This window comes from Actinoplanes sp. NPDC004185, from assembly GCF_053603475.1.
In genome coordinates, this window is sequence record NZ_JBSGFR010000052.1 from 1 (window position 1) to 56,599 (window position 56,599).

50 protein-coding genes (1 of these 50 cut by a window edge) are annotated in these 56,599 nt (G+C 72.6%); 22 read left to right on the forward strand and 28 right to left on the reverse strand.

The features are described from left to right. Positions 1 to 42 precede the first annotated feature (42 nt). Entirely contained in the window at positions 43 to 1,062 is a 1,020-nt protein-coding gene (locus tag ACWEOZ_RS36745; RefSeq protein WP_451915277.1) for an AraC family transcriptional regulator, read from the reverse strand. Between the two features lie 89 nt (positions 1,063 to 1,151). On the opposite strand from ACWEOZ_RS36745, the gene ACWEOZ_RS36750 reads away from it, so the two are divergent. The 6 genes from ACWEOZ_RS36750 (at position 1,152) to ACWEOZ_RS36775 (ending at position 8,004) form a co-directional block, all read left to right on the forward strand. Continuing rightward, complete coding sequence (locus tag ACWEOZ_RS36750) at positions 1,152 to 2,603, forward strand: flavin-containing monooxygenase (RefSeq protein ID WP_451915278.1); 1,452 nt, start codon at positions 1,152 to 1,154, stop codon at positions 2,601 to 2,603. Next, positions 2,600 to 3,466, forward strand: coding sequence for an SDR family NAD(P)-dependent oxidoreductase (locus ACWEOZ_RS36755; RefSeq protein WP_451915279.1), 867 nt, complete (start codon positions 2,600 to 2,602; stop codon positions 3,464 to 3,466). The genes ACWEOZ_RS36750 and ACWEOZ_RS36755 overlap by 4 nt, the downstream gene beginning before the upstream one ends. Further along, the gene (locus tag ACWEOZ_RS36760) at positions 3,463 to 4,326 is read left to right on the forward strand and encodes an alpha/beta fold hydrolase (RefSeq protein ID WP_451915280.1); all 864 of its coding nucleotides are present in this window, start codon (positions 3,463 to 3,465) and stop codon (positions 4,324 to 4,326) included. The genes ACWEOZ_RS36755 and ACWEOZ_RS36760 overlap by 4 nt, the downstream gene beginning before the upstream one ends. A 106-nt stretch (positions 4,327 to 4,432) precedes the next feature. After that, positions 4,433 to 5,485 carry a S1 family peptidase gene (locus ACWEOZ_RS36765; RefSeq protein WP_451915281.1) on the forward strand — a complete coding sequence of 351 codons (1,053 nt, stop codon included), beginning with the start codon at positions 4,433 to 4,435 and terminating at the stop codon, positions 5,483 to 5,485. 46 nt (positions 5,486 to 5,531) lie between these two features. After that, complete coding sequence (locus ACWEOZ_RS36770; RefSeq protein ID WP_451915282.1) at positions 5,532 to 6,764, forward strand: PP2C family protein-serine/threonine phosphatase; 1,233 nt, start codon at positions 5,532 to 5,534, stop codon at positions 6,762 to 6,764. 28 nt (positions 6,765 to 6,792) lie between these two features. Then, positions 6,793 to 8,004 carry an AGE family epimerase/isomerase gene (locus tag ACWEOZ_RS36775; protein WP_451915283.1) on the forward strand — a complete coding sequence of 404 codons (1,212 nt, stop codon included), beginning with the start codon at positions 6,793 to 6,795 and terminating at the stop codon, positions 8,002 to 8,004. A 6-nt stretch (positions 8,005 to 8,010) separates the two neighbouring features. On the opposite strand, the gene ACWEOZ_RS36780 is transcribed toward ACWEOZ_RS36775, so the two are convergent. The 8 genes from ACWEOZ_RS36780 to ACWEOZ_RS36815 all read right to left on the reverse strand — a co-directional run bounded on the left by ACWEOZ_RS36780 (position 8,011) and on the right by ACWEOZ_RS36815 (position 17,666). Then, positions 8,011 to 9,171, reverse strand: coding sequence for an MFS transporter (locus ACWEOZ_RS36780; RefSeq protein ID WP_451915284.1), 1,161 nt, complete (start codon positions 9,169 to 9,171; stop codon positions 8,011 to 8,013). Positions 9,172 to 9,242: 71 nt separating this feature from the next. Then, the gene (locus ACWEOZ_RS36785) at positions 9,243 to 10,577 is read right to left on the reverse strand and encodes a nitrate/nitrite transporter (RefSeq protein WP_451915285.1); all 1,335 of its coding nucleotides are present in this window, start codon (positions 10,575 to 10,577) and stop codon (positions 9,243 to 9,245) included. Beyond that, entirely contained in the window at positions 10,574 to 10,897 is a 324-nt protein-coding gene (locus ACWEOZ_RS36790; RefSeq protein ID WP_451915286.1) for a Rieske (2Fe-2S) protein, read from the reverse strand. The genes ACWEOZ_RS36785 and ACWEOZ_RS36790 overlap by 4 nt, the downstream gene beginning before the upstream one ends. Continuing rightward, positions 10,894 to 13,350, reverse strand: coding sequence for a nitrite reductase large subunit NirB (nirB, locus tag ACWEOZ_RS36795; protein ID WP_451915287.1), 2,457 nt, complete (start codon positions 13,348 to 13,350; stop codon positions 10,894 to 10,896). The genes ACWEOZ_RS36790 and nirB overlap by 4 nt, the downstream gene beginning before the upstream one ends. Further along, complete coding sequence (locus tag ACWEOZ_RS36800; RefSeq protein WP_451915288.1) at positions 13,350 to 13,694, reverse strand: molybdopterin oxidoreductase; 345 nt, start codon at positions 13,692 to 13,694, stop codon at positions 13,350 to 13,352. Before ACWEOZ_RS36800 ends, nirB begins: the two co-directional genes overlap by 1 nt. Then, positions 13,691 to 15,775 carry a molybdopterin oxidoreductase family protein gene (locus ACWEOZ_RS36805; RefSeq protein ID WP_451915289.1) on the reverse strand — a complete coding sequence of 695 codons (2,085 nt, stop codon included), beginning with the start codon at positions 15,773 to 15,775 and terminating at the stop codon, positions 13,691 to 13,693. Before ACWEOZ_RS36805 ends, ACWEOZ_RS36800 begins: the two co-directional genes overlap by 4 nt. A 68-nt stretch (positions 15,776 to 15,843) precedes the next feature. Further along, on the reverse strand, positions 15,844 to 16,515 hold the full coding sequence (locus tag ACWEOZ_RS36810) for a sirohydrochlorin chelatase (protein WP_451915290.1): 672 nt from the start codon (positions 16,513 to 16,515) through the stop codon (positions 15,844 to 15,846). Then, on the reverse strand, positions 16,512 to 17,666 hold the full coding sequence (locus ACWEOZ_RS36815) for a uroporphyrinogen-III synthase (RefSeq protein WP_451915291.1): 1,155 nt from the start codon (positions 17,664 to 17,666) through the stop codon (positions 16,512 to 16,514). Before ACWEOZ_RS36815 ends, ACWEOZ_RS36810 begins: the two co-directional genes overlap by 4 nt. A gap of 244 nt (positions 17,667 to 17,910) precedes the next feature. On the opposite strand from ACWEOZ_RS36815, the gene ACWEOZ_RS36820 reads away from it, so the two are divergent. Both ACWEOZ_RS36820 and ACWEOZ_RS36825 read left to right on the forward strand, forming a co-directional pair. Then, positions 17,911 to 20,106, forward strand: coding sequence for a hypothetical protein (locus tag ACWEOZ_RS36820; protein ID WP_451915292.1), 2,196 nt, complete (start codon positions 17,911 to 17,913; stop codon positions 20,104 to 20,106). Positions 20,107 to 20,166: 60 nt separating this feature from the next. After that, complete coding sequence (locus tag ACWEOZ_RS36825; RefSeq protein WP_451915293.1) at positions 20,167 to 21,474, forward strand: TIGR04013 family B12-binding domain/radical SAM domain-containing protein; 1,308 nt, start codon at positions 20,167 to 20,169, stop codon at positions 21,472 to 21,474. A 73-nt stretch (positions 21,475 to 21,547) separates the two neighbouring features. Here ACWEOZ_RS36825 and ACWEOZ_RS36830 read toward each other — a convergent pair whose 3' ends face one another. After that, positions 21,548 to 22,666 (reverse strand): threonine synthase, encoded by a 1,119-nt coding sequence (locus ACWEOZ_RS36830; RefSeq protein WP_451915294.1) that lies wholly within the window; start codon positions 22,664 to 22,666, stop codon positions 21,548 to 21,550. Positions 22,667 to 22,872: 206 nt separating this feature from the next. Here ACWEOZ_RS36830 and ACWEOZ_RS36835 point away from each other — a divergent pair, with 206 nt between their 5' ends. Next, positions 22,873 to 23,331, forward strand: a complete 459-nt coding sequence (locus ACWEOZ_RS36835) for an Hsp20/alpha crystallin family protein (protein ID WP_451915295.1) — start codon at positions 22,873 to 22,875, stop codon at positions 23,329 to 23,331. 773 nt (positions 23,332 to 24,104) lie between these two features. Beyond that, entirely contained in the window at positions 24,105 to 25,604 is a 1,500-nt protein-coding gene (locus tag ACWEOZ_RS36840; protein WP_451915296.1) for a GGDEF domain-containing protein, read from the forward strand. Here the strand turns inward: ACWEOZ_RS36840 and ACWEOZ_RS36845 are convergent. Genes ACWEOZ_RS36845 through ACWEOZ_RS36860 form a run of 4 tightly spaced genes read right to left on the reverse strand, consistent with a single transcriptional unit; the run spans position 25,591 to position 29,775 of the window. Then, complete coding sequence (locus tag ACWEOZ_RS36845; RefSeq protein ID WP_451915297.1) at positions 25,591 to 26,493, reverse strand: DUF5995 family protein; 903 nt, start codon at positions 26,491 to 26,493, stop codon at positions 25,591 to 25,593. The two genes, ACWEOZ_RS36840 and ACWEOZ_RS36845, sit on opposite strands and share 14 nt — an antisense overlap. Positions 26,494 to 26,553: 60 nt before the next feature. After that, the gene (locus tag ACWEOZ_RS36850) at positions 26,554 to 27,525 is read right to left on the reverse strand and encodes a threonine ammonia-lyase (RefSeq protein ID WP_451915298.1); all 972 of its coding nucleotides are present in this window, start codon (positions 27,523 to 27,525) and stop codon (positions 26,554 to 26,556) included. Beyond that, positions 27,522 to 28,136 carry a TetR/AcrR family transcriptional regulator gene (locus ACWEOZ_RS36855; protein ID WP_451915299.1) on the reverse strand — a complete coding sequence of 205 codons (615 nt, stop codon included), beginning with the start codon at positions 28,134 to 28,136 and terminating at the stop codon, positions 27,522 to 27,524. The genes ACWEOZ_RS36850 and ACWEOZ_RS36855 overlap by 4 nt, the downstream gene beginning before the upstream one ends. 46 nt (positions 28,137 to 28,182) lie before the next feature. After that, complete coding sequence (locus ACWEOZ_RS36860) at positions 28,183 to 29,775, reverse strand: MFS transporter (RefSeq protein ID WP_451915300.1); 1,593 nt, start codon at positions 29,773 to 29,775, stop codon at positions 28,183 to 28,185. Positions 29,776 to 29,923: 148 nt separating this feature from the next. Here ACWEOZ_RS36860 and ACWEOZ_RS36865 point away from each other — a divergent pair, with 148 nt between their 5' ends. Next, positions 29,924 to 30,085, forward strand: a complete 162-nt coding sequence (locus ACWEOZ_RS36865) for a hypothetical protein (protein ID WP_451915301.1) — start codon at positions 29,924 to 29,926, stop codon at positions 30,083 to 30,085. Next, complete coding sequence (locus tag ACWEOZ_RS36870; RefSeq protein WP_451915302.1) at positions 30,076 to 30,504, forward strand: response regulator transcription factor; 429 nt, start codon at positions 30,076 to 30,078, stop codon at positions 30,502 to 30,504. Before ACWEOZ_RS36865 ends, ACWEOZ_RS36870 begins: the two co-directional genes overlap by 10 nt. Here the strand turns inward: ACWEOZ_RS36870 and ACWEOZ_RS36875 are convergent. After that, positions 30,489 to 31,112, reverse strand: a complete 624-nt coding sequence (locus ACWEOZ_RS36875; RefSeq protein ID WP_451915303.1) for a DedA family protein — start codon at positions 31,110 to 31,112, stop codon at positions 30,489 to 30,491. The two genes, ACWEOZ_RS36870 and ACWEOZ_RS36875, sit on opposite strands and share 16 nt — an antisense overlap. A gap of 230 nt (positions 31,113 to 31,342) precedes the next feature. On the opposite strand from ACWEOZ_RS36875, the gene ACWEOZ_RS36880 reads away from it, so the two are divergent. From ACWEOZ_RS36880 to ACWEOZ_RS36910, 7 genes are all read left to right on the forward strand, one after another. After that, complete coding sequence (locus ACWEOZ_RS36880; protein ID WP_451915304.1) at positions 31,343 to 33,694, forward strand: GcvT family protein; 2,352 nt, start codon at positions 31,343 to 31,345, stop codon at positions 33,692 to 33,694. 8 nt (positions 33,695 to 33,702) lie between these two features. Continuing rightward, on the forward strand, positions 33,703 to 34,854 hold the full coding sequence (gene solA, locus ACWEOZ_RS36885) for an N-methyl-L-tryptophan oxidase (protein ID WP_451915305.1): 1,152 nt from the start codon (positions 33,703 to 33,705) through the stop codon (positions 34,852 to 34,854). Further along, entirely contained in the window at positions 34,851 to 35,972 is a 1,122-nt protein-coding gene (locus tag ACWEOZ_RS36890) for an aromatic ring-hydroxylating oxygenase subunit alpha (protein ID WP_451915306.1), read from the forward strand. Before solA ends, ACWEOZ_RS36890 begins: the two co-directional genes overlap by 4 nt. Positions 35,973 to 35,993: 21 nt before the next feature. Further along, positions 35,994 to 38,144, forward strand: a complete 2,151-nt coding sequence (locus tag ACWEOZ_RS36895; RefSeq protein ID WP_451915307.1) for an alpha-galactosidase — start codon at positions 35,994 to 35,996, stop codon at positions 38,142 to 38,144. Between the two features lie 40 nt (positions 38,145 to 38,184). After that, on the forward strand, positions 38,185 to 38,646 hold the full coding sequence (locus tag ACWEOZ_RS36900) for a DUF5709 domain-containing protein (RefSeq protein ID WP_360542936.1): 462 nt from the start codon (positions 38,185 to 38,187) through the stop codon (positions 38,644 to 38,646). 103 nt (positions 38,647 to 38,749) lie between these two features. Continuing rightward, positions 38,750 to 40,276 carry a sensor histidine kinase gene (locus ACWEOZ_RS36905; protein ID WP_451915308.1) on the forward strand — a complete coding sequence of 509 codons (1,527 nt, stop codon included), beginning with the start codon at positions 38,750 to 38,752 and terminating at the stop codon, positions 40,274 to 40,276. Beyond that, positions 40,273 to 40,788, forward strand: coding sequence for a GAF domain-containing protein (locus ACWEOZ_RS36910; RefSeq protein ID WP_451915309.1), 516 nt, complete (start codon positions 40,273 to 40,275; stop codon positions 40,786 to 40,788). The genes ACWEOZ_RS36905 and ACWEOZ_RS36910 overlap by 4 nt, the downstream gene beginning before the upstream one ends. 39 nt (positions 40,789 to 40,827) lie before the next feature. On the opposite strand, the gene ACWEOZ_RS36915 is transcribed toward ACWEOZ_RS36910, so the two are convergent. The 8 genes from ACWEOZ_RS36915 to ACWEOZ_RS36950 form a co-directional block, all read right to left on the reverse strand. Continuing rightward, positions 40,828 to 41,769: a S41 family peptidase gene (locus tag ACWEOZ_RS36915; protein WP_451915310.1), complete on the reverse strand. Its 942-nt coding sequence runs from the start codon at positions 41,767 to 41,769 to the stop codon at positions 40,828 to 40,830. A gap of 98 nt (positions 41,770 to 41,867) precedes the next feature. After that, on the reverse strand, positions 41,868 to 43,934 hold the full coding sequence (locus tag ACWEOZ_RS36920; protein WP_451915311.1) for a PQQ-dependent sugar dehydrogenase: 2,067 nt from the start codon (positions 43,932 to 43,934) through the stop codon (positions 41,868 to 41,870). Between the two features lie 2 nt (positions 43,935 to 43,936). Beyond that, the gene (locus ACWEOZ_RS36925; RefSeq protein WP_451915312.1) at positions 43,937 to 44,845 is read right to left on the reverse strand and encodes a LamG-like jellyroll fold domain-containing protein; all 909 of its coding nucleotides are present in this window, start codon (positions 44,843 to 44,845) and stop codon (positions 43,937 to 43,939) included. A gap of 11 nt (positions 44,846 to 44,856) precedes the next feature. Next, complete coding sequence (locus ACWEOZ_RS36930; protein WP_451915313.1) at positions 44,857 to 45,603, reverse strand: ABC transporter ATP-binding protein; 747 nt, start codon at positions 45,601 to 45,603, stop codon at positions 44,857 to 44,859. Beyond that, positions 45,596 to 46,324 carry an ABC transporter ATP-binding protein gene (locus ACWEOZ_RS36935; protein ID WP_451915314.1) on the reverse strand — a complete coding sequence of 243 codons (729 nt, stop codon included), beginning with the start codon at positions 46,322 to 46,324 and terminating at the stop codon, positions 45,596 to 45,598. Before ACWEOZ_RS36935 ends, ACWEOZ_RS36930 begins: the two co-directional genes overlap by 8 nt. Beyond that, positions 46,321 to 47,346, reverse strand: a complete 1,026-nt coding sequence (locus ACWEOZ_RS36940; protein WP_451915315.1) for a branched-chain amino acid ABC transporter permease — start codon at positions 47,344 to 47,346, stop codon at positions 46,321 to 46,323. The genes ACWEOZ_RS36935 and ACWEOZ_RS36940 overlap by 4 nt, the downstream gene beginning before the upstream one ends. Beyond that, positions 47,330 to 48,217, reverse strand: a complete 888-nt coding sequence (locus ACWEOZ_RS36945; protein WP_451915316.1) for a branched-chain amino acid ABC transporter permease — start codon at positions 48,215 to 48,217, stop codon at positions 47,330 to 47,332. The genes ACWEOZ_RS36940 and ACWEOZ_RS36945 overlap by 17 nt, the downstream gene beginning before the upstream one ends. 7 nt (positions 48,218 to 48,224) lie before the next feature. Continuing rightward, positions 48,225 to 49,451 (reverse strand): amino acid ABC transporter substrate-binding protein, encoded by a 1,227-nt coding sequence (locus ACWEOZ_RS36950; protein ID WP_451915317.1) that lies wholly within the window; start codon positions 49,449 to 49,451, stop codon positions 48,225 to 48,227. 150 nt (positions 49,452 to 49,601) lie between these two features. Between ACWEOZ_RS36950 and ACWEOZ_RS36955 the strand changes: the two genes are divergently transcribed. Then, the gene (locus ACWEOZ_RS36955) at positions 49,602 to 50,636 is read left to right on the forward strand and encodes a LacI family DNA-binding transcriptional regulator (protein ID WP_451915318.1); all 1,035 of its coding nucleotides are present in this window, start codon (positions 49,602 to 49,604) and stop codon (positions 50,634 to 50,636) included. A gap of 18 nt (positions 50,637 to 50,654) precedes the next feature. Here ACWEOZ_RS36955 and ACWEOZ_RS36960 read toward each other — a convergent pair whose 3' ends face one another. After that, on the reverse strand, positions 50,655 to 51,644 hold the full coding sequence (locus tag ACWEOZ_RS36960) for a hypothetical protein (RefSeq protein WP_451915319.1): 990 nt from the start codon (positions 51,642 to 51,644) through the stop codon (positions 50,655 to 50,657). A gap of 105 nt (positions 51,645 to 51,749) precedes the next feature. Between ACWEOZ_RS36960 and ACWEOZ_RS36965 the strand changes: the two genes are divergently transcribed. Then, a complete protein-coding gene (locus ACWEOZ_RS36965; RefSeq protein WP_451915320.1) occupies positions 51,750 to 52,241 on the forward strand; it encodes a DUF3253 domain-containing protein in 492 nt (163 codons plus the stop codon). A gap of 29 nt (positions 52,242 to 52,270) precedes the next feature. Here the strand turns inward: ACWEOZ_RS36965 and ACWEOZ_RS36970 are convergent, their stop codons facing one another. From ACWEOZ_RS36970 to ACWEOZ_RS36985, 4 genes are all read right to left on the reverse strand, one after another. After that, entirely contained in the window at positions 52,271 to 52,672 is a 402-nt protein-coding gene (locus ACWEOZ_RS36970) for a VOC family protein (RefSeq protein ID WP_451915321.1), read from the reverse strand. Positions 52,673 to 52,763: 91 nt separating this feature from the next. Beyond that, positions 52,764 to 53,567 carry a sugar phosphate isomerase/epimerase family protein gene (locus ACWEOZ_RS36975; RefSeq protein ID WP_451915322.1) on the reverse strand — a complete coding sequence of 268 codons (804 nt, stop codon included), beginning with the start codon at positions 53,565 to 53,567 and terminating at the stop codon, positions 52,764 to 52,766. Next, positions 53,564 to 54,733 (reverse strand): dihydrodipicolinate synthase family protein, encoded by a 1,170-nt coding sequence (locus ACWEOZ_RS36980; RefSeq protein ID WP_451915323.1) that lies wholly within the window; start codon positions 54,731 to 54,733, stop codon positions 53,564 to 53,566. Before ACWEOZ_RS36980 ends, ACWEOZ_RS36975 begins: the two co-directional genes overlap by 4 nt. Beyond that, positions 54,730 to 55,884, reverse strand: coding sequence for a Gfo/Idh/MocA family protein (locus tag ACWEOZ_RS36985; protein WP_451915324.1), 1,155 nt, complete (start codon positions 55,882 to 55,884; stop codon positions 54,730 to 54,732). Before ACWEOZ_RS36985 ends, ACWEOZ_RS36980 begins: the two co-directional genes overlap by 4 nt. Positions 55,885 to 55,986: 102 nt before the next feature. On the opposite strand from ACWEOZ_RS36985, the gene ACWEOZ_RS36990 reads away from it, so the two are divergent. After that, on the forward strand, positions 55,987 to 56,599 hold the 5' portion of the coding sequence (locus ACWEOZ_RS36990) for a LacI family DNA-binding transcriptional regulator (RefSeq protein ID WP_451915325.1). 410 nt of this gene lie beyond the right edge of the window; only the first 613 of its 1,023 coding nucleotides appear in the window; the start codon lies at positions 55,987 to 55,989; its stop codon lies off the right edge, out of view.

Genomic DNA, 56,599 nt, shown 5'->3' on the forward strand with positions numbered 1-56,599 from the left:
GGGCCCGGCTCGGCGAGCCCGACCCGTGGGGCGGGGTGCGTCTCACCGGGACGGGCCGGCCGCCGTGGCACGCAGCTCCCGCGGGCTGACCCCGAACCAGCGCCGCGCGGCCCGGCTCAGCGCCGACTGCTCGGCCAGTCCGACCATGGCCGTGACCTGGCTCAGCGGCAGGTCGGTCTGGGTGATCAGCCGGGCCGCGGTGGCCCGCCGGACGTCGTCGAGGAGGGCCTCGAAGGTGGTGCCCTCGGCGGCGAGGCGGCGCTGCAGGGTCCGCGGGTGGGTCCGCAGCAGCCGGGCGATCGCGCCCACCTCGACCGGCGACGTGCCCAGCGCCTGGGACAGCAGCAGGTGCACCCGGTCGGACACGGTCCGGCCCGGCGCCGGGAAATGGCTGGTGATGTAGTCGACCGCGATGTCGCGCAGCACCTGGTTGCCGCCCGGCACCGCCGTGGTGGCCAGCCCGCCGGGCACCCGCAGCACCGCGTCCGGGCGGTCGAAGCGCACGTCGGCGCCGAAGAACGCGGTGTAGCTGCCCACCGGCGCGAGCGGCGCGTGCGGCAGGTGCACCGAGCGCAGGCCGTACGGGCCGCCGTGCAGCAGCACGATGATCCGGTGGAACAGGCCCAGCCCGAGGTCGACGACCTGCGGTGGCAGCGGCTCGGCCTCGGTGCCGCGGTAGAGCAGGCCCACCACGCCGGGCCGGCCGGCCGGGTCCGGGATCTGCGAGACGGTCAGCGCCGGGCTGTGCACGAACAGGAAGCGGTTCGCGGTCTCCAGCGCGGCGCCGAACGTCGGGGAATTCTCGATGGCCAGGGCGAGCGGGCCGAGCACGGTGGCGTTCTGCTGCCCGGCCAGCCGCAGGCCCAGGTCGGGACAGCCGAGCTCGGCCGCGGCCGTCTCGAGGATGCGCCCGGCGGCCGGCGACGGGATCACCGCGTCGTCGGAGTCCAGGGCGGGGGCGGGCACGTGGAACCGGGCCAGCAGCGCCGCGGCGTCGCCGCCCAGCCCGTCCACCAGCTGCGGCAGCCCGCGCAGAGACGCCGCCCGCACCATCGACTCCATGCCGAACCCTAACCGTGGTGTCGCGCAGAGGTAAATGAGTGTCGCGTGAAGACAAGTCGGCCCGGTCCGCGGTGACCGAGACTGGCGCCATGGCCGAACACTTCGACGTGCTCATCATCGGCGCCGGGCTGTCCGGGATCGGCGCGGCGTGGCGGCTGCACCAGCAGCGGCCGGGCACCAGCTACGCCATCCTCGAGGCCCGCGACGCCATCGGCGGGACCTGGGACCTGTTCCGCTACCCCGGGGTGCGCTCGGACTCCGACATGTTCACCCTCAGCTACCCGTTCCGCCCCTGGCAGGGTGACCGCTCGCTGGCCTCGGGCGAGAGCATCCGCGACTACATCCAGGACACGGCGGACGAGGGTGGCATCACGCCGCACATCCGCTTCTCCGCCCGGGTCGTCGCCGCCGACTGGAGCGCCGGCCGGTGGACCGTCCGGCTGGCCGGGGGCGAGACCCTGACCTGCCGTTTCCTGTACGCGTGCGCCGGCTACTACGACTACGCCCGCGGCCACCAGCCGGACTTCCCCGGGCTGGACGACTTCACCGGCCGGTTCGTGCACCCGCAGTCGTGGCCGGCCGACCTGGACCACGCCGGCCAGCGAGTGGTGGTGATCGGCAGCGGGGCGACCGCGGTGACGCTGGTGCCCGCGATGGCCGAGACGGCCGCCCACGTCACCATGCTCCAGCGCTCGCCGTCCTACCTGACCGTGCTGCCCGGGCGGGACGTGGTCGCCGACCTGCTGCGCCGGCGGCTGCCCGCCCGCGTCGCCCACAAGGTGGCCCGGGCCAAGAACATCGTCCTCTCGCAGGCCTTCTACCAGCTCGCCCGGCGCCGCCCGGAACGCGTCAAGGCCATCCTGCGCCGCTTCGCCGTCCGGCACCTGGCCGACCCGGCCTACGTCGACGAGCACTTCACCCCGGCCTACCAGCCCTGGGACCAGCGGCTGTGCGTGATCCCGGACGGCGACCTGTTCGCGGCGATCAAGAACGGCACCGCCTCGATGGTCACCGACCACATCGAGCGGTTCGTGCCGGAAGGCATCCGGCTGCGCTCGGGCCGCACCCTCGAGGCGGACATCGTGGTGTCGGCCACCGGGCTGTCGCTGCTGCCGATCGGCGGTGTCACCCTCACCGTCGACGGCCGTGAGGTCGAGCCGGGCAAGAGCGTCGCGTACCGCGGCGTGATGCTCAGCGGGGTGCCGAACTTCGCCTACTGCATCGGCTACACCAACGCCTCGTGGACGCTGCGGGCCGACCTGTCGCACCGCTACGTCTGCCGGCTGCTGGCCTTCCTGGACAGGTCCGGATACGTCAGCGCCACCCCGAAGGAAGGGCCCGGCAACCGGCGGCCGCTGCTCGACCTGACGTCCGGCTACGTGCAACGGGCGCTGGACCGCTTCCCGCAGCAGGGCGACAAGGACCCGTGGACCGTCCGGCAGAACTACCTGCTCGACGTGCTCACCACCCCGCGGGCCGACGTACGCCGGGACATGACCTTCACCCGATCCACCGCCCCCGTGCTGGAGGAGATCCGATGACGCGGCTGAGCCCGTACCGTTTCCCGGGCCGGACGGCCGTGCTGACCGGAGCCGCGAGCGGCATCGGTGAGCAGCTGGCCCACGGCCTCGCCGCCCGCGGCAGCGACCTGGTCCTGGTCGACCGCGACGCGGTACGGCTCGACGCTGTCGCCGAGCGGATCCGGGCCACGCACCCCGCCCGCGCGGTCGAGACGCTGGTCGCCGACCTCGGTGACCGGGCGGCCGTGCTGAGCACCGCGGCCGGCATCCGCGAGCGGCACCCGGCGATCGGCGTGCTGATCAACAACGCCGGGATGGCGCTGGGCGGACGCTTCGACCAGCTCGACGTCGCGCAGTTCGAGCAGGTGATGGCGGTCAACTTCACCGCGCCCATGCTGCTCATCCACCACCTGCTGCCGGCCCTGACCGCCGAGCCGGGCAGCCACCTGGTCAACGTCTCCAGCCTGTACGGGCTCATCGCACCGCCGGGACAGTCGGCCTACAGTGCCAGCAAGTTCGCCCTGCGCGGGCTCAGCGAGGTGCTGCGCGGCGAACTGCTGGAGTCGGGTGTGGGCGTGACGACGGTGCATCCGGGTGGCATCCGTACCCGGATCGCCGAGAGCGCGCTGATCGGCGCGGGAGTGCCGGCCGCCGAGGTCGAGCCGCAACAGCGGGTCTTCGCCGCCCTGCTGACGTATCCGCCGGAGAAGGCGGCCCGGGAGATCCTCGACGCCGTCGAGCGGCGCCGCGCCCGGGTGCTGATCGCCGCGAGCGCGAAGCTCCCCGACGTGCTCGCCCGGCTGCTGCCGGTGAGCCACATGCGGGTGATCGGGCGGCTGACCGCCACGGCCGGTCGCCGCGCCCGTACGGCGGTGACCCGATGAGCGGTCCGGGAGCGGTCCGGGAGCTGACCGTCCGCGGCGTGCGGATCCGGGTGCGTGAGAGCGGCGACCCGGGCCACCCGCCGGTACTGCTGCTGCACGGCATCGGCCGCAGCCTGGAGGACTGGGATCCGCAGCACGAGCGGCTGGCCGGCGACCACCGGCTGATCAGCGTCGACCTGCCCGGTTTCGGGTTGTCCGAGCCGCTGCCGGGGCGGGTGACCCTGGCCGGGCTGGCCGAGGGGGTGACGGCCACCGTCGACGTTCTCGGCGAGGACCGGCCACTGCACGTGATGGGCAATTCACTGGGCGGCGCGGTGGCGATGAAGATGCTCGCGGTGACGCCTGCGCGGATCGCCACGCTGACTTTGGTGAACAGCGCCGGATTCGGCAAGGAAGTGGCGCTGGCCTTGCGTATTCTCGCCGTTCCGGGCCTCGGTGAACCGTTGTTGCGGCGTATCGATGCTCGCTCCGCGTACCGGATCGAACGCAGCCTGTTCCATGACCGTGCACATGTGACTCAGGAGCGGGTGGAGTTCGCCCTGCGGGTCGCCGCCCGGCCGCACAACGCCCGGGTCTTCCTGCAGACAGCCCGCGAGCTGGGCACCCTGCGCGGCATCCGTGCACCCTGGCGGGAGACGCTGCTGGGCCAGGTCACGGCCCATGCACGGCCGGCGCTGATCGTCTGGGGCGACCGCGACCTGATCCTGCCGGCGGCCCACCTGACCGCCGCCCGGGCGGCCTTTCCCCATGCCCGGACCCATTTGTTCCCGGATACCGGGCACATGCCGCAGATCGAGCGGGCCGACGATTTCGCCGATCTGGCCCGGGTGTTCCTGGCTGCCCATTCCTCCAGCGTCTAGCGCACAGTCAGCAGGCCGTTCCGGAGAGCAATTGGTATTGGCGCTTGCAACTTAAGATACGTTTCCCACGTCTTGTTGCACAGTTGCTCTCCGGAAGGACCGCCTTTTGCGACCGCGCTCCGCCACGATGTTGCTGGTGCTCCTGCTGCCGGCGATCGCCGTCGCCCTGGTGCTCGGCCCCGGCGCCCCGGCGCGGGCCGCCGCGGCTCCGCCGGCGATCGCCAACGGCGAGGACGCCGTGCCGGGCCGGTACGGCTTCGCGGTGAAGCTCACCATGACCGGGATCCCCGAGGCGGGCGGCGGGCGGCGCGACAGCTCCTGCACGGGCGCGCTGGTCGCACCCCGCTGGGTGATCACCGCCGGGCACTGTTTCAAGAACATCAAAGGCACCCACGTCTCGCGCCTGGTCGCCCGGCTGACCACCGCCACCGCCGGGCGCACCGACCTGTCCGGCACCGCGGGACACGAGGTCAAGGTGATCGCGGTGCGCCAGTCCCCGGCCACCGACGTGGCGCTGGCCCGGCTGGCCGAGCCGATCACCGACATCGCCCCGGTCAGGCTCAACCGCAAGGCGCCGAAGGTCGGCACGATCGTGCGCCTGGCCGGCTACGGCCGCACGGTCGACGACGACCCGTCGAGCCTGGCCACCCACCTGCAGACCGGCCAGTTCAAGGTCGCCTCGCTCAGCCGCGCGTACGTCGGCATGCGCGGTCACGCCCCCCGCGCCACCACCAGCCCCTGCTCGCAGGACTCGGGCGGCCCCTACTTCACCCAGCAAGGTGGCCGGGCGGTGCTGATCTCGGTGGTCAGCCACGGGCCGTCGTGCCCGCACGCGAAGGTCGACCTGAGCGGGCGCATCGACACCATCGCCGGCTGGATCACCGGCATCATCGGCCGCCCCGCACCGGCCCCCAAGGCGCCCGAGGCGTCGTCCAAGGCGCCGGCGAAGAAGCCCGCGGCCACGAGGCCGAGCGCTCCGCCGGCCGACGACAGTTCGCTGGCAGCCGCGGTCCACGGCCCGGCCGCCGACCCCGTGGTCCGCACCGCGCTGGCCACCTTCGTGGTCGTCGGCTTCGGCGCGGTGCCGGCCCTGGTCCTGGGCAACCGCCGGCGCCGGCGCGACCACCAGCGCAGCGGCGTGCGCCGGCACCGCCGGTGACCCGCCTCCGCTCGCCCACCGCCGGGCGGGATGAAAGAATGCACTGATGGACGCGGTCTCGTCCCGCTCCGCCGGGATCCCCTCGGAGCTTGCTGCCCTCATGGGCGACGACACCGACGAGCTCTACGACAACGCCCCCTGCGGCAATCTCGCCACCCTGCCCGACGGCACGATCGTGCGGGTCAACGCCACGCTGCTGGGCTGGCTCGGGCACACCCGCGAGGAACTGGTCGGGCGACGGCGCTTCGTCGAGCTGCTCACGGTCGGCGGTCAGGTCTTCCACGAGACCCACCTGGCGCCGCTGCTGCGGTTGCGCGGCGAGATCAACGGCATCGCCCTGGAGCTGCGGGCCGCCGACGGCACCCGGCTGCCGGTGCTGGTCACCGCCACGGTCAAGACCGGCGCCGACGGCACGCCGCTGATGGTGCGCACGACGGTCTTCGACGCCCGGGAGCGCCGCGCGTACGAGCAGGAGCTGCTGCGGGCCCGCCGCGACGCCGAGGGCGACCGGGAACGGCTCCGCGGCCTGGTGTCCGGCCTGCAGCGCAGCCTGCTGCCGGTGAGCCTGCCCGCTCCGGCGGGCATGCGCACGGCCGGGCACTACCGGATGGCCTCACCCGACGAGGTGGGCGGCGACTTCTACGACCTGTTCCCGCTCAGCGAGGGCCGCTGGGGGTTCTTCCTGGGTGACGTCTGCGGCAAGGGCGTCGAGGCGGCGGCCGTGACCGCCGCGGCCCGCTACACGCTGCGCGCCGCCGCCGTCTACGACCCCACGCCGGAAGCGGTGCTGCGCAACCTGAACTCGGTGCTGTACCAGGAGTACCGCAACCAGGCCCACCGGCACTGCACGGTCGTCTTCGGCCTGCTGACCCCGGACGGGACCGGCTGGACGGCCACCATCGCCGGCGGCGGGCATCCGCCACCGCTGCTGCTGCGCCCGGACGGCACCGCCCGGCACCAGCACACCACCGGCGGCACCCTGATCGGCATCATCGCCCACCCCCGGCTGGTCAGCCGGACGCTGCGGCTCGACCCGGGCGACACACTGATGCTGTACAGCGACGGGCTCACCGACGCGCGGACCGGCGACCAGCGCTACGGCAGCGAGGCCCTGGAGGCGTTCGCCGGCACGCTGACACCCACCGACGCGCCCGGGGCGGTGACGGCGTTCGCGGAGCTGCTCGACACCTTCGACGACCTCGACGACGACGTCGCCCTGATGGCCATGAGCGTCGACTGGCCCGGCAGCGGTGCGCCGCCGGGGATTGCCCCGGCATGAGGACGGCGGTCCCCCTACAGTGATCCAGATGTCCTCCTGGCCGACGAACCCCGCCCATCACCGCTGGCTGGACCAGCACACCCGGGAGCTGCTGGCCTTCGGGCGCCGGACCGCCGATCCGGCCGGCGGCGCCCGCTGGCTCGACGCCCACGGCCGGCCGGACCCGGCGCAGCAGGTCTCCACCCTGCTCAGCTCGCGGATGACCCACGTGTACGCCGTCGGCACTCTGCTCGGTGTGCCCGGCGCCGCCCCGATCGCCGAGCAGGCCCTGCGCGGGCTCACCGGGCGGCTCTGCGACCAGCAGCACGGCGGCTGGTTCCCCGCGCTCGGCGACCGGACGGTCAAGGCCTGCTACGACCACGCGTTCGTGCTGCTCGCCGGGGCCTCCGCGACCAGCGCCGGGCTGACCGGCGGGCCCGTCCTGCTCGCCGCGGCCGAGGGGGTCTTCGCCGAGCGCTTCTGGGACGACGACGCCGGGCGCTGCGTGGACAGCTGGAACGCCGACTTCACGGTCCTGGACGGCTACCGCGGCATCAACGGCAACATGCACGCGGTCGAGGCGATGCTGACGGTCGCCGGCGTGACCGGCGACGACGCGTGGCTGGACCGGGCGCTGCGGGTCTGCCGGTTCGTGGCCGACACCGCGCGGGCCCACGACTGGCGCATCCCGGAGCACTACGACGAGCACTGGCGGCCGCTGCCGGACTTCCACCGCGAGCAGCCGGACCACCCGTTCAAGCCGTACGGGGCCACGGTCGGTCACGGCCTGGAGTGGTCGCGGCTGTTCCTGCACGCCGAGGCCGCCCGCCCGGCGGAGTCCTGGCTGGCCGAGGCGTCGCAATCCCTGTTCGACCGCGCGGTCAGTGACGGCTGGTCGGTCGACGGGCGGCCGGGCTTCGTCTACACCACCGACTGGGACGGCACGCCGGTGGTCCGCGACCGGATGCACTGGGTGACCACCGAGGCGATCAGTGCCGCCGCGGCCCTGCACCGCCGGTTCGGCGGCGAGCAGTACGCGACCTGGTACCGCACCTGGTGGGACTATGCGGCGGCGTACCAGCTCGACCACGACCACGGCTCGTGGTTCCACCAGCTCGACGCGCAGAACGAGCCGACCGAGACGGTGTGGCCGGGCAAGCCGGACCTGTACCACAGCCTGCAGGCGACGCTGACTGCCCGGCTGCCGCTGACGCCGATGCTGGCGCCGGCCGTGGCCGAGACGCTGACCGGCCCGGCGTAGCCGGGCTCACCGGCGGCTGCGCCGCAGGGCGACAGCCAGCCCGAGGTCGAGGAGGATGACCGCGACCAGGGCCGGCGCGATGGCGGCCGGCCCGAGCCGGTCGTGGGTCAGCCCGATCAGCGGTGAGATCAGGACCGGTCCGAAGCTGGCCCCGGCGATCACCAGCGCGGTGGACGCGCCGGCCGCGGGGATGACCTGGACGAGCCAGGACAGGGCGGTGGGGAACACCGGGGCCAGGAAGAGGCCGGTCAGGATGAAGCTGTAGCCGGCCGCCGGTGGCCACCAGGCCAGGGCCATGCTCGCGGTGGCGAGGAGCAGGGTCAGGGGCACCAGCCGGGCCGGCGGCAGACGCAGACTGAGCGGGGCGGCGAGCAGGCGGCCGGCGGTGAAGGCGACCCAGAACGTCGCGGTGGCCCCGGCGGCGGTGTCGGCGCTGGTGCCGACGACCTCGATCAGGTACGTGGCGGCCCAGCTGGCCACGCCGGTCTCGGCGCCGACGTAGAGCAGGAAGAGCACCAGGAACGCGGCCACGATCAGGGTCCGCCCGCCGGCTGTCGCCCGGTCCCGGGGCGGGCCGGCCGGCTGCAGGGCCGGGGCGCCGGCCAGCAGCGGCATCGTCGCCACGGCGATGACCAGGTACGTGAGCCCGATGGTGAGCCGGTTCCCGTCGGTCGCCGCCACCAGCAGCGGACCGGTGACGGCACCTACCCCGAAGGCGGCACTGAGCAGGTTGAGGACCACGGCGCCACGCTCGCCGTACGCGGATGCGAAGTAGACGTTGAGGTCGAGGTCGAGCCCGCCGAAGCCGAGCCCGAGCAGAAACGCTCCGCCCAGCAGGACCGGCCAGGCCGGCGCGGCCATCAGCACGAGGGCGCCGGCCGCGACCACGGCCAGCTCGACGAGGAACCGGACGCGGAAGGTGCTGCGCCGGTCCGCCACGCCCGCCGTCAGCACGCCGAGGACGGATCCGGCGAAGTGGGCGCTGACCAGCAGACTGGCCGCGGTCGCCGAGCCGCCGAACGTCGCGCGCAGGACGGGTATGAGCGGGCCGTACACCGCGACGAGCAACCCGATCAGGAAGAACGCCGCACCGCCACCGACGGCGACCCGCAGCGACGGCGGACGGGGGCGCACCGGCGCCGGGGACGGTGCGAAGATCTCGGCCACGGGCTCAGTATCCCGGATGGCCTGGACCGCCCGTTGCGACATGGACGGCCGGGCCGGGCTCCGCGGCCTGCTCAGACGCCGGCGAGCTTGCGGCTCGACGAGCGCAGGTAGACGGCCCAGGTGACCAGCACACAGAGCGCGTAGAAGGCGATGAACGCGATGTAGGCCGCGTCCGCCGTCTTGTAGGTCAGGAACGACTGCCGGAACGCCAGGTTCACCAGCACCCCGCCGAAGGCGCCGATCGCGCCGGCGATGCCGATGACCGCGCCGGAGAGCCGGCGGGCCTCGTGCTCGTCGCCCGGGTTCTTCAGCGCGAAGATGCGCGGGATCATCTTGTACGTCGAGCCGTTGCCGATGCCGCTGAAGATGAACAGGGCGATGAAGCCGACCAGGTAGAGCGGCAGCGAACGCAGTTGCGAGGCCAGCAGCACGATGCTCGCGCCGGCCGCCATCGCGATGAAGTTGGCGAACGTGACCCGGGCGCCGCCGAGCCGGTCGGCCAGCGCCCCGCCGACCGGGCGGATCAGCGAGCCCAGCAGCGGGCCCAGGAAGGTCAGGTAGGCGGCCTTGACCGGGGTGTCGAAGTCCTGCGCGAACTGCACCTGCAGCACCTGGCCGAAGGCGAAGCCGAAACCGATGAACGAGCCGAAGGTGCCGATGTAGAGCAGCGCCATGATCCAGGTGTGACCCTCGCGGGCGGCGTCGCGCATGCCCCGCTTCTCATTGCGGGCCTGGGTCAGGTTGTCCATCTTCAGCGCCGAGCCGAGCACGGCCACCACGATCAGCGGGATGTAGATGCCGGCGACGACCCCCGGGTGCCCGGCGCCGAAGACGGCCAGCACGAACAGGCCGACCAGCTGCACGGCCGCGACGCCGAGGTTGCCACCGCCGGCATTGATGCCCAGCGCCCAGCCCTTGAGCCGGTCCGGGTAGAACGCGTTGATGTTGGCCATCGACGACGCGAAGTTGCCGCCGCCGACGCCGGCCACCGCGGCCAGCAGGATCAGCGTCGTGTAGGAGACGCCGGGTTCGATCAGGAACGCGGCCAGCACCGCCGGGATCAGCAGCAGGGACGCGCTGATGATGGTCCAGTTACGGCCGCCGAAACGGGCCACCGCGAACGTGTACGGGATCCGCAGCGCCCCGCCGACCAGCGCGGGCACGGCGGTGAGCAGGAACTTGCCGGCCGGGTCGATGCCGTACGCGGGGCCGAGGAACAGCACCAGCACCGACCACAGCGTCCACACCGAGAAGCCGATGTGCTCGGAGAAGATCGAGACGATCAGGTTGCGCCGGGCGATCGGGGCGCCGGTGGTGTCCCAGAACGTCCGGTCCTCGGGACGCCAGTCGTCGATCCAGTGCCCGCGGACGGTTCTCGCCGCGGGACGTTCGAGGGTTGCGGTCATGACGGGACCTCCGAGGCGGTGAGCGACGAGATGACGAGGTGACCGTCGGCGTCGACGGTGACGGGGTAGACGGTGAGATCACTGATGCCGGACAGCGAGCAGCCGGTGGTGATGTCGAAAGCCATGAGGTGCAGCGGGCAGACCAGCACCTTGTTGTCGATCTGGCCGTCGGCCAGCGGCCCGCCGCGGTGCGGGCAGACGGCGGACAGCGCGCGTACCGAGCCGTCGCGCAGCCGGAAGACCGCGACCATCTCGCCGTCGACCTCGTAGGTGCGTCCCTCGCCCGGCGGGATGTCGGTGACGGGCCCCAGGATCCTCATCGGACCGGCACCTGCGGCAGCACGACCAGCGGCAGCGACGTGCGGAACTGCCCGGGGGTGGCCGGTTCGGCCCGTTCCTTCCACGGATCGCGGTAGGCGGCGACCGAGGCGGCCATCGCGGCGTCCAGGTCGGCGGCGATGCCCTCGGCGTCGTCGACCACCACCGCGCGGATGTGCTCGATGCCCAGCCTCGGCACCCACGCGTACGTGCGCTCCAGCCAGTTGGCGCTCTCCCGGTAGTACTGCAGGAAGCGCCCGGTCAGCGTGATGACCTCCTCGGGCGACTCCACCGTGGCCAGCAGGTCGCCCTTGCGGACGTGGGCGCCGGCCGCGCCGCCGACGTAGATCTCCCAGCGGCCGCCGTCGATGGCCACCACGCCGAGGTCCTTCACGTACGCCTCGGCGCAGTTGCGCGGGCACCCGGTGACCGCGAGTTTCATCTTGCCGGGCCCCTCGATGCCCTGGTAGCGCTCCTCGAGAGCGATGCCCAGCGCGGTGGAGTCACCGACGCCGAAGCGGCAGAAGTCCGAGCCCACACAGGTCTTCACCGTGCGGAAGCTCTTGCCGTAGGCGTAGCCGGAGGGCATGTCCAGGTCGGCCCAGATCTTGGGCAGCGTCTCCTTGGGGATCCCCAGCAGGTCGATGCGCTGCCCGCCGGTCAGCTTGACCATGGGTACGGCGTGCTTCTCGGCCACCTCGGCGATCCGCCGCAGCTGGGCCGGCGTGGTGACGCCGCCCTTCATCTGCGGCACCACCGAGAACGTGCCGTCGCGCTGGATGTTGGCGTGCACCCGGTCGTTGATGAAACGGGCGTCGCGCTCGTCGACGTAGTCCTCGCCCCACATCATCTTCAGCAGCGAGGCCAGGCCCATCTTGCTCTTGGCGTCCTCCTCGCCGCCGGGGACCAGCTTGGCGAAGACCGACGAGACCGAGCGCAGGTCGTGGGTGCGGATCGCGGTCATCAGCTCGGCCTTGGGCATCGGCACGCCGGGCACGTACCAGCTCGCCTTGGGGTCCTCCTCGACGGCGCCGCCGGCGGCCCACTCGACGATCTGCGCGACCAGGCTCTTGCAGGTGCCGCAGCCCTTGCCGGCCCGGGTCTTGTCCATCACGCCGCTGACCGTCTTGCAGCCGCCGTGCACCGTCTCGGCGATCGTGCCCTTGGTGACCCCGTTGCAGTTGCAGACCTGGGCGTCGTCGGCCAGCTCGGCCGCGCTGACCTCGGCCGGCGGGCCACCCAGGTCGAACATCAGCTCGACCCGGTCCTCGGGCAGCGCCAGCCCGCGGTCGAAGGCCTGCATCAGGAACGCGACCTTCTTGACGTCACCGACCAGCGTCGCGCCGACCAGCCGGCCGTCGCGGATGATCACGCTCTTGTAGATGCCCTTGCGGGGCTCGCTGAAGACCAGCGTCTCGTCGTCCTCGCGGTCGGACTCCTTCAGGCCCATCGAGGCGACGTCGACCCCGGCCACCTTGAGCTTGGTGGCGATCCGCGAGCCGTGGTACGCCGCCTGCGGGTCCCGCCCGGTGAGGTGGTCCGCCAGCACCTTGGCCTGGTCCCACAGCGGGGCGACCAGCCCATACGTCTCGCCCCGGTGCTGGGCGCACTCCCCCACCACGTAGATGTCCGGCTCGTCCTGGGCGCGCATCTGGTCGTCGACCACGATGCCGCGCTCGACCACCAGCCCGCTGGCCGCAGCCACCTCGGTGTTGGCCCGGATGCCGGCGGCCACCACGACCACGTCGCACTCGATGACCCGGCCGTCGGCCAGCGTGACCCCGGTGACCGCGTGCTTGCCGAGGATCTCGGTGGTCATCGCGTCGCAGACCACCTCGATGCCCAGCTTCTCCACGCTGCGCTGCAGGATCGCGCCGGCCTGGGCGTCGAGCTGGGTGTTCATCAAGTGCCCGGCGGCGTGCAGCAGGGTCACGTGCGAGAGGTGGTTCTGCAGGCCGCGGGCCGCCTCGAGGCCGAGCAGGCCGCCACCGATGACCACGGCCCGCTCGTGCTCGCGGGCGTACCGGATCATGCTGCGGGTGTCGTCGAGCGTGCGGAACGCGAAGACGCCCTGGTGGTAGCCGCGGCCGGGACGGTGGATGCCGGGGATCGGCGGGACGAACGCCCGGCTGCCGGTGGCGATGATCAGCTTGTCGTACGGGGTGGCGGTGCCGTCCTCGGCGTACACCTGCTTGGCGAACCGGTCGATGCGGCTGATCCGGCGGCCGGTGTGCAGGGTGATGCCGTTGTCGGCGTACCAGCTCAGGTCGTTGAGGAAGATGCCGGACTCGTCCTCGACGCCGGCCAGGACGTTGGACAGCATGATCCGGTTGTAGTTGCCGTACGGCTCGTCGCCGAACATGGTGATGTCGAAGTCGCCGCCGCGGCTGAGGATCTCCTCCACCGTCCGCGCGCCGGCCATGCCGTTGCCGATGACGACCAGTCGCGGCGCCATCAGACCTCCACCAGCCCGAGGTCGACGACCACGGTGCCGGTCACGGCGGCCGGTGCGGCCAGCCACAGCTCGACGGCCGTCCCGGAGTCCAGGTCCTCGACGACCCGCAGCGGGATGTGCACGTCAGCCTTGGCGCCGGCCGGGAAGTACCGCATCGGCCGGCCGTCGCGCATCAGCACGAAGCAGATGAGCTCGTCGGCCGAGTTGCCGCCGCGGAAGTAGACGGCCTGCGCGGTCACGCCGGCGGGTACGACGTAGCCCGGCACGCCGATCGGGGCCGGCTGGTCCAGGCCCTTGCCCTCGAAGGGGAAGACGCCCTGCAGGAAGCGGGGAGTGGAATTCACCTGGGTGTTCCTTTCGTGATGGCGACCGCGCACGCCTTGAAAGCGGGCATCTTGGAGTGCCGGTCGAGGGCCGGGTCGGTGAGCAGGTTGACGGCCTGGTCGCCGCCCCAGTGGAACGGCGCGAAGACGGTGTCCGGCCGGATGCCGGGGTTGAGCCGGGCCCGGAACACCGCCCGGCCGCGGCGGCTGGACAGCTCGACCATGTCGCTGTCGGCGATGCCGAGCCGGCGGGCCAGGTCGGGGTGCAGCTCGACGCGGGGCTCGGGCAGCGAGACGGTCAGGGCGGAGACCCGGCGGGTCTGGTTGCCGCTCTGGTACTGCTGCATGTTGCGGCCGGTGGTGAGCACGTACGGGTAGTCCCGGTCGGGCATCTCGTGCGGGTCGCGGTGCTCGACGCGGACGAACTTGGCGCGCCCGTCCGCGGTCGGGAACTCCTCGGCGAACAGTCGCGGCGTACCCGGGTGGTCCTCGGCCGGGCACGGCCAGAAGACGCCCTGCTCGGCCTCGATCCGCTCGTAGGTGATGCCGGCGTAGTCGGCGATCCCGCCGGCGCTGGCCCGGCGCAGCTCGTCGAAGACGGTCCGCGGGTCGTCGCTGAAGAACTGCCCGCGGCCCAGCCGGTCGGCCAGCCCGCTGAGGAACTGCAGGTCGGTGCGCACGTCCGGCGGCGGCGGGAGCGCCCTCCGGCGGCGGATGACCCGGCCCTCGAGGTTGGTCATCGTGCCCTCCTCCTCGGCGAACTGCGCCGTGGGCAGCACCACGTCGGCCAGCGCCGCGGTCTCGGAGAGGAAGATGTCGGAGACGACGAGCAGATCCAGGGCGCGCAGCCGCTCGATGACGTGCCCGGCGTGCGGGGCGGAGACGGCCATGTTGCTGGCCAGCACGAGCAGCGCGCGGACGCCGCCGTCGGTGCCGAGCCGGTCGAGCATCTCGTACGCGGACCGGCCCGGCTGCGGAAGCTCGTCCGGGTCGACACCCCAGACACCGGCGACGTGCGCCCGGGCCGCCGGGTCGTCCAGCCGCCGGTAGCCGGGCAACTGGTCGGCCTTCTGCCCGTGCTCGCGGCCGCCCTGCCCGTTGCCCTGACCGGTGATGGTGCCGTAACCGGAGAAGGGCCGCCCGACCAGGCCCAGCGCGAGGGCCAGGTTGAGATACGCCTGCGCGGTGTCGGTGCCGTTGCTGTGCTGCTCGGCCCCGCGGGCGGTGAGGATCATCGACGGTCGCTCGGTGGCGAGCAGCCGGACGGTCTCCCGCAGGTCGGCCTCGCTGACGCCGGTCATCCGCTCGACCCGTTCCGGCCAGTAGGCGGCGACGGCCGCGCGGACCTGCTCGAAACCGGTGGTCCGGTCCCGGATGTAGGCCTCGTCGACCTGGCCCTCCCGGACCGCGATGTGCAACAGGCCGTTGGCCAGCGCCAGGTCCGTGCCGGGCAGCGGCTGCAGATGCCGGTACGCGCCCGCGGCGGTCGCCGTACGCCGCGGGTCGACGACGATGTGCCGGGCCCCCTCGGCCCGCCCGGCGTCGAGGTACTGCATCGACGGCGGCATCGTGTCGGCCGGGTTGGCCCCGACCAGCAGCACCGTACGGGCCTGGGCCACGTCCTCGAGCGGGAACGGCAGCCCCCGGTCGACCCCGAGCGCCCGGTTCGCGGCGGTGGCGGCGGACGACATGCAGAAACGCCCGTTGTAGTCGATCGAGGCGGACCGCAACGCCACCCGCACGAACTTGCCCAGCGTGTACGCCTTCTCGTTGGTCAGCCCACCGCCACCGAAGGCGCCGACGCTGTCGAGGCCGTACTCCTGCTGGCAGCGCTCGATGCCGGCGACGATGCGCTCGTACGCCTCATCCCAGGTCGCCTCCCGCAGCGGGCTGCCCCGATCGGTCGGGTCTTTGCGCACCAGCGGCGTGAGCAGCCGATCCTTGTGGTCCAGCAGCTCGGCCGCGGTCCAGCCCTTGGCGCACAGGCCACCCCGGTTCACCGGGAACTCGGTGGGCTCCAGCCGCACCCGGGGAATCTCAGGCGTCAGCGCGATGCCGCACTGCAACGCGCAGTACGGGCAATGCGTCTCGGTCACCGTCACACCGAAGATGCTCGCGGGTGACCGTTTCCTCACCGGACCGCAACGATTGCCGCGGCGTACAAAAAACCCTACAAGGCGCTCGGCGCCATTGTGAGATCGCGATAGCGGGCCAGCACCAGGTCCTCCACCGCCGGGTCGGCGCACAACGGCGGTGTCACCAGGTCCGCGCCGGCCCGGTGCAGCGACCGGTAGAACAATCCCTCGGCCAGCAGATAGGCCGCGACAGCGATCCGCCGGGCGCCCTGCTCCCGGAGCCGGGCCACCACCTCCGGCACCCGCAGCTCGGCGCCGGACGCATAGGCCACGTGCGCTCCCAGCTGCGCGGCCACGCCGGCGATGTCGGCCCGCCAGGCCGGGTCGCTGGACCCCGCGGCGGCCAGCACGACTGCGTCCGCTCCCGCCCCCGCGATCCCCCGTTCCAGGCTGCGCACCAGCAGCGGATCCGGACCGAGCGGGGCCGTGGCCACAGCGTCGTTGGCCGCGACCGCCTCGGCGATGTCCACCCGGACGTGGTAGCCGGCCGAGAGCAGCAACGGCACCACCACCGCCCGCAGGCCCTGGATCGCCTCGCCGACCCGGGGCTGCTGCACGTCCACATAGGCCAGCCGGACGTCGAGGTCGGGGCGCCGGCTTGCGATGCGGTCCACCAGGTCCCGGATCTGCGCCTGGCCGGCGGCTGAGCGCGTACCGTGCGCGACCGCGAGCAGGACCGGCGGTCGGTCCTGCGCCGACGCGGTCATCCGGCCTGCTCGTCGACGCGCAGCCGGTAGCCGCGTTTGATGATCGTCTCGATGTGCCCGGCCGGGCCCAGGGCCGTCCGGAGCCGGGCGATCGCGACGTCGACGGCGTGTCCGTCGGTGCCCCGGGGCAGGGCGGCGGCCAGGCGGTCCTTCGAGACCACGGCGCCGGGGCGGCCGGCCAGGGCGGTGAGGATGGCCATCGCGGCCGGGGGGAGGGCCTGCAGCCGGCCGTCGATGAGGACGGCGTGGCCGCGGATCTCCAGGACCGTTCCGGCGACGCCGAGCCGGACGGCCCGGCGCGGCAGTTCGTCGGTGACGACCTTGACCAGGGCGCCCAGCCGGGACCGGTGCGGGGTGACCACCGGCACGTCCTGCTCGACCAGGGCGGCGGCGGTGACCGGCCCGACGCAGGCGGCCATCGTGGCGCCCCGGAAGCGGTCGAGCACCTCGTCCGCGCTGTCGCCGGCGATCTCCAGCAGGGCCTGCACGGCGGGGGCGCTGGTGAAGGTCACGGCGTCGACCTGGCCGGCGGCGAGCTGGGTGACGAGACGCCGTACCGGGGCCACGTCCGGCGGCAGCGTCCACCGGTAGACCGGGATCTCCACCACCGCGGCCCCGGCGGCCCGCAGGGCGCCGGTGAACTCGGCCTGCGGGCCGCCGTGCAGCTGCACGGCGATGCGCCGGCCGGCGATGCCCTGCTCCAGCAGCCGCTCGAGGATCTCCTCGGACGACTCCGACACGGCCGACCAGTCCTCTGTGAGGTCGGCGGCCCGGATCGCGCCGCACGGCTTGGCGCCGCGGGCGATGAGCCGGGCCCGGCTCAGGGCGGCCCGCAGCGTGTCGCCCATCCCCCAGCCCTCGGCCGCCTCCAGCCAGCCGCGGAAACCGATCCCGGTGGTGGCTACGACGATGTCGGGGGCCAGGCCCACGCAGGCCTCGGTGGCGGCGTGCAATGCCTGGTCGTCGCCGAGCGGCACGATCGTGATCGCCGGCGCCACCAGCACCTTGGCGCCACGCCGCTCGAACAGGGCGGACAGTTCCTCGCGGCGCCGCTCAGCGGTCACGGCGATGGTGAAGCCGGCCAGCGGGGCGGCGGGGGTTACGGGCCCGCCGACGCCCGCGGGCGTCACCGGCCCGGTCGAGTCGGCCATGGCAGCAGGCTCTCCACCAGCCATTACCTGCGGAGGTAGGACGTGTTACGACGGTGAAAACCATGACTCACTTCGCCGATCTTGACGCCGTGACAGCGGATCCGGAGCCGGTGATCCTCGTCTCAGCCGTTCGGGGTCGGATGTTTCAGCAGGATTGCTGACCACCCGGCCAGGGGGCGCGTCGCCGGTGGCCCGCGGGGCGTTCGACGGGAGTAGTCGCCCGAACCTCGTGGATGTGAGTGCTTTGAGACGTACCTTCACCCTGCTGGCCGTGGCCGGTCTCGGTGGCGCGGCCCTGCTGGTCCTGCCGGACGCGTCGGCCTCGGCCGTGCCGGACACCACACCGGCTTTGGTCGCCACCGGCGCCGACGCGATGCGCCTGGTCTGGCGGGGCTCCGAGCCGCGCCGGCTCAACGAGCAGGTCTCGACGAGCGGGCGGTGGGGCGAGGCGGCCACGTTCACCGGCGCCCGGCCGCTGGACGACACCAGCGGTGTGGGGCTCGGCGCGGACCCCGCTTCCGGCCAGGTGCTGGCCGCGACGGTCGCCGACGAGCAGGTCTGGGTGCGTACCGGAACGGCAGGTGCCTGGTCCGGCCTCGGCGGCGGCGCCACCGGCGCGCCGGCCGTCGCCGCTCTCGGCGGCGGCGCCTTCGCCGTCGTGGTCCGCGACGACGAGGGTACGGTGCGCGTCCGTCACCTGCGCGGCGGCAAGTGGAGCGGCTGGACGTCGCTGGGCGGCCGGTTCAGCACCTCGCCGGCGGCGGTGGGCCGGTCGGGGAGCCTGGTGATCGCCGCGGCGGGCCGGGACCGCAAGATCCGCACGACCGTGCTCACCGGCGACCGGTCCGCGGGCTGGCGCACCACCGGCATCGTCTCCACCGCCACCCCCGGCCTGGCCGTCGAGCCCGGCACCGGCAAGCTGCACCTGATCACCCGCAACCGGGACCTGTCCCCCTCGGCCCGGGTCTCGGTCAACGGCGCCCGCACCTGGGGCCGGGCGACCCGCCTCGACGCGCGGCTGGGCTCGGGCATCGCCGCCACCTCCGGCGCGTCCGGCGCGGTGGACATCGCCGCCCTGGGCCTCGACGGGCGTGCGGTGCAGAGCAGCCTGCGTTCCGGCCGGTGGAGCGACTTCCGCCTGATCGCCGCGAGCAGCACCACCGTGCTGCCGGAGACCGCGCTCACCGCGGTGACCGGCGACCCGGCCGGCCGGCAGACGCTGCGCTTCGCCGCCGGCGTGCCGCTGCCGAGGCCGGGCGAGATCCTCGCGGCGGGCAGCACCCCGGTCACCCCGAACGGCCTGCTGGTCAAGGTCGTGGCGGTCGACGGCCGGACGGTCGAGGCCGGGCCGGCGAAGCTCACCGAGGCCATCGCCGAGGCCACGATCGACGAGACGTTCGCCCTCGGGACCGGCGACATCAGCGCCCGCTCGGCCGGCGGCCCGGTGGTCCAGCCGATCAGACGTACGGTGTCCTGCAGCAACGCCGCGAAGGCGGAGATCACCGGGTCGATCAGCATCACGCCGAGCTTCGACTTCGCCGCGTCGTGGAGCCCGCGCGGGGTCTCCGCCGTGTCCTTCACCGGGACGCTGACCGAGGACGCGCAGTTGAAAGCCTCGATCAGCGGCAGCGCGGCCTGCTCGCTCAAGGAGACGCCGCTGCTGGCCAAGCCGATCCGGTTCCAGCCGATCACCTTCTCGGCCGGCCCGGTGCCGGTCGTGATCACCCCGGAACTGCAGCTCTATCTGGACGCCACCGGCTCGGTCCAGGCCGCGCTGGAGACCTCGGCCGGGCAGACCGCGGCGGTCAAGGCCGGCCTGGCCTACCGCGACGGCACGGTCAGCCCGGTCGCCGACTTCAGCACCAAGTTCACGTACCAGCCGCCGACGGTCAACAGGAACGCGACCGCGCAGGCCGGGGTGTCCCCGACGTTCAGCTTCCTGATCTACGGCGTGGCCGGGCCCCAGCTGAGCACCCGCGCGTACGTGCGGCTGGACGCCACGCCACAGTGGACGCTCAAGGCGGGCCTCACCGCGGGGGCCCGGCTGGTCGTCCCCCAGCTGGGCGTGGCCCACGGCAAGGACGACATCATCCGGTACGAGAAGACGCTCGCCACCGCCGGCAGCCCCACCACCGGGTCCCGGACATCCATCTCCGCCAGCCGGGCCACCGCGAAGGTCGGCGACCAGGTCACCATCACCGGCAAGGTGCTCACCGGCGACGGCAGCCCCGTACGCGACGGCTTCCTCTACGTCGCGTGGCACTCCCCGAGCCGTACCGGCAAGGGCAAGGTGACCGACCTGCGGACGGGCGCGGACGGCTCGTTCAGCCTGACCGTGACCGTGGACGAGAAGGGCCCACACTCGTTCTCGGCGACGTACCCCGGCTCGGCGGACGCCGACAACGGCTCCGAGGCCTCGGTGACGGTGACGGTCGGCTGACCCGTTCGGGGCGGCCCGGCGCGCACCGGGCCGCCCCGGCGCCTGGCAGGATGCGACGGCATGGATGTGGTGCTGATCCTGCGCTACCGCAAGGCGGTCACGTACGGGTTCCACGTGCTGCTCGGCGCCCTCGAGGAGCACCGGACCGAGACCTCGTACGAGGTGCGTTTCGCCGAGTCGGCCGAGGCCACCGCGGCCGAGATCCGGGCAGCGGCCGGCTCGCGGGTGCTGGTGCTCTGGTCGTTCTACTCCCCCGACGCGGCCGCGCTGGCCGAGGAGCTGGCGGAGATCCGGGCGCTGGCCGACGGCCCGCACGTCACCCACGTGGCGGGCGGGGTGCACGCCACCGCGGAGCCGGTGCAGACGCTCGACGCCGGCTGGGACGTGGCCGCGGTCGGCGAGGGCGAGGCCACGCTGCTGCGGCTGGTCGACGCCGCCGGCGACCCGGCGGGCGTGCCGGGCCTGGTCTACCGCGACGCCGCCGGCACCGTGGTGAAGACCGGCCGGGCGGCGCGCACCGGCTCCCTGGACGAGTTCCGCGGCTTCTCGCTGCGCTGGAACCGCTTCAACGCCCTGGAGATCACCCGCGGCTGCGTCTACGCCTGCCGGTTCTGCCAGACCCCGTTCATGTTCTCCGCGAAGTTCCGGCACCGCAGCGTGGCCAACGTCCGCTGGCACGTCGACCGGATGCGCGAACGCGGCCTGCGCGACGTCCGCTTCATCACCCCGACGGCGCTGTCGTACGGCACCCAGACCGACGAGCCGGACCTGGCGGCGGTGGAGGAACTGCTGGCGTCGTGCCGCGAGGGCATCGGGCCGCGGGGGCGGGTGTTCTTCGGCTCCTTCCCCAGCGAGATCCGCCCGGAACACGTGAGCCGCGAGGCGCTGCGCCTGGTCCGGCGCTACTGCGACAACACCAACATCATCGTCGGCGCCCAGTCCGGCTCCGACCGGGTGCTGGCGGCGGCGAAACGCGGCCACGGCGTCGAGGAGGTGCGCCGCGCGGTCCGGCTCGGACTCGAGGAAGGCTTCAGGATCAACGTGGACATGATCTTCGGCATGCCGGGCGAGGACCGCGCCGACGTGGAGGCGTCGCTGGACCTGGCCCGCGAGCTGGCCGATCTGGGTGCCCGCATCCACGCCCACACGTTCATGCCGCTGCCGGGCACGCCGTGGCGTGACGCGCCGGCCGGGGACGTCGACCCTGAGACGATCCGGGAGGTGGACCGGCTGTCGCAGCGGGGGGCGCTGTACGGGCACTGGCAGCGGCAGCGGGACCACGCGAGCCGGCTCGCGGCGGCGGCCGAGGCCTACCCCCGACCGGGCCGCAGCCGCACGATCCTGCCGGTGCTGCCGGACAAGCCCTGATCAGACCTCCGGCTCGCGGCCGCGGAGGGCAGGCGGTCCCGGCCAGCGCGCGGCCGGGGCAGGCCGTCCGGGATCAGGTCGCGGGCAGCAGGCGGCCGACCGCGTCCGAGGCCTTCAAAGCCGAGCCGGTCAGGATGACCACCGTCGCCTCGCCCGGCCGCAGGCTCCCGCGGCGCACGAACTCGCGGATCGCCGGGACCACGATGGAGCTGGTCGGCTCCGCGTACAGGCCGCGGCGGGCCAGCTCGAACGTCGCCGGGCCGATCGCCGCCTCCGGCACGGCCGCCAGATCACCCTCCGACTCGCGGATCGCCGCCAGCACCTCGCGATCGCGGACCGGGACCGCGATCGCCGTACCCTCGGCGACCGTCGGGCTCCACGGCCCGGGCGTCACCGACGGAGCCCCGGCCGCGAAAGCGGCGACCAGCGGGCTGCAATGCGCCGGCTGCGCTACCAGCAGCCGGGGACGGCGCCGGATCGCGCCGGACCGCAGCAGCTCGCCGAAGCCGAGGTGGAAACCCAGGACCAGACTGCCGGCGCCGGCCGGCAGGACAACCGCATCTGGCGCGCGGAAGCCCAGATCCTCCCAGATCTCGTACGCGAGGAGCTTCGTCCCCTGCAGGAAGAAGGGGTGCCAGTTGTGGCTGGCGTAGAACGTCGACGCCGAACGGCGCACAGCCTCGTCAGCGGTGGCCTGCCGGCTGCCGGGCACCAGCTCCACGGACGCCCCGTGCACCCGGCTCTGCTGGATCTTCGCCGGTGAGGTCGACTCGGGCGCGAGGATGGTGGCCCGGATGCCGGCCGCCGCCGCGTACGCGGCCACCGAGGAACCGCCGTTGCCGCTGCTGTCCTCCAACATCTCCGTGACACCCTGCGTAGCCAGGGCCGACATCATCACGGTGGTGCCGCGGTCCTTGAAACTGGCGGTCGGGTTGAACCACTCCGGCTTGACCGACAACGGCACCCCGTCGACGTCGAACGGCAGCAGCGGCGTGAGCCCCTCACCGAGGGTGATCCGCCGTCCGAGCGGCTGCGGCAGCGCGGCCGCGTAACGCCACTGCGACCGTACCGTGGTGTCCACGTCGTCCCGGGTGATGCCGGGCAGCGCCTCGACCAGCAGCGGCGATCCGTCGTCGCCGCGCCAGCGCGGCTCGTCCAGCGGGTAGCGGCGCCCGGCCCGGTCCACAAGCATGGACCGATCTTGCCAGAGCCGGCGATTTTTTCCGCCGAAGGACTTGGCACTCCCCTCGGTTCAGTGCTAAAAAATTACTTGTCGCTGCTGCTCATCGCGGTGATGGACCACCTCGATGCGCGGCACGACCTCGGCAGATTTGATCTGAGCCGAGCGCCACGAGCCCGCCGGGCAGGCCGGCGGGCCACGTCGAGGAGGTGGATCCCGTGGTGCTGACTTTCGATCCTTTCCGCGAGTTCGACCGGCTGGCCGGGCAGATGTTCGGCGGAGCCGCGGGCAGCACGGCAACCATGGCGATGCCGATGGACCTGTACCGCTCAGGTGACCACTTCGTCCTGCACTGCGACCTGGCCGGCATCGACCCCGGCTCGGTCCAGGTGGACGTGGACAACCGGGTCCTGACGATCCGCGCCGAGAGAAGCGCGCGCACCGACGCCGACGTGCAATGGGTCCGCCGCGAACGCGCAACCGGCACCTTCGAACGCCGGCTCACCCTCGGCGACGGTCTCGACCTCGACAAGATCGCCGCAACCTGGCAGGACGGCGTCCTGACTCTGACCATCCCGGTGGCCGAAGCCGCCAAGCCCCGCCGCATCGAGATCACCACGGGCACGCCGGCCGCGACCAGCGAGGCCGCGCCGCAGCAGGCGATCACGAGTTCCTGACCGCACTCCTCCCGAACGCCCGGCGGGCGGTTACGCCCGCCGGGCACCAAGCTGGGGTCGGCATCGGAACCGAGCTGGCGGGCGATGCATGCGGCAGCGGGGTTCGGGCTTGGAAGCGGTGAGCGGGCGATGCGCCCGCCGGACATCGAGCCGCGTATGGAGCCGGGCGAGCCGATGCGCCCACCCGGCCCGGGAACCGGCCCGGCAGGAGCAGGCGGCCGACGCGCCCTCAGCGGCGCCGGAACCGAGCCGGCGGGCGATGCATCCGGCAACGGGAGTTCGAGCATGGGAGGGCAAGCGGGCGATGCATCCGCAGGCGGGACTCACGCTGAGGCGAAGCCGGCGAGCGGTGCGCTCGTAGCGGCTCTGGAACCGCCCCTCACGAGACCCACGTCAGCGGGCGATACGCCCACAGGTCAAAGGCCGACCGCGGAAAGGCTAGACGGGCGATGCGCCCACAAGACCAGACCTGCACCGCAGCCACGGTGTCGGGCGATGCGCCCACACCACGCACGTGATCACCGGCCGGCGGGCGATGCGCCCGCCGGCCGAACCCGACCGCGGTAAGAACGCGACCCCACTCTCGAACGACGTCCGGCGGGCGACGACCACGGTATGTCTGGGCGGTTCGGTTCCGAAGCGTCCGGTGGCAGGGCTAGGGTCCAACTGATGAGCCCGGTCGAGCTCCGCCCCGCGAGTCACCCCGGCGCGCCCGCTTGGGGTGCCGGTGGGGACCGCTCAGGAGTTGCCGTGGCGAGCCGATAGGCCCGGGCGTGCAGGTACGTCCCGCTGTTGCCGCCGCGTTCGAGTCGTTGATCGCGGACATCTATGTGCGTCATGACGGGCTGGCCGGGCGGGCCCGGGAGCTGGTCCGGCAGGCCACCGCCGACGGGGATCAGCGGCATGCCGATCTGGGGCGGCTGGTGCTGGCCGAGCTCGACAACCGGGGCGGGCGGGTCGCTGACGGGGTTCGGCAGGCGCGGGAGCTGCTCACCACCAGCGAGGACCGGGTCGTTCTCGCCCACGCCCATGCGGTTGTCGCCGGCGGGCTGTGGCGGGCGGGTGACAATGCCGAGGCCGTTCGGCATGCGTACCCGGCCAACCGGATGCTCGCCGACGGTGACCCGCTCACCCTCCGGGTCGATCACGCGATCATTCTGGCTCTGCAGGTCAACGATCAGCGGATCGGCGGGATCTCGCACGGGGAGTTCGAGGCCGCGCAGCAGCTCGCCGATGCCTGTGGCCGGCCCGCGCTGATGCTGGCCAACCTCAACAACTGGGCCTGGTGTTCGTACACCCATGGTGATCTCGACAGTGCTTCGGCGCTGGTCGGGCGGATGCGGGCGCACAGCGAGCAGGCCGGGGAGCCGTTGAACGCCTCCTGTGCCGACACCGTCGCCCGGATCCTGCTGGAGACCGGGCGGCCGCAGGAGGCCACTCTCGTGATCGAGGAGGCCATCGCCGGTGCCGCGCCGACCGACTCGGATGCGATTCCGGCCGCGTTGATCACGCTGGCCGACATTCAGCGGCGGGACGGCAATGTCGGCACCGCCATGCAGACCCTGGCCCGGTGCCGGGAGATCGCCGAGCGGGACCGGTTGCCCGACGTCGACGCGCTGGCGTTGCGGATGCTGGCCGGTTGCCATGCCGAGCTCGGGGACTTCCAGGCCGCGTACCAGGAGATGGTCGACTTCCATGAGGCCTGGACCGTGCGCCGCAGCGAGCAGAGCGAGGTCATGGCCCGGGTCGCGCACGCGCAGTTCGCCGTCGACGAGGCGCACCGCAACACCGAGCTGTTCCGGGAGATGGCCGAGCGGGACGCGCTCACCGGGTTGTGGAACCGGCGCCGCTCGGACGCGCAGCTTTCCGCCGTGCTCGCCGCCGGGCATCCGGCCGGGGTGGCCCTGCTCGACCTCGACCACTTCAAACTGATCAACGACACCTGGACGCATGCCGTCGGGGACGTCGTGCTGTGCCGGGTCGCCGACATCCTGCGGTCGCTGGGCGGACACGCCGGCCGGCACGGCGGGGAGGAGTTCATCCTCGTCCTGGAGGCCGGGCCGGTGGACGCGGCGGCGACCTGCGAGGCGGCCCGGGCGGCCGTCGCCGCGTACGACTGGGAGGCCGTCGCCCCCGGGCTGCGGGTGACCACCAGCATCGGGCTGACCTCGCTTCGCCCGGACGACGACGTCCACTCGGTCGTCCGGCGGGCCGACGAGCACCTGTACGCCGCCAAGCGGGCGGGCCGGGACCGGCTGGTCAGCGGCCCCTGACGTCGTCGTCGCGGGCCGGGCGCCGTCCGCGCAGCAGCTTGCCGCCGAGGTTGACCAGGTCGTCGCCGACCAGCAGGAGCTCGCCGACGTAGGCGGAGGCGCGGTCCATCACCAGCAGCGCCCGGTCCAGGTCCTCCTGGTCGTCACGCAACGACCACAACCGTTCGGCCTGCTCCCAGGCGTGGGCGCGGGTCACCGACACCAGCACCCGCTGGCTCCAGTCGTCCAGGTTGCCGACCAGGCGGTCGATCTTGAGCTGGAACGGTGTCGAGTAGCGCCGGCGCAGCCCGGGGATCTCCTCGAAGAAGATCTTGTTGACCAGCAGGTAGTCCGGGTGGATCTCGTCCGGGTCCGGCGGGCCCAGCTGCTCCCAGGTGCTGACCAGGGCGAGCGCCAGGTCGTGGTTGATGTGCGCGTTGACCCCGAGCATGGCGGCGGCCAGCGGGGTCACGCGGTCGTCCTGGGCCCGGCGGAAGAGCACCTCCCACGCGTCCGGGGTGGCGGCGTCGTCGTCGCCCCACAGCCGCAGCGCCGAGAAGTAGCGCTTGGCGAACTCGACGTCGAGCAGCTCCAGGAAGTCCTTGCTGTGCACGTCGGCGGTGCGCAGCGCCTGGGCCACCCGGTCGGTGATGGTGAAGTAGAGCGAGTTGAACGCGGCGACCCTGTTCTCCGTGGGCGGGGGCAGACGGTCGAAGATCTGCTGCGCGGTGGTCAGGTGTGTGAGCACCGTGCCGATGTCGGGGCACTCGGCGCCGCAGAGGTCCGCGACCTCGATGTGCGCGGGGGCCCAGCCGCGCCCCCGCGGCACGGCGGGCGTGAGCTGCAGGCGCTCGTCGCGCAGCACGCCGGCGCTGCGCTGGGCGTCGTCACGGTCGAAGGTGACTGTCATCGATTCCTCCACGCCGTACACCATGGAGAACACGGTCGCGGCTGACCAGGGTCCCGGCGGCTACCCGACAGTAAATGCCGGATTGACCAGCTCTGCGAAGCGTACGGCGTCGATGTTGCCGCCGGACAGGATGACCCCGGTCCGGCGCGGCAGCGGCCGGACCCGCCCGGCGAGCAGCGCGGCGAGGCCGGTGGCCCCGCTGGGCTCCAGCACGATGCGCAGCCGCTCGAAGGCGAACCGCATGGCGTCACGGATCTCGTCGTCGCTGACCAGCACGACCTCGTCGAGCAGCCGGCGGTTGATCGAGAAGGTCAGCTCGCCGGGGATGTCCGCGGCCTGGCCGTCGGCGATGGTGCGCGGCACCGGCACGGCGACCCGCTCCCCCGCCGCCAGCGACCGCCGGGTGTCGTCGCCGGCCTCCGGCTCCACGCCGATCGTCCGGATCGCCGGATACAGCCCCTTGGCCGCCGTGGCACTGCCGGCCATCAGCCCGCCGCCGCCCACCGGCGTCAGCAGGGCGTCCAGCTCGCCGGCCTGGTCGAGCAGCTCCAGCGCGGCGGTGCCCTGCCCGGCGATCACGTGCGGGTGCTCGTACGGCGGGATCAGCGCCAGCCCCCGCTCGGCCGCCAGCGCCGCACCGAGAGCGACCCGGTCGCCGGTGTAGCGGTCGTAGGTGACGATCTCGGCGCCGTACCCCGCGGTGGCCTCCTGCTTGGACGCCGGGGTGTCCGCGGGCATCAGGATGACCGCGGTGGTGCCGAACTCCCGGGCGGCCAGCGCGACCGCCTGGGCGTGGTTGCCCGACGAGTACGCGGTGATGCCGCGGGCCCGCTGCTCAGGATCGAGCCGGGAGACCGCGTGGTAGGCGCCGCGGAACTTGAAGGCGCCGATCCGCTGGAAATTCTCGGCCTTGAGGTGCACCTCGGTGCCGGCCAGCCGGTCCAGGGTGCGGGAGCGCAGCACGGGCGTGCGATGCGCGACACCCTGAATCCGAGCTGCGGCCTCGTAGACATCGCCGAGCGTGACACTCATGCGGCGGCACCGCGCAGGATGGCGTCCACCAGGTGCTCGGCGAAGTCGTCCTCGGGGACCTGCGGGTTCCAGTGCATCATGTTCTGCATCGCGGTCGGGCCGGAGAGCATCAGCAGGGTCAGCTCCACGTCCAGGTCGGCGCGCAGCTCGCCGGTCGCGATGCCCCGGCGCAGCACGCCGCGCATCACGTCGCGCCGCGGCTCGATGACGCCCTGGTAGATCCGCCGCATCTCGGGGCTCTTGGCGATCTCCGGCAGCAGGCACATGGTGACCTTGCCGTAGTGCTCCATCCGCTTGTTGCGCATGGCCGCGATCAGCATGATGAGGTCGTCGCGAACCGACTCGCCCACCGGCTCCGGCAGCGGGCCCTTCATGGTGGCCACCGCGTCGACGAGCAGCGCCTCCTTGTTGGGCCAGCGCCGGTAGATCGTCGCCTTGCCCACGCCGGCCTTGGCCGCCACCGCCTCGATGGACACGGCGTCGGCGCTCTGGCCCGAGCTGAGCAGGTCGAAGACCGCCTGGATGATGGCCTGGTCGGCCTGCGCGTTGCGCGGCCGGCCAGGAGCCTTGCGGTCCTGGCCGGCCGATTCGTGCATGCTGACCGTCGTCATGAGCTCCATTGTTACCGAGCCTTCATGTCGTGGCCACCTGCCCGTGTCATGACGCGTCGACCAGCGCGATGCCCTGCTCCTCGGCCAGCCCCTCGGCTGTCGTCGGGGCGGGGACGCCGGCCGGCGGCTTGCCCGGCAGCCAGACGGCTGCCACCAGGGCGCCCAGCAGCGCGAAGATCGTGCTGCCGATGGAGGCGTAGTGCATCGCCGTGATGAAGGCGTCGTTGGCCGAGCTGATCAGTGCGGCCCCGCCCGGACCGGCCTGGGCCGCCACCCCGTACGCGCCGGAGATGGACTCCTGGGCGACCTCGCGGGCGGCGTCCGGCAGGCCGGCCGTGGCCGTCGTGACGTCGTCGCGGTACGAGGAGGAGACGACCGCACCCAGCGCGGCCACGCCCAGGGCGCCACCGATCTGCCGGATGGTGTTGCTGACCGCCGAGCCGACGCCGGCCTTCTCGCGGGGCAGCACCGACATGATCGCCTCGGTGGCCGGCGGCATCACGTTGGCCATGCCCACGCCCATCAGGAAGAACAGTGCCCCGACGACCCAGATCGGCGTGGTCTCGCCGACGACGAGCCAGCCGCCCAGGCCGGCCGCGACCAGCAGCAGGCCCACGGTGCTGACCAGCTTCGGGCCGAACCGCTTGACCATCGCGGCGCTGCGCGGCGCGAAGACCATCTGGGCCGCGGCGAACGGCACGAACAGCGCGCCGGAGGCCAGCGGGCCGTAGCCGCGGACCAGCTGCAGGTAGAAGGCGCTGAAGAACATCGCGCCCATGGCCGCGAAGAAGACCAGGCCGATGGCGCCGACCGAGGCGGAGAACTGCGGGATGGCGAAGAGCTTGACGTCCAGCGAGGGGAAGGCGATGCGGCGCTCGTACAGGATGAAGCCGGTCAGGACCGCGACCGCGGCGACCAGCGTGCCCCAGGACTCGAGCTGGCCGAAGCCCTTCTCGCCGCCCTCGATGACGCCGTAGGTGAGCAGGGTGAGCCCGACGATGCTGAGCAGCACGCCGACGATGTCGATGCGGCCCGGCCGCGGGTCGCGCGACTCGGGGACCAGCACGCTGACCAGCACCACACCGGCGATGACGACCGGCACGTTGATCAGGAAGACCGAGCCCCACCAGAAGTGCTCGAGCAGCAGGCCGCCGACGATCGGGCCGATCGCGACGCCCAGGCCGACGGCGCCGGCCCAGACGCCGATCGCCCGGCCGCGCTCACGCGGGTCGAAGACGTTGGAGATGATCGACAGGGTCGACGGCATGATCGCGGCGGCGCCGAGACCCATCAGCGCGCGGGCCCAGATCAGCTGGTCGGCGGTCTGCGCGTAGGCGGAGACCAGGGAGGCGATGCCGAACAGGGCCAGGCCGACGGTCAGGGTGATCCGGCGGCCGAGCCGGTCGGCCAGGATGCCGGCGGTGAAGAGCAGGCCGGCGAAGACCAGGGTGTACGAGTTGATGGCCCACTCGAGCTGGCTCTGGCTGGCGCCCAGGCCCTCGTCCGGGTCGGCGATGGTCCGCATGGCGACGTTCAGGACGGTGTTGTCCAGCACGACCACCAGCAGGCTGATGACGAGTACGGCGAGAATGGCCCAGCGCCGGGGATGCCCGGTGTTCTCTGCGGCGGGAACGTCCATGTGGTGCCACTCCTGAACTGTGGAGGCTGATTCGATACGAAACAGTTCCGTATCTCTGGACGACCGTAGACCTGTCCCGCGCGATACGGAACAGCCTCGTATCGTAATGTGGCCGTCGTCACCTTGATCGGGTCGCTAGAGTCGGTGGGTGTCCGTCCTGGTCAGTGACGACGGTGCCGGTGGCGCCGACCCGGGCGGCAGCGGCCTGTCCGGGCTGGATCTGCGGGTCGCCGCCCTCGACGGCGTCCTGGCCGTGCACAGCCCGCCCGGCGGGCCGACCGAGATCAAGGCGGAGATCCCGTGCGACTGATCCTGGCCGAGGACTCGACCCTGCTGCGCGAGGGCCTGGTCCGCCTGCTCGCCGAAGAGGGCCACGACGTGCTCGCGGCCGTCGGCGACGGCGACGCGCTGCTGCGGGAGGTCGAGCGGCACCGGCCCGACGTGATCGTGGTGGACGTCCGGATGCCGCCGATCGACCCCGAGGTGGTGCGCCAGCTGCTGGCCCGGACCTCGCACGTGGACCCGCTGGCCCGGCTCACCGAGCGGGAACGGGCGGTCCTGGAGCAGATGGCGCAGGGCCACACCAACGCCGCCGTGGCCGCGAAACTGCACGTGTCGCAGAGCGCGGTCGAGAAGCACGTGAACGCGATCTTCGACAAGCTGGACCTGAACCGGGCGGCCGGATACAGCCGCCGGGTCCTGGCCGTCCTGCGTTACCTGAGCTCCTGACGGGACCGCCGCACCCGCACCGCGACGAACCACAGCAGGGCCAGAGCACAGACCCCGATCACCCCGTTCTGGTACGCGCCCACCCAGGCCTGGATCGCCGGCCAGTTCTCCCCCAGCCCGTACCCGGCCAGGATGAAGACCGTGTTCCAGATGAGGCTGCCCAGCGTGGTGCAGAGCAGGAAGGTGCCCAGCGGCATGCGTTCCAGCCCGGCCGGGACGGAGATCAGGCTCCGGAAGATCGGGATCATCCGGCCCAGGAACACCGCCTTGACCCCGTGCCGGGCGAACCAGGCCTCGGTGCGGTCCACATCGGCCAGCTTGATCAGCGGCAGCCGGGCCGCGACGGCGCGGATCCGGTCCCGGCCGAGCACCGCCCCCACGGCGGAGAGGGCGAGCGCGCCCACCACCGAGCCGAGCGTGGTCCAGGCGATCGCGCCCAGCAGGCTGAGGTCGCCGCGGGCGGCCGCGAAGCCGGCCAGCGGCAGGATCACCTCGCTGGGGATCGGCGGGAAGAGGTTCTCGAGGGCGACGGCGAGACCGGCGCCGGGGCCGCCGAACCGCTCGACCAGTGACGCCGTCTCAGCTGCGAAATCCCAGGTGGAAGTCATGACGTCGACGCTAGGAAGCGGGCCCGGCGGGCACCATGAGCCGTACCGCAGAGCTGCCTGCGGCCCGCCGCAGCCGGACCCTGCGGAAAACCACAGGCACGGTTTGTTGCGTCGCGGTAAAAGTCTCGGTCGCCCATTGACCGGCGCCACCACCGCTGCCGATCCTGTGACGACGGAGACACGGCCCGCTCCTAGGCACGGCACGCTCGTTCGGCGAAGGGACGCGGGGCATGGCGATTGTCATCATCGGAGCGGGGATCGTCGGGTGCGCCCTGGCCGACGAGCTCACTCTGCGCGGCCGCACCGACGTGACCGTGCTGGAGCAGGGCCCGCTGTTCCGCACGGGCGGATCCAGCTCGCACGCGCCCGGCCTGGTGTTCCAGACCAACCCGTCGCGGACGATGGCCGGGCTGGCCCGCTACACCGTGGAGAAGCTGACCGACCTGGGTTGCTTCGACCCGGTGGGCAGCCTGGAGGTGGCGACCACCCCGGAGCGGCTGCGCGAGCTGCACCGGCGGCACGGCTACGCGACCGCCTGGGGCATCGCCGCGGAGGTGCTCACGCCGGACGCCTGCCGGGAGCTCCACCCGCTGCTCGGCGAGGTGCTGGGCGGGCTGCACGTGCCGGGCGACGGGCTGGCCCGGGCGGTCGACGCCGGCGAGGCCCAGGCCCGCCGGGCCGTCGCCCGCGGCGCCCGGTTCCTGCCGCACCAGCGGGTCGTGGCCGTCGAGCGCAGCGGCGGCCGGGTCACCGGGGTACGCACAGACGACGCCACCTACCCGGCCGACATCGTGGTCAGCTGTGCCGGCTTCTGGGGTCCCGCGGTCGGCGCCCTCGCCGGAGTGCCGGTACCGCTGCTGCCCATGGCCCACCAGTACGTCCGGACCACGACGCTGCCCGGCCCGCTGCCCACCCCGATCCTGCGGCACCAGGACCGCGACCTGTACTTCCGCTCGCACGGCGACCGGCTCGGCATCGGCTCCTACCTGCACCGGCCGATGCCGGTCGAGCTCACCGAGCTGGCCGAGGGCGCGCAACCGTCCATGCTGGCCTACACCCCCGATGACTTCGCCGAGTCGTGGACCGCCGCCACCGAGCTGCTGCCCACGCTGGCCGGCAGCGCGGTCGAGGAGGGCTTCAACGGCGTCTTCTCGTTCACCGCGGACGGCTTCCCGCTGCTCGGCGAGTCCCGTGAGGTGCGCGGCTTCTGGACGGCCGAGGCGGTCTGGGTGACGCACTCCGCGGGGGTGGCCCGGGCGGTGGCCGAGTGGCTGGTCGACGGGCGGCCGGGCGTCGACCTGCACGAATGCGACCTGAACCGCTTCGACGTGTCCCAGCTGTCCCCGGCGTACGTGCGGGAGCGCTCGGTGCGCAGCTTCGTCGAGGTGTACGACATCATCCATCCGCTGGACCCGCCCTCGGTCCGGGACCTGCGGGTGAGCCCGTTCCACCTTCGGCAGCGGGAGCTCGGCGCGGTGTTCGGCGAGGCCGCCGGCTGGGAGCGGCCGCTCTGGTACGAGGCCAACGCCGATCTGCCCAGGACCGCCGTACCGCGTGACGAATGGTCGGCCCGGCACTGGTCACCGATCGCGGCGGCCGAGGCCCGGGCCACCCGCGAGCGCGTCGCCCTGTACGACATGACCCCGCTGACCCGCCTCGAAGTGACCGGCCCGCTCTCCTTCCTGCAGGGGCTGAGCAGCAACGACCTCGACCGCCCGGTCGGCACGGTGGTCTACACGCTGCTGCTCGATGAGGCCGGCGGCATCCGCAGCGACGTGACCGTGGCCCGCCTCGCCGAGGACCGGTTCCAGGTCGGCGTCAACGGGCCACTGGACCTGGACTGGCTGCTGCGGCGGGCCCCGGCCGGGGTGGTGATCCGGGACATCACCGGCGCCACCTGCTGCGTCGGCGTGTGGGGGCCGCTCGCCCGGGAGCTGATCGCCCCGCTGGCCGACATCGACGTCTCGCACACCGCGTTCGGCTACTTCAAGGCCCGGCGCGCCCATCTGGGCCCGGTGCCGGTCACCATGCTGCGGCTCTCCTATGTGGGCGAGCTGGGCTGGGAGGTCTACACCACCGCCGAGCTGGGGCTGCGGTTGTGGGACACGCTGTGGGAGGCCGGATCCACGCTCGGGGTGGTCGCGGGCGGGCGGGCGGCGTTCACCAGCCTGCGGCTGGAGAAGGGCTACCGGGCCTGGGGCACCGACATGACCGCCGAGGACGACCCGTACGAGGCGGGGCTGGGCTTCGCCGTGCGGCTGGACCGCGGTGACTTCGTCGGGCGGTCCGCCCTGCTGCGGCGGCGTGAGCCCGGGCGCCTGCTCACCTGCCTGGTACTGGAGGACGAGGGCTGCGTGCCGATGGGCCGGGAACCGGTGTACGCCGACGGCAAGCCGGCCGGGTTCGTGACCAGCGCGGCGTACGGGCACACCGTGGGTGCCCCGATCGCGTACGCCTGGCTGCCCGCCGAGGTCGCCGTGCCCGGCACGGCCGTGCGGGTGGGCTATTTCGACCGGCTGCTGCGTGCCCGCGTGGCCGCCGAGCCGCTGTTCGACCCGAAGCATGAACGGATTCGGCGATAGGAGCCGGCGTGGCCGCATTTGACGTCATCGTTGTCGGGCTCGGTGGAATGGGCAGCGCGGCCGTCCACCAGCTCGCCGCGCGCGGAGTCCGGGTGCTGGGCCTGGAGAAGTTCGGGCCGGCGCACGACCGGGGAGCCAGCCACGGCGGCTCACGCATCACCCGGCAGTCCTATTTCGAGAGTCCCGACTACGTGCCGCTGCTGCTGCGCGCCTACGAGCTGTACGACGCCCTGGCCCGCGACTCCGGCACCGACGTCATCACGCTCACCGGCGGGGTGATGGTCGGGCAGCCGGAGAGCCTCACCGTGTCGGGCAGCCGGCTCAGCGCCGAGCGCTGGGGCCTCGACCACGAGATGCTGGACGCGAAGGCGCTGCGGCGGCGCTTCCCCACGCTGAGCCCACGCCCGGACGAGGTGGCCCTCTACGAGGCCAAGGCCGGCTTCGTACGCCCCGAGGCGACCGTGTCGGCGCAGCTCACGCTGGCCGCGCGGGCCGGTGCCGAGCTGCACTTCGACGAGCCGATGACCAGCTGGGGCCCGGCGGCGGGCAGCGGCGTACGGGTCGAGACCGGCGCCGGCTCGTACACGGCCGGGCAACTGGTCATCACGCCCGGACCGTGGGCGCCGCAGCTGCTGGCCGACCTCGGCGTGCCGTTCACCATCGAACGCCAGGTGCAGTACTGGTTCCAGCCGGTCGGCGGGGTGGCCCCGTTCACGCCCGAGCGGCACCCCATCTACATCTGGGAGGACCCCGCCGGCAGCCAGATCTACGGCTTCCCGGCCATCGACGGGCCGGACGGCGGCGCCAAGGTGGCGTTCTTCCGGCGCGGCGTCGTCACCACCCCCGAGACCATCGACCGCGAGGTGCACCCCGACGAGATCCGGGCGATGGCCGACCGGACCCGGCGCAACCTGCCCGACCTGCCCGGCACGTTCCTGCGCGCCAAGACCTGCCTGTACAGCAACACCCCGGACGAGCACTTCGTGATCGCCCGACACCCGGCGCACGAGGCGGTCACCGTCGCGTGCGGGTTCTCCGGGCACGGCTTCAAGTTCGTGCCGGTGGTCGGCGAGATCCTGGCCGACCTGGCCACCACGGGCGCGACGGGGCACCCGATCGATCTGTTCCACCCACGCCGCCTCACAGGGGTGACCACATGACCATGACCGAGCTGCCCGCCAGCCTGGTGCGGACCCTGCCGGGTACCTACTACACCGATCCCGCGATCTTCGCCGCCGAGGAGGAGCGGATCTTCGAGCAGATGTGGTTCTGCGCGGTGCGCGGCTCGGACGTCGGCACGCCGGGCGCGTTCCGGACGGTCCGGGTGGGCCGGGAGAGCGTGCTGGTGACCCGCAACGGGGCCGGTGAGGCGCGCGCGTTCCTCAACATCTGCCGGCACCGGGGCGCGCAGCTGTGCGCCGACGACAGCGGATCGGTCAAGCGGACGTTCCGGTGCACGTACCACGCGTGGGCGTACGACCTGGACGGCAAGCTGGTGGCCGCGCCCAACCTGGTCAAGATGCCCGACATCGACCGGGTCGAGTACGGCCTCAGCACGGTGCACGCGCGCGAGTGGCTCGGCTACGTCTGGGTGTGCCTGGCCGAGACCCCGCCCTCGTTCGCCGAGACCGTGCAGGCCGCCTGCGAGGAACGCCTGGGCGACCTGGCCGCGGTCGAACGCTACGGCATCGACGACCTCACGGTCGGCCGGCGGATCCGGTACGACGTGCGGGCCAACTGGAAGCTCATCATCGAGAACTTCATGGAGTGCTACCACTGCGCGACGATCCACCCGGAACTGGTGCACGTGCTGCCGGAGTTCGCGGGCGGCTACGCGGCGCAGTACTACGTCGGGCACGGTGCCGAGTTCGGGCCGGGCGTCGAAGGCTTCACCGTCGACGGCGGCGCCGGGGTCACCCCGATCGCCGGGATCGACGCCAGCCAGGACCGGCGCTACTTCGCGGTGACCATCAAGCCGCAGGTGTTCCTCAACCTGGTGCCGGACCACGTGATCCTGCACCGGATGTACCCGCTGGCGGCCGACCGCACGGTGGTCGAGTGCGACTGGCTCTATCTGAGCGAGGTGGTCGACGAGGGCCGGGACCTGTCGCGCTCGGTGGAGCTCTTCGACCGGGTCAACCGGCAGGACTTCGACGCCTGCGAGCGCTGCCAGCCCGGGATGGCGTCGCGCGCGTACGCCGACGGCGGGGTGCTGGTGCCCAGCGAGCACCACATCGCCGGCTTCCACGACTGGCTGCGTACCCGCCTCGCGACCTGAACGCGTCGTTAGGGTGAGCAGATGCTCATCGCTCTGACCGCGGCCGGCGTCACCGTGCTGATCGACGCCACCGCCGGGCGGCTGCCGGCCGTCGCCTACTGGGGGCCTGCCCTGCCCGGGCTGGACGCCGACCAGGCCGAAACGCTCGTCACCGCGGCCGAGGCAGTGATCGGGTCGAACGATCCGGACGTCCGGCCGCGGGTCGCGGTGCTGCCCGGGCACGAGACCGGCTGGACCGGCCGGCCCGGTCTGCGCGGCTCGTTCGCCGGCGCCGGCTGGTCCCCCGCGTTCCTGGTCACCGAGGTCACCGTCGACGGCGACCCGGTGGGCGCCTTCCACGCCGGTGGCGCCGGCCGCGTCGAGGTCCGGGCCCTGGACGACGCCGACCGGTTGGAGCTGCGGCTGACCCTGGAGCTGCTGCCGGCCGGGCTGCTGCGGTGCCGGGCGGCGGTGCGCAACCTCGCCGGCGAGCCGTACGCCCTGGACGACCTGGTGCTGGCCCTGCCGGTGCCGGCCGAGGCCACCGAGCTGCTCGACTTCACCGGCCGGCACAACCAGGAACGGGTGCCGGTGCGCACGCCGTTCCCGTCCGGTACGCACCTGCGGGAGAACCGCAAGGGCCGGACCGGGGCGGACAGCGCGTACCTGCTGCACGCGGGAACGGCCGGGTTCGGCTTCGCCACCGGCCGGATCTGGGCGGTGCACACCGCGTGGAGCGGCAACCACACGCACTACGCCGAGCAGGTGCACTCCGGTGAACGGCTGCTCGGCGGCGGTGAGCTGCTGCTGCCCGGGGAGATCCGGCTGGCCACCGGCGAGAGCTACCAGGGCCCGTGGCTGTACGCCGCGTACGGCGACGGCCTCGACGAGATCGCCCGGCGCTTCCACCGGCACCTGCGGACCCGCGAGCCCAAGGTGTCCGCCCGGCGCCCGGTGACCCTCAACGTCTGGGAGGCGGTCTACTTCGACCACGACGCCGACCGCCTGATCGACCTGGCCGAGCGCGCGGCCGCCGCCGGGGTCGAGCGGTACGTGCTGGACGACGGCTGGTTCGGCTCCCGCCGCGACGACACGTCCGGGCTCGGCGACTGGGTGGTCTCGCCGGAGGTCTGGCCCCGGGGTCTGCACCCGCTGGTGGACCGGGTGCGGGCGCTGGGCATGCAGTTCGGGCTGTGGTTCGAGCCGGAGATGGTCAGCCCGGGCTCGGACGTGGCCCGGGCCCACCCGGAATGGATCATGGCCGCGCGCGCCGCCCGGCCGGTCGAGGCCCGCACCCAGCAGGTGCTCAACCTGGGCATCCCCGAGGCCTACGAGCACGTCAAGACCCAGATCCTGGCCGTGCTGCGGGAGTACGACATCGGCTACGTCAAGTGGGACCACAACCGCGACCTGGTCGAGGCCGGCGACCAGACCCACCGCGGGCGGCCCGGCGTGCACGCGCAGACCCTGGCGTTCTACCGGCTGCTGGACGAGATCCGGGCGGCGCACCCGGGACTGGAGATCGAATCCTGCTCCTCCGGCGGGGCCCGGGTCGACCTGGCGGTGCTGGAGCGTACCGATCGGGTCTGGGTCTCGGACAACATCGACCCGCACGACCGGCAGCGGATGATGCGCTGGACCGCCCAGCTGGTCCCGCCGGAATACCTCGGCTCGCACATCGCCTCGGGCCGCTCGCACGTCACCGGCCGCCGCCACGACCTCGCCTTCCGGGCCGGCACGGCGATCTTCGGCCACCTGGGCATCGAATGGGACCTCGCCCGGGCGACCGAGGCCGAGACCGCGGGGCTGCGCGACTGGGTGGCGTTCTTCCAGCGCGAACGCGACCTGCTGCTGGACGGCGACATCGTCCGGCTGGACGGCTACGACGACCGCATCCTGGTGCACGGGGTCGTCGCCCGCGACCGCTCCCGGGCGCTGTTCGCGATGGCGATCACCGACAGCATCACCCCGGACCCGGGCCCCCGGCTGCGCCTGCGCGGCCTGGACCCCGAGGCCCGCTACCGGATCCGCCCGGTGCTGGTCGGCCCGGAGCCGCAGCTGGTCGCGCCGCGGTGGTGGGGCGCCGACCGCTCCGGCCGCATCCTGACGGGCGCGGCCCTCGAGCTGGCCGGCGTGGCCAGCCCACGGACCCACCCGGACCAGGTGCTGCTCTATGAAGCGAGCAGGGTCTAGCCTCGCCGCAGTGCCTGTGCGAGATCAACCGGGAGAGACGATGACCCAAGCTGACGGCAGCGACGACCAGTGGGACGCGGTCGAGGACGACGGCGTGCTGGACAACTCGGACACCCTCGACGGGGACCCGGCCGGTGACCCGCTGGACGTCGGCTACCAGGCCGCCGACCGGTGGTCCGGCGCCGACCGGTTCGGCACCACCGCGGCCGAGCAGCGGCAGGGGGAGTCTCTGGACCAGCTGCTGGCCGAGGAGGAGCCGGACGTCGACCCGTACGCCGATCCGGACCCGGACGCCGACGAGGACGATATCGCCCGCCGCGGGGAGGAGCAGGACCCGCGGTCGGGCCGGCTGTTCGCCGAGGACGAGGGTCTGGGCCCGGACGAGGAGCGCGACGCGGTCGCCTTCGACGCGGGCATCGACTCCGGCGCGGCGAGCGCCGAGGAGGCCGCGATCCACGTCACGGACGACCCGAACGGGCCCGGCGAGGGCCCGCGGCTCTAGGGAGCCGCTGCTGGTTCGGACGGGCCGGTGATGCCCCGCGTTTCCTCATGTCAGGGGGTGCTGCTGTCGATCGTGTGGGTTCCCGACGTGTTCAGGAGCGCCTGTGACCGACATCGTGACCAGCCGGCGACCGTTCCCGGTGCCCGCGAACGAGGGCGCGCGGCTGGCGGCGCTCGCGGCGTACGACATCGTCGCCGGCGCCCCGGAACCGGATCTGCAGCTGATCGCGCAGCTGGCGGCGGACGTGTGCGGCACTGCGCGGGCGGTCGTCAACATCACGGCAGCGCAGTATCAGCATCAGGTCGCCGCGGTCGGCATGGCGCCGCAGGTGTGTGACCGGGGCGACTCGATGTGCACGATCAGCATCCTGGAGCCCGCCGCGGTGGTGCTCGCCGACGCGAGCACCGACCCGCGGTTCGCCGACAACCCGCACGTCGACGGGACGATGGACAGCATCCGCCTCTACGCGGCCAGCCAGCTCCGCGTCGGGGACGGCCACGTGATCGGCACGTTGTGCGTGTTCGACACCGAGGTGCGGGAGCTGACCGCGGTGCAACGCGCCGGACTGGACCGGTTGGCGCGCATGGTCGTCGACGTGCTGGAGCTGCGCAGGCACTCCGGCCTGCTCACCGAGGCGCTGCGCGACCGGGAACGGGCCCTGGCCGAGTTGGCGGCCACCCATCAGGAACTGCTGCGGTCGAACACCGCGCTGCAGCAGTTCGCCGGGCAGGTCAGCCACGATCTGAAGAACCCGCTGACCGGTGTGCTGGGCTTCATCAGCTCGCTGGCCGAGGTACCCGCCGTCGCCGATGACGAGACGGCGACGTGGATGCTGCAACGGGCGTTGTCGTCGAGTACCCGCATGTGGCGCATGATCGAGGATGTGCTGGCACACGCCGCCGTCAGCGGCGCCCCCGACTTCGTCCCGGTGGCACTGTCCGACATCACCGGGCAGGTGCTCGAGGACCTGCAGGACGCGATCACCGTCGCGGACGCCCGCATCGACGTCGACGAGCTCCCCGCCGTCATCGGCGACGCCACCCAGCTGCGGGTGCTGCTGCAGAACCTGGTCGGCAACGCCGTGAAGTACCGTCACCCGCAACGGCGCAGCACCATCCGGATCAGCTCTGCTCTCACCGGCGGCAGTCAGTCGATCAGCGTGGCCGACAACGGCCGCGGGATCCCTCCCGCCGACCGCGCCAAGGTCACCGAACTGTTCACTCGCGTGCACACCGACGTCGAAGGCACCGGCATCGGACTGGCCACCTGCCAGCGCATCATCGCGGCGCACCACGGCACCCTGTCGTTCCGCGACACCCCCGGCGGTGGCACCACTGTCACGGTCACCCTGCCGGCCGCCCCGGCCGGGGCCGCCGGGTTGCGGCGGCCGAGCCTGGCCGACGCCCGCGACGCGGTCCACCGCTCGCACGGCGACGCCGCGGCCCAGGTCTGGACGACACTGCTGCGCGCCAGCCGGCTCACCGGCCACGAGACCAGCGACGACGCCCTGCAGCAGCTACTACAGGCCATGACCGCCCTCGATCCGGTCAGCAGGCTGTGCGCGCACGCCATCGGTATCCGCCTCGCCGCACACACCAACACGGCCACCACCACCGGGAGCGCCGCATGAACACGACGACGGACCTGTTCACCCGGCTCGGCGAGCCGGCCCGGATGAACCAGCTGGCCCGCTACGACCTCTTCCACCCCGGACTCAAAGCCCGGATGGAGGCCATCGCCGCGCACAGCGCCCACCAGCTGAACGCGCCGATCTCGCTGGTCTCCATGGTTCTCGACAGCGCCCAGTACCTCATCGGCGCCCACGGCGTCACCGGCTGGATCGACGAGGCACTCGGCACCCCGGCCGAATGGGCGCTCTGTACGCACACCGTGCTCGCCGGTCGCCCGTACTGCCTCATCGACGCCACCACCGACGCCGTCCACTCCGACAACCCGCTGCTGGACATGATCGGTATCCGCAGCTACGCCGGTGTACCGCTGATCGACGACAGCGGCCACGTTCTCGGCGCGCACTGCATCATCGACGTCGCACCGCGCACCTTCACCGAGGACGACCTCACCGTCCTGCACCACGGCGCCGGCCAGGTCATGGACGTTCTCTCGGCCTACCGCACCAACTGAGGGCGGCCGGGGTGGCGGCCCGCGGCACCGCCGCCCCGCTCAGGCAGCCTCCGCCAGGGCTGCCCTGGCCTCGGCCAGCACCGACGCCGGTGCCGAGGTCGTCAGCACATGCTCCAGCGCTCTGCGGTACGCGAGACCGAACGCCTCCACGACCGGCACCTCGATGTCCGGCTCCACCCCCGTGCCCTCCCAGTTGGCGCCGGTCACCGGGTTGACCGACCGGGCCGTCGGCACGGCGATCTCCACAGTGGGGGTGATCGGGAAGACACCGGTGGGGTGCGCACCGCCCCGGGTGGTCTGCCCGATCAGCGTCGCGCGCCCGAGCGCCTTCAGGTTGTAGCAGAACTCCTCGCCCGCCGAGAAGGTGACGTCGCTGATCAGCACGAACACGGGCCGGTCCGGGTACCGCTCACCGGGCAGGTGGGCGAGGGTCCAGAACTGCCGGGTACGGCCGGACGCCCCGTCGTAGATGTCGTTGAGGTGCGTCTCGTCGTCGCGGAACAGGTAGCTGAGCCAGAACGTGACGCCGTTCGGCGCGCCGCCGCGGTTCTGGCGCAGGTCGATGATCAGCGCCTCGGTGTGCGCGATCAGCTCCATCGCCGCGGCGATGGCCCGGCCACCCACCGATGCCTCCGCGATCTGCCGCAGGTCGAGGAGGCCGACATTGCCGTCGAGCCGTTCGACGCGGGCGATGCCGTAGTTGGCGTGCCGCAGGCCTTCCCGGTACGCCACGACCATGTCCTCGTGGGTCAGCACGTCGCGCAAGGCCGTCTCCCGGGTGCGGACGCGCAGGTGCTTGTCGGCGCAGACCTCGGCCAGATCGGCTGTGAGCCGCGCGGCCAGCGTCTCCTCGTCCAGGGCGTCGTATTCGCCGAGAGCCCGGCGCCGCCGGATCGCGTCGGCCGCCGCCGCGGCCTTGTCCGGGAAGATGTAGTTGGCGCAGAGCAGGTCCAGTGCTTCGTCGATGATGTGCGGCGACATGCCGGTCAACCTAACCGGATCCGCCCGGCCCCGTTGTCCCGCCGCGGAGCCGGCACCGGGACGGCGATCCCCGGTGCCGGCTCGCGGCGAACGGTGTCTCAGCCGGCCGGGGTGCCGGTGACCTTGAGGGCGCCGAGGCGGCCGATGTTGTCGAACGAGCCGAAGCCGACCCGCCCCGAGCCGAATGTCGTGTCGCGGGCCGTCATCAGCGGGTCCCGTGACCCGTCGAGGTAGACCGCGATCTCGCCGGTCGCCGGCAGGTGCCGGACCACCACGTCGTGCCAGTCACGGTCGACCACCGCCGGGTCGGCGCCGCGGGAGCGGCCGTTCCACTGGTAGTCGATGCGTTCCCGGTCGGCGTTGTCGACCTTGAAGATGCCGTTGTGCGGGTAGATCGTGTTGTCGGTGGACAGGTGGGCGTAGTAGAACTCCGTGTCCGAGCGGTAGCCGAAGACGATGATCACGTCGCGGTTGGTGATCTCGACCGGCTCGTCGAGGCGTACCGTCGCTTTGATCTCGACCGACGACAGGGCCGGGCCCGCCGTCAGGACCGCGTACTCGAACGGGCGCCGCGGGCCCGGGCGTGGCACACCTGCCTCCGCGAGGATGACCTCGTCGCCCGTGAGGCGCCACTTGGCCGGAGTGACCGGCGCCCAGCTCGCCGGGTCCATGGTGTGGCGCACCCGGGTGTGGCCCACCGGTCCCGCCGCGAAGGTGCGGGTGCCGGTGACCTTCCAGACCTTGCCGTTGGCCTTGGCCAGCAGGTAGAGCTCGCCCCGGGCGTCGGTGCCGAACCGCAGGTCGACCCGGTTGGGGTCGCCGGGTGCGCCCGGTGCGGACAGGTCCTGCATGCGCACCGGGGTGCCGGCCGCGTCGAACAGGTTGAGCCGGTGGATGGTGGCGGGGGCACGGCCGCGGCGCATCTCGCTCACCTCGGTGTAGAGGACCCGGCCGTCGACCAGGTCGCCGAAGACGTACTTGCCGCGCAGGGCCGGCACGTCGCGGCCGCGGTAGACGAAGCCGCCGGCCACGGCCACCCCGACATCGGAGGTGCAGTTCCAGTCCGGCGGCGGGTTGTGGTCGTACGCGGCCACCGGGTACGTGTAGCCCGCGTCGTCGGCCGGCAGGGGCAGCAGCCGGTCGCACGGATCGGTGGCGGTCTTGTCGTAGACGAACCGGCCCTCGCGCTCGCTCCAGCCCAGGTTGTCCCCGGCGCGCACCTCGTAGACGGCCTCAACCGCGTGCTCACCGATGTGGCCCAGGTACAGCCGGCCGGTGGCCCGGTCCCAGCTGAACCGGTGCGGGTCGCGCATCCCGTACGCGTAGATCTCGCCCAGCCGCCCGGCCTGCCCGGCGTACGGGTTCGACGCCGGGATGCCGTACTTGCCGTTCGGCGCGTTCGTGCCTCGCGGGTCGATGCGCAGCAGCTTGCCGTGCGGCAGGGCCAGGTTCTGCGGGTCGGTGTTGTTGGCGCCCTGGCCCCCGTCGCCGACGGCGAGGTAGAGCAGCCCGTAGTCGGCGTCGCCGGGCCGGGCGGCCGGGTTGAAGTTGATCTCCTGAATGCCGTGGATCTGGCCGCCGAAGCCGATCCGCAGCACCTCGCGGTGGGTCCCGGAGAAGGTGCCGGCGGCCGGGTCGGTGGCCTTCCACTCGTTGATGACCCCGTGGTACAGCACGGTGGTCTGCCGGTAGTCCGGGACGTCGGCGGTGATCGCCGCTTCCTCGGTGTGGATCGTGTAGAAGAGGCCGTTGCGCTGGAAGTCGGGGTGGAACGCGACGTACCCGAAGCCCTGGCCGAGGCCGCGGCCGGAGAAGAACTCCGGCTGGAAGGTCGCGGCTACGTCGAGGTAGACGTGCGGCACGCCGTTCTCCACGAAGTACAGGTTGCCGTTCAGGTCGGGCACCGCGCGCCGGCCCGAGCCGTCCGGCACCTCCATGATGGTGTTGATCCGGGCGACCCGGTTGAGCCGCTGGTCGACCAGCGGCGGGTCGGTGACCGACTGCGGGAAGCTCGCATACTCCGACAGCACCAGCCCGAGCCGGGAGGTCACCGGTTCGGTGGGTACCGGGTCGTAGACGGCGCCGTCCGCGGCCCGGGCCGCCGAGGGCGGACCGACCAGAGTGGACAGCAGCAGGGCGGCGACGGGCAGGATCCTTCGGAACATCATTACCCCCGGGTCATGAAGCGGTACTGGCTCGCGACGTCGCGCGCCGGCAGCGAGCGGTCGAGGAGCATGAGCGCGTCCATCCGGCAGTCGCACGGATTGCGGTCCGGCGAGCCCTGCCAGGGGAAGCTGCCGCCGATCTTGATGCCGCGCGGATCGGTGGCCGTGGTGACGTGCGGTCCGGGCCCGTTGATCAGCCACGGGTCGTCGGTACGGGTGTAGAACCCCTCGACCGCTTGGCCGTTGCGGTAGAGCGCCATGGTGCCCGCGGTGAAGTCGAACGTGGCCGTCAGGTGCACCCACTCGTCCTTGGGCAGCAGGGTGCGCCAGTCCTCGTTCGCGGCGAACGTCTGCGAGTTGCCGCCGTCGAGGCGCCGGCCGAGCGCGACCAGGCGCAGCGTCCCGTCGACGTCGATCAGTTCGAGCAGCGCCCGTACGGAGTGCCCGTCGGAGTCGCCGGTCAGCACCCCGGTCAGGCCGATCGCGTTGAAGCCGGCGGCCGGTCCGTCCATCGCACGCTTGAACCAGCCCATCACCGTGGTGCCCTCGGCCGCGTTGAACGCGCGCAGCGTGCGGACGCCGCTGGCCGACCAGATGCCGGCCTTCCAGTCGTCGGTGGTGCCGGCGGCGACCGGCCGGGTCTGCAGGACCTTGCGGCCCCGGGGGTAGGCGCGGTCCGGCACGCGCATGGCCGCTCCCCCGTTGACCAGCTCGATCTCGGTACCGGAGCGGCCCTGGTCGGCCTCCAGCGCGGGATCGGCCGGCATCGGGTGGTCGAAGTCGTAGAAGGCGACCAGACTCGATCGCAGGGACGGATGGACGTCACGCGGGCCGGTGGAGCCCGCCTGCGCCGGGACCGCGGCGGCGCCGATCGCGACGACCACGGCGGTGGCGAGGAGTGCGCGCCTCATCGGAACACCTCTCAGCTCTTCGGAGTGACTTTCGGCTCGGCGGGACGGCCGCCGAGGTAGAGCTCACCGAGCTGGGGATCGGCCAGCAGCTGGGCGGCCGGGCCGGAGATGTGCACCCGGCCAAGGTCGAGCACGCAGCCGATGTCGGCGGTCTCCAGCGCCCGCCGCGCGTTCTGCTCGACCAGCAGCACGGCCGTGCCGGCGTCGCGCATCCGCACGACCTGCTCGAAGATGGTGCTGGTGGCCTTCGGGTCGAGGCCCATCGACGGCTCGTCGAGCAGCACCACCTTCGGGTCGACCATCAGCGAGCGGGCGAACTCGACCTGCTTCTGCTGGCCGCCGGAGAGCAGGCCGGCGAGCGATCCCCAGCGCTCGGCGACCACCGGGAAGAGCTCCTTGACGAAGGCGGCCCGCTCGGCGGCCTTCGCCTTGTCCTTCAGGGTGTAGCCGCCGAGCAGGACGTTCTCCTCGACGGTCATCTCCCGGAAGACGCTGTGACCCTGCAGCACCAGGGCGACGCCGGCGGCCAGCATCCGCTGCGGGCCGATGCCGGTGACGTCCTCACCGCCGACCAGGATTCGGCCGGACCGGGGCTTGAGCAGCCCGCTGGCCACCTTGAGCACGGTGGACTTGCCGGCCCCGTTCGGTCCGACCAGGCAGACCACCGAGCCGGCCGGCACCGCGACGCTGAAGCCGCGCAGCACCGGGGCGGCCCGGCCGTAGCCGGCCTGCACGTCGACGAGTTCGATCTCAGACACCAAGGTAGGCCCCCAGCACGCGCTCGTCGGTGCGGATCAGCGACGGCGGGCCCTCGGCGATCGGGGCGCCGCGGTCGAAGACCACGATGTGGTCGCTGATGCTCATCACCAGGTCCATGTTGTGTTCGACGATCACGAAGGTGCGGCCCTCGGCGTTGAGCTCGCGGACCAGCGTGCCGATCCGGTCCAGCAGCGCCGGGTTGACGCCGCCGGCCGGCTCGTCGAGCAGCACGGTGGCCGGCTCGCCCATCAGCACCCCGGCCAGCTCCAGCAGCTTCTGCTGGCCCCAGGACATGGCGCGGGCCTCGATGTCGCTCAGGTGCTCGATGCCCAGCCGGGTCAGCCAGCCGCGGGCCCGGTCGACCTCGGCGCGGTGCCGCGCGCCGCGCAGCCCGCCGGTCACCCCACCCGGGCGTACGGCGGCCAGCACGTTGTCCAGCGCCGTCATCCGGGGGAACACCCGGCAGAGCTGGAACGTGCGGCCCACCCCGGCCCGGGCGATCAGGTGCGGCGCCCTGCGGGTGATGTCGGTGCCGCCGTACGTGACGGTGCCGCTGTCGGCCCGGATCATGCCCGTGACGCAGTTGAAGAAGGTGGTCTTGCCGGAGCCGTTGGGTCCGATGAGCGCGTTGACCTGGCCCTCGCGGAAGGTCACCGTGGCACCGTCGAGCGCCACCACTCCCCCGAACGCCTTGCGCAGCTCCACCGTCGCGAGGCTCATTTGGCCACCTCCGCCCGTTGCCGTTCGGTCTGCAGGTCGGCCGCGCTGACCTCACGGATCGAGCTCTGCGGCGACGTGCGCAGGCGCTGCCACAGGCCGGTGATCGCGGGCAGCACGCCGTCGGGCATGAACATGACGACCAGGCCCAGCAGCACGCCGGTGGCGACCAGGTGCAGCGGGGTGTTGCCGAACTGACCCTTGAAGTACTCCAGCGCGGTGCCCACGATCAGCGCGCCGGCCAGCGGGCCGAACAGGTTGCGCACGCCACCCAGCAACGCCATCAGCACGAGGTAGGAGCCGGTGAGGATGGAGAACTGGAAGACCGGGTCGAGGTCGCCGAACCACAGCGCGTACAGGCCGCCGGCCAGCGCGGTGAAGCCGGCCGACACCACGAAGACGATCAGCTTGTACGCGAACGTCGGGGTGCCCAGCGCCTCGGCCTTGTCCTCGTCCTCGCGGATCGCCTTGAGGCCCAGCCCGAAGCGGGACCGGTCGATCAGCCACCAGGCCAGCAGGGCCAGCGCCAGCAGGGCGGCGAACAGGTAGAAGAAGACCCGGTGGTGTTCCGGGCGCCGCAGGTCCGGGAAGGGCCGCGGCACCACGAGTCCGCGGGAGCCGCCGGTCACCGAGGCCCAGCTCTGGAACACCAGGAGCAGGATCAGCACCAGGGCGATCGAGACGATGACGAACGACGCGCCGCGTACCCGTAGCGCGGCCAGCCCGATCGGCACCGCCAGGGCCGCGACCGCCAGCGCGGCCACCGCCAGGGCCACGAAGCTCGGCAGGCCCGCCTCGGTGACCAGCAGCGCGGTGCCGTAGCCACCGAGGCCGGCCAGCGCGCCGTGCCCGAGCGAGATGTAGCCGGTGAAGCCGCCGACGAAGTTCCACGAGGTGGACAGCACCGCGTAGTTGAGCACCACGATGCCGGCGGACAGGATGTACGGATTGGGGGCCAGGCTCGGGAAGGACAGGACCGCGGCGGCCAGCAGGACCAGCCCGATCCCCTTAGAAACGCTGCGCAAGACGACCTCCGAAGAATCCCTGCGGCCGGAACGCCAGCGTGGCGAAGAGCGCCAGGTAGAAGATGGTCTGCGCCCAGGTGGTGCCGAGCGGGATCTGCAGCAGGCTCTGGATCAGCCCGAGCAGCATCGCCGCGGCGGCCGCGCCCGGCACGCTGCCCAGGCCGCCGACCACGATGATGGCCATCAGCGGGCCGATCCAGTGCCAGTGCAGCGACGGGTAGATGGTGGTGTCCAGCGACAACGCCGTGCCGCCGACCGCGGCCGTGGCCAGCCCCAGTCCGAAGCCGTAGCCGGCCACCTTCTCGGTGTCGATGCCGACCAGCCGGGCCGCGTCGCGGTGCTGGATGGTGGCCCGTAGCGCCCAGCCGAAGGTGGTCTTCTTCATCAGCAGGTACAGCGCGGCGAGGGCCAGCACGGCCAGCCCGAAGGCGATGAGCTTGACCACGGCGATCCGCGCGCCGAAGACCTGCAGGCTCGCCGAGCCGTAGCCGAGCTGGATGCGCCGCTGGGTGCCGGTGAACGCGTACCCGAGCAGTCCCTCGATGATCAGCGCTACGGCGAAGGTCAGCAGGACCGACATCATGGTCAGCGTGAGCGCCCGCAGCCGGGACAGCAGCCCTCGCTGCAGCAGCACCCCGGCGCCGAAGAACAGCGGCACGGTGACGATCAGCGAGAGCAGCGGGTCGATGCCCAGCCGGGTGTGCGTCCACCAGGCCAGGTACGCCGCCAGGATCAGGAACGCCGAGTGCGCGATCATGACGACCCGCATGATGCCGAAGTAGAGGGTGAGCCCGGCCGCCAGCAGGGCATAGAGCCCGCCCAGCAGCAGACCCAGGATCACGCTCTGGAACAGCAGTGCACCGGAGGGCATGCGAGTCTCACCAGGCCGGCTTGGGATAGACGAAGTCGGCCTCTTTGACGGCCGCCGGCAGCACGATCTTGATCTTGCCGCCGACCCACTGCTGGATCATGTGCGCGCCCTGCGGCTTGCCGGTCCGGTCCCAGCTCAGCGGCCCGACGACGGTCTCCACCTTGTTGCCGTGGACCCAGTCGACCAGCTTCTGCTGGCAGTCCCCCTGCTCGGCGCAGCCCACGGCGGTCACCGCGGCCGCGACGACCTGCCCGGTCGTGTACGCGTTGGCCTGGTCCTCGTCGGGCGCCTGGCCGAACTGCGCGGTGAACTTCTCGACGAACTCCTTGTTGCTCGGGTACGGCACGTCCGGGCTGTAGCCGGTCGGCGAGAGCACACCCTCGGTCTTGTTGCCGATCGCCTTGGCGAACTCGGGGTTGGTCGGCGCGCCGGAGAAGGCCGCGAGCTTGGGCTGGTAGTTCAGCTGTTGCAAGGCGACGATGAGGTTGACGCCGTCCTGGTACTGCGAGCCGCCCACCAGCATGTCCGCCTTGGACGAGGCGATCTTCGCGGCGATGCTGCTGAAGTCGGTGGTGTTGGGCGGGTAGACCTCGTTGACGACCGTCCTGATCCCGGCTGCCTCCAGCTTGTCCTTGAGGCCGTACGCCGTGCCCTGCGCGAACGGGTCGTCCATGGCCGCGTAGGCCACGGTTTTGGGCCGCTTGTCCGCCGGCAGCGCCAGCAGATACTCCGCGAGGTGGTTGTAGTGGTCGTTGGCCACCGCCGGGGCGGCGTAGAACAGGTTCTTGAAGCCCTGGGAGAAGACCTCCTTGGCCGCGCCGGCCGGCTCGACGAAGAGCATGCCGTACTCCTCGGCGACGCGGGCGGCCGGCACCACGAGCCGGGTGGAGAACGGGCCCACCACCAGGTCGGCCTCGTCGCTGCCGATCAGCTGCTCGTAGTCGGCGACGACCCGGTCCGCGTTGGACTGGTCGTCGAGGATCTTCAGCTGGATCTGGCGCCCGAGCAGGCCGCCCTTGTCATTGGTGATCTTGGCCCAGGCCTCGTAACCCTGCTGCACGCCCTTGCCGGGCTCGGAGAAGTCCCCGGTCAGCGGCAGCGAGATGCCCACCAGGATCGGGTCGTCGGTGGCGGTGGAACCGCCGTCGCCGTCGCCGCTGCACGCGCCGAGGGCGAGGATCGTGGTCGCGCCAAGGGCCGCGGCCCAGCGTGTACGCCGTAGTGATGAACGCATCCTCGGAAGCTCCTCTGCCCCGGACGTAAGCGCTTGCGAAAGCGCTTACGTAGCCTAGGGTGTGTGTCACGTCACTGGCAATAGCGGCGTAACACCAGCTTCACCGTCGGTGATCAACTGCGTGTGATCGTTTCCGTGGAGAGTGGACGGATGCCCAAACCCGGTCCGAGGCTGCGCCTCGTCGACGTCGCCGAACGCGCCGGTGTCTCGCTGGCCACCGCCTCCCGGGCCCTCGCCGGCCGCGACGGGGTCAGCGAGGAGGTGGCCAACCGGATCCGGCAGATCTCCCGCGAGCTGGGCTACGTGGCCAACCCGTACGCGCGGACCCTGGCCGGCGGGGCCAGCTCCACCGTGGGCCTGGTCGTGCACCAGGTGGACGACCCGTACTTCTCCGAGATCGCCGGCGGGGTCATCCAGGTCGCCGACGAGCAGAGCCTGCTGGTGCAGATCTGCCACTCCGGCCGCGACCCCGGCCACGAGCTGCGCCAGATCCGCAACCTGATCGCCCAGCGGGTCGGCATCATCATCGTGGCCGGCTCGGGCTACGACGACCCCCGCATCGAGGCCGAGGCCAAGGCGGACCTGTCGGCGTTCCAGAGCCTCGGCGGCCGGGTCGCGGTCATCGGCCGGCACTCCCTGGGCGTCGACGCCGTGCTCCCCGACAACGAGGCCGGCGGCCGGGCCCTCGGCGACCATCTGGTCGCGCTCGGCCACCGCCGGATTGCGGTCGCCGCGGGGACCCCGGGCCTGACCACGGTGGCCGACCGGCTCGCCGGGGTGGCGGCGGGCCTGCGCGCCCACGGCCTGTCGCTGGACGACCTGCCGGTGGTGCACACCGACTTCACCCGCGACGGCGGCCGGGCCGCGGCCGACCGGATCATCGACGAGCACCCCGGCACCACGGCGATCGTCGCCCTCAACGACGCGATGGCGATGGGCGTGCTGTCGGCCCTGCGCGCCCACCGGATCCGGGTGCCGGAGCAGATGTCGGTGGTGGGCTTCGACGACGTGTCGGTGGCGGCGGACCTGGCGCCCAGCCTGACCACGGTCCGGCTGCCGATGACCGACATGGGGCGGATGGCTCTGGAGCTGGCTCTCAAGCCCCGCCCGGCCCGGCCCCGGAGGCGGCCGACGGGCCACCAGCTGATCGTCCGCGACTCGACGGGACCGGCCCCGGGTCGCTGAACGCCCTCCGCACCAGGGCTACGGGGGTGGCCGGCTGGTGCTGTCTCGGTCGGGTGATGCGCGGGTCGCCACGACGTATCCCGCGGTGGTCACGCCCACGGCCACGCCCCAGCTGAGGAAGACCAGCAGCGTGGCGACCGTCGCCCAGCCCGTACGGACCTGCGCCCAGCTCTGCTGCCCGTCCAGCACCTGCCCGGCGAACACTCCGAAGCTCAGCACGCCGTAGGTCACCAGCGCGACCGCCACGGTGCCGGCGGGCAGCACCGCCAGCAGCCGCGGAACCCGCCGGCCGCCCACTACCGGCACCCACCGGGGGAACTGCTGCCCCCACCGCTGCACCAGCCCGAGCACGAGCAGCCCGGCCAGGGGCGGCACCACGGTGATGGCCACCCCGGTGGCCGTCGACAGGCCCGCGTCGGCGCTGCGCAGCTCCTGCTCGGAGATCCCGAACGGCACGCCGAGCACCCACAGCCCGTGCGGCACGGCCCAGCCCACGATGGGCAGCGCCACCGCCACGTACGCCCAGCGTCGCGCCCACCCCGGCACCGGCCGGAACTCGGTCGGCGGCGGTCCGCCCGGCGGCCCCACCACGTTGGCCAGCCCGGCGAAGGCGATGCCCCCGGCCAGCAACGCGACCCGGCCACCGATGTCCCGCCAGTCCGTGGGCCGCCCGGCGACTCCGGCCGGAATCTCGAAGAGCAGGTGCAGCGGAAAGGCCAGGACCAGCAGAATCACGGCCGCGACCCAGGTCACGGCCGCCTTCCACCGATGCGCGTACGCGATGAGCACGGCCAGCGCAACGCAGAGGCCGAGCGCGCCCCACCCGGCCGCGAACGGCACCGTGGCAACCTGGTCGGCCCCACACCCACCGGCCGGATGATCCCCGAGGTCGGTCCGGTCACAGGCGGTGTACCCCCAGCGCCCACCGGCGATCCAGGACAGCCGGAGCGCCACCTCACCGACGACGAACACCACGCAGGCGGCCGTAAGAGCACGACGTAGCGACATGCGCCGATCCTGTGACGGGCCCGCTGTGGACCGGCTGAGCCGTCCTCAGCCGGCTCCCAGCAGCGACACGCTCCGGGCGGCCTCCCGGCCGAGGACAATGGCTCTGTGAACCCCACCGAAGACGGGACGACGACGGCAGACGGTCGGTACCTCATCGTCTCCGGGCGCCGGCGGCAGGCGAGCGACCCCGCCATCCCGGACTCCCTGCGCCGCGAACTGGTGGCCGAGCTGACGGCCGCCCGCCGGCTCGCCCACGACGACCCGGACGCGGCCCGGACCCGGGTGCGGGATGCCGAGGTGGCGCTGGCCGAACGAGGCGATCCCTGGTGGGCACCGACGCCCGAAGGCCGGCGTGAGCGGCTGGCCGCCGCGATGCGCGCACTGCTGTGGCACCGCCGCCCCGAGGCCACCATCTGCCCCAGCGACGCGGCCCGGGTCGCCGGCGGCCCGGCGTGGCGTGACCTGATGGGCCCAGCCCGGGAGGTGGCGGGCGAGCTGGCCGCAGCGGGGGTCATTGCCGTTCGTCAGCACGGCGTCGACGTCGACGTGGCGGTCGCGGTGGGGCCGGTCCGCCTTGCTCGCGGCCCCGGCTGGTGACCAGCCGCTACGACCGGATGACCCGCGGTTCAGGACGATTGCGGCAGGTGCTGCGCGATCTCCCACATGGTGCCCGCCGGGTCGGCGAAGGCGGCTGTCCGGCGGCCCCACGGGCGGTCGACCGGGCCGTTGAGGATGGTGACGCCGTGCCGCCGGAGCTCCTCGCACGTGGCGTCGGCGTCGTCGACCTGGATGGTGATGAGCAGGCGGGCGCCGTTCCCCGGTGGGCCCACCGGCTGCGGCTCGATGAGCGTGTCGGCCCGGTCGGCGCGCAGGACATTGATCATCAGGTTGTCCAGCCGGACCACGGCCGAGGCCTCGTCCGCGTAGACGACCTCGAGCCCGAAGACGTCCTCGTAGAACGCCCGGGTGGCCGCGAGGTCCTCGGCGAACACCGTGATGACCTCGATCTTGCTCAGTCCCTTGATCACGCGCCAGTTCCTTCTTTCCACGATCGATCACGCGGCGCCTGCCGCCTGGCGGGACAGTAGTGGAAACGGGCCGTTCCGGCTGCCCCGCCCGCTACTCGACGTGCTCCCGGCAGCGTCTCAGGGTCTCGCCGAGGACCTCGCGGCCCTCCCGGGCCCAGACCGCCTCGTTGAAGACCTCGACCTCGATCGGTCCCGTGTAGCCCGCCGCGTCCACCGCCTCGCGGAAGCGGCGCAGCTCCACGCAGCCCGTGCCCGGCAACCCGCGGCCCAGCAGCACCCCGGCCGGCAGCGGCGTGACCCAGTCGGCGACCTGGAAGCAGGCGATCCGCTGCTCGCGGCCGGCCCGGGCGATCTGCTCCCACACCGCGTCGTCCCACCACAGGTGGTACGTGTCCACCACGACCCCGACCGCCTCGGCCGGGTACGGCGCCGCCAGGTCCAGCGCCTGCCCGAGGGTGGACACGACGCAGCGGTCGGAGGCGTACATCGGGTGCAGCGCCTCGATGCCGAGCTGCACACCCGCGTCCAGCGCGTACGGCACCAGCGTGCCGATCGCCTCCCCCACGTGGGCCCGGGCCGCGTCGGTGTCGCGGCTGCCCTCGGGCAGGCCACCGGAGACCAGTACCAGCGCCGGGGCGCCCAGGGTCGCCGCCTCGTCGATCGCGCGTTTGTTCTCGTCCGGCCAGCCGTCCTGCTGGAAGAAGCCGCCCCGGCACAGCGAGGTGACGGTCAGTCCCGCGTCGCGGACCAGCGCCGCGGATTTCTCGACGCCGTACGCCTGGACGTCCTCGCGCCACAGGCCGACGCCGGTCACGCCGGCCTCGACGCACCCGGCGACCAGGTCGGGCAGGGGCCAGTGCTTGGTCGTCGCCTGGTTCAGGGAGAAGCGCTTCACGGCTGCGCCACCCCCACGGTCGTGAGCCAGGCCCGGGCGCGGTGGGCGGCGAGCTCGGCGTCGGGCAGCAGCCCGGCGGCGTCGGCCAGGCGCAGCAGCCGCGCCAGGTGCCGCGGCGAGCGGCCGCTCTGCACGCCACCGACCATCGTGAAGTGGTCCTGGTGACCGGCCAGCCAGGACAGGAACACGATGCCCGTCTTGTAGTACCAGGTCGGTGTCTCGAACAGGTGCCGGGACAGAGTCACGGTCGGGGCCAGGATGCGGTCGTACGCCTCGAGGTCGCCCGCGTCCAGGGCCCGCAGCGCCGCCGCGGCCGGGGGTGCGATCGCGGCGAAGATGCCCAGCAGCGCCTCGGAGTGGCCCTGCTCGTCACCGCGGATCAGCACCGGGTAGTTGAAGTCGTCGCCGGTGTACAGCCGTACCCCGGCCGGGAGCCGGCGCCGCATCGCCACCTCGAAGTCCTCGTCCAGCAGCGACAGTTTGATCCCGTCGACCCTGCCCGGGTGCGCGGCGATGAGCTCGGCCACCGTGTCGGCGGCCTGTTCCAGCTCGGCGGGGCCCTGCTCGCCGGCTCCCCAGTAGCCGGCGAGCAGGGGGTCGAAGGCCGGGCCGAGCCAGTGCAGCACCACCGGCTGGTCGGAGTCGTCGATCAGCTGCCCGTACACGTCCAGGTAGTCCTGGGCCGTCCGGGCCGCGGCCGCCAGGTGACGGCTGCACATCAGCACCGGGACGGCGCCGGCTTCCTGCACGTCGGTCAGCTGTTCGCCGTACGCCTTGCGGATCTCGTCCAGGGTCGCCGGGCCGGGCGGGAGCTGGTCGGTGGCGACGCCGGCGACGATCGTGCCGCCCACCGCCGCCGCCTCGCGGGCCGAGCGCCGGATCAGCTCGCGGGCCGCCGGATAGTCCAGGCCCATGCCGCGCTGGGCGGTGTCCATCGCCTCGGCCACGCCGAAGCCGTGCGCCCAGAGGTGGCGCCGGAAGGCCAGGGTGGCGTCCCAGTCCACCGCGGGCGGCGCACCCGGCACGTTCTCGGCGCCGGGATCGGCCACGACGTGGGCCGCCGCGTAGGCGACCCTGCTGGTGAACGGCGCCCCGGGCGTGGCCCACCCGGCACCCCCGCCGGAAAGGGTCAACGACCCGTCCGGCAGGTGCAGTGTCCGGGTCACTGCTCCAGCTCCGGGATCTCGATGCGGCGGCCCTCACGGGCCGACTGCAGGCCGAGCTCGGCCAGCTGCACCCCACGCGCCCCGGCCCACAGATCCCACGTGTACGGGGTGTCCTCGGCCACGTGGCGCAGGAACATCTCCCACTGCGCCTTGAAACCGTTGTCGAAGTCCTCGTTGTCCGGCACCTCCTGCCACTGGTCGCGGAAGGAGTGGGTCAGTGGCAGGTCGGGGTTCCACACCGGCTTGGGCGTCGTGGCCCGGTGCTGGATCCGGCAGTTGCGCAGGCCCGCCACGGCACTGCCCTCGGTGCCGTCCACCTGGAACTCGACCAGCTCGTCACGGTTGACCCGGACGGCCCAGGAGGAGTTGATCTGGGCGACCACACCTCCGTCGAGCTCGAAGATGCCGTACGCGGAGTCGTCGGCGGTGGCCTCGTACGGCTCGCCGCGCTCGTCCCAGCGCTCGGGGATGTGCGTGGTGACGTGGGCGGTGACCGCGCGTACCGGGGCGAACAGCTGCTCCAGTACGTAGTGCCAGTGCGGGAACATGTCCACCACGATGCCGCCGCCGTCCGCGGCCCGGTAGTTCCAGCTCGGGCGCTGGGCGGCCTGCCAGTCCCCCTCGAAGACCCAGTAGCCGAACTCGCCGCGGATCGACAGGATCCGGCCGAAGAAGCCGCCCGTGATCAGTCGTTCCAGCTTGCGCAGGCCGGGCAGGAACAGCTTGTCCTGCACCACGCCGTGCTTGACCCCGGCCGCGTCGGCCGAGCGGGCCAGCTCGATCGCGCCGTGCAGCGTGGTCGCCAGCGGCTTCTCGGTGTAGATGTGCTTGCCGGCCTCGATGGCCAGCCCGATGGCCTTCTCCCGCTCGCTGGTCACCTGGGCGTCGAAGTAGATGTGCATGTCGGAGCGGGCCAGGGCCGCGCCGAGATCGGTGGTGCACTCGGTCAGGCCGTGGCGGCCGGCCACGTCCCGCAACTTGGCCTCGCTGCGGCCGACGAGCAGCAGCTCCGGCCAGAGCACGGAGCCGTCGCGCAGCGGCAGCCCGCCGCTCTCCCGGATGGCGAGCAGGGAGCGGACCAGGTGCTGGCGATAGCCCATCCTTCCGGTGACACCGTTCATGACGATCCCGATCGGGACGCGAGCGGACATGGGCCGACCCCCTCAGGTAAGCGCTTTCCCGGCAGGCTACCGGCGCGCGGACGCAACAGGCAAGCGGTTGCCCCCCGCCGCTGATGGACTAGTGTTCACGGCGTGGCGACTCTCGCGGACGTCGCGCGGCGGGCGGGGGTCTCGACCGCGACCGTGTCCCGCATCATCAACAACAGCCCCAAGCCGGTCGCCGAGGCGCTGCGCGAGCGCGTCCTCGCGGCCGTCGCCGAGCTGCAGTTCGTCCCGAACGCCAACGCGCAGCAGTTGGCCCGGGCCGACCGCACGGCCGTCGGCGTGATCGTGCACGACGTCTCGGACCCGTACTTCGCCGAGATCACCCGGGGTCTGCAGCGGGTCGCCACCGACCACGGGCGGCTGGTCATCATCTGCAACAGCTACCGCGACCCGGAACGCGAGCTGGCCTACGTCGATCTGCTACACGCCCACCAGACCGCCGCCATCGTGCTGGCCGGCTCGGGTTACGTCGACGCACCGATCACCGCCCGGCTGGACGGCAAGCTGCGGCTCTACCAGAGCACCGGCGGCCGGGTGTCGGTGATCGGCCGGCACGAGCACGCCGGTGACGCCGTGGTGCCGGAGAACGAGCCGGGCGGCTATCTCGCCGGGGACGCGCTCTACCGGCTCGGCCACACCGCCATCGGGGTCATCGCCGGGCCGCGGCACCTGACCACGACCACCGACCGCCTCGCCGGGC

Coding starts and splice junctions, on each gene's coding strand:
- ACWEOZ_RS36950 (WP_451915317.1), bottom strand. CDS start 49,451: ATGCGTTCATCACTACGGCGTACACGCTGGGCCGCGGCCCTTGGCGCG.
- ACWEOZ_RS36775 (WP_451915283.1), top strand. CDS start 6,793: ATGTCCTCCTGGCCGACGAACCCCGCCCATCACCGCTGGCTGGACCAG.
- ACWEOZ_RS36960 (WP_451915319.1), bottom strand. CDS start 51,644: ATGTCGCTACGTCGTGCTCTTACGGCCGCCTGCGTGGTGTTCGTCGTC.
- ACWEOZ_RS36875 (WP_451915303.1), bottom strand. CDS start 31,112: ATGACTTCCACCTGGGATTTCGCAGCTGAGACGGCGTCACTGGTCGAG.
- ACWEOZ_RS36895 (WP_451915307.1), top strand. CDS start 35,994: ATGCTCATCGCTCTGACCGCGGCCGGCGTCACCGTGCTGATCGACGCC.
- ACWEOZ_RS36825 (WP_451915293.1), top strand. CDS start 20,167: ATGGATGTGGTGCTGATCCTGCGCTACCGCAAGGCGGTCACGTACGGG.
- ACWEOZ_RS36925 (WP_451915312.1), bottom strand. CDS start 44,845: ATGAGGCGCGCACTCCTCGCCACCGCCGTGGTCGTCGCGATCGGCGCC.
- ACWEOZ_RS36880 (WP_451915304.1), top strand. CDS start 31,343: ATGGCGATTGTCATCATCGGAGCGGGGATCGTCGGGTGCGCCCTGGCC.
- ACWEOZ_RS36945 (WP_451915316.1), bottom strand. CDS start 48,217: ATGCCCTCCGGTGCACTGCTGTTCCAGAGCGTGATCCTGGGTCTGCTG.
- ACWEOZ_RS36860 (WP_451915300.1), bottom strand. CDS start 29,775: ATGGACGTTCCCGCCGCAGAGAACACCGGGCATCCCCGGCGCTGGGCC.
- ACWEOZ_RS36935 (WP_451915314.1), bottom strand. CDS start 46,324: ATGAGCCTCGCGACGGTGGAGCTGCGCAAGGCGTTCGGGGGAGTGGTG.
- ACWEOZ_RS36770 (WP_451915282.1), top strand. CDS start 5,532: ATGGACGCGGTCTCGTCCCGCTCCGCCGGGATCCCCTCGGAGCTTGCT.
- ACWEOZ_RS36920 (WP_451915311.1), bottom strand. CDS start 43,934: ATGTTCCGAAGGATCCTGCCCGTCGCCGCCCTGCTGCTGTCCACTCTG.
- ACWEOZ_RS36910 (WP_451915309.1), top strand. CDS start 40,273: ATGAACACGACGACGGACCTGTTCACCCGGCTCGGCGAGCCGGCCCGG.
- ACWEOZ_RS36890 (WP_451915306.1), top strand. CDS start 34,851: ATGACCATGACCGAGCTGCCCGCCAGCCTGGTGCGGACCCTGCCGGGT.
- ACWEOZ_RS36850 (WP_451915298.1), bottom strand. CDS start 27,525: ATGAGTGTCACGCTCGGCGATGTCTACGAGGCCGCAGCTCGGATTCAG.
- ACWEOZ_RS36810 (WP_451915290.1), bottom strand. CDS start 16,515: ATGACCGCGTCGGCGCAGGACCGACCGCCGGTCCTGCTCGCGGTCGCG.
- ACWEOZ_RS36760 (WP_451915280.1), top strand. CDS start 3,463: ATGAGCGGTCCGGGAGCGGTCCGGGAGCTGACCGTCCGCGGCGTGCGG.
- ACWEOZ_RS36985 (WP_451915324.1), bottom strand. CDS start 55,884: ATGTCCGCTCGCGTCCCGATCGGGATCGTCATGAACGGTGTCACCGGA.
- ACWEOZ_RS36750 (WP_451915278.1), top strand. CDS start 1,152: ATGGCCGAACACTTCGACGTGCTCATCATCGGCGCCGGGCTGTCCGGG.
- ACWEOZ_RS36845 (WP_451915297.1), bottom strand. CDS start 26,493: ATGACAGTCACCTTCGACCGTGACGACGCCCAGCGCAGCGCCGGCGTG.
- nirB (WP_451915287.1), bottom strand. CDS start 13,350: ATGGCGCCGCGACTGGTCGTCATCGGCAACGGCATGGCCGGCGCGCGG.
- ACWEOZ_RS36790 (WP_451915286.1), bottom strand. CDS start 10,897: ATGAGGATCCTGGGGCCCGTCACCGACATCCCGCCGGGCGAGGGACGC.
- ACWEOZ_RS36785 (WP_451915285.1), bottom strand. CDS start 10,577: ATGACCGCAACCCTCGAACGTCCCGCGGCGAGAACCGTCCGCGGGCAC.
- ACWEOZ_RS36900 (WP_360542936.1), top strand. CDS start 38,185: ATGACCCAAGCTGACGGCAGCGACGACCAGTGGGACGCGGTCGAGGAC.
- ACWEOZ_RS36855 (WP_451915299.1), bottom strand. CDS start 28,136: ATGACGACGGTCAGCATGCACGAATCGGCCGGCCAGGACCGCAAGGCT.
- ACWEOZ_RS36745 (WP_451915277.1), bottom strand. CDS start 1,062: ATGGAGTCGATGGTGCGGGCGGCGTCTCTGCGCGGGCTGCCGCAGCTG.
- ACWEOZ_RS36955 (WP_451915318.1), top strand. CDS start 49,602: ATGCCCAAACCCGGTCCGAGGCTGCGCCTCGTCGACGTCGCCGAACGC.
- ACWEOZ_RS36755 (WP_451915279.1), top strand. CDS start 2,600: ATGACGCGGCTGAGCCCGTACCGTTTCCCGGGCCGGACGGCCGTGCTG.
- ACWEOZ_RS36815 (WP_451915291.1), bottom strand. CDS start 17,666: ATGGCCGACTCGACCGGGCCGGTGACGCCCGCGGGCGTCGGCGGGCCC.
- ACWEOZ_RS36915 (WP_451915310.1), bottom strand. CDS start 41,769: ATGTCGCCGCACATCATCGACGAAGCACTGGACCTGCTCTGCGCCAAC.
- ACWEOZ_RS36830 (WP_451915294.1), bottom strand. CDS start 22,666: ATGCTTGTGGACCGGGCCGGGCGCCGCTACCCGCTGGACGAGCCGCGC.